We start from the raw sequence: 45,112 nt of genomic DNA on the forward strand, positions 1-45,112 counted from the left end.
CCTGACTCGAAGTGGCCGAGCAGCTCGGCCACTTCGAGTCAGGGCTGGGCACGCTCATCGCGGAGGCGGTGCTGGGGTGGGGGGCCCGGCGCTACCTCGACTCGCGGCCGGGCCGCGCCGCGTCCGGACCGCGCTCAGGACGCACCGGCCGCCGCCGTCGCCACGGCGGACAGACCGGCACCCGGCACCGGCTGCTGTCCCGGCTCCCGGTGCCCGACCGGCTCGCGATGGCCCTGCCCGACCCGGTGCGCTCCACCCGCACCCTGCTCACCGGCCTCGGCGCGGTGTCCGCGGGCGTGCTGGTCAGCGTGCTCATCGCCGGCTCGTCCACCCCGGACGGCGGCACCGCCGATCCGACCGGCGCCACCGGCGCGGGCGGCCGGGCCGCCGTGCCGTCCGCCTCCCCGCCGGGCGCGGCCGGCCTGCCCTCGGCGCCGGACCGCACCCGGCTGCGCAACATCTCCTCCGGCCTGTGCCTGGACACCCGCGACGAGCCCCAGGACGGTTCCGGCGCCCGGCTGGCCCCGTGCTCCACGGCATGGACCCAGCAGTGGACGTACGAGGAGGACGGGCTGCTGCGCAGCGTCGCCGACCCCGGGCTGTGCCTGGACTCCCACAAGGACGCCGGCGTGGTCGTGCTCGGCGCCTGCGCCGACTCCGGGGACCGGACCGCCGACGACGTGCGCTACGACCTCACGGTGCAGGGCGAGCTGGTGCCGCGCTGGGACGTGCAGATGGCGCTCGCCCCGTCCACCCCTGACGCGAACGCCGACATCGTCGTCAAGGTGCGCGACCGTACCGTGGAGCAGCGCTGGGCCGCCGAACCGGTCCGCTCGACCGACGCGTCCAGCGAGTCCCTCTCCGTCACCGGCCCGACGGCCCCCTCCGCCCGGTACGCCGGCGTCGCCGCGCCGGTGAGCTGAGCCGCGCGCCTCCGGGGCGGCCACGGGGCCGCCCCGGACGCGGGTCAGACCGCCGCCTCCGTGAGGTCGCCGGGCCCCACCGTGCCCGGCCCCGCGTGGCCCGACAGGGCGAGGGTCAGGTCCAGTTCGGCGAGCAGACAGCGGATCACGTGCTCCACGCCCGCCTGCCCGTCCAGGCCCAGCCCGTACACGTACGGACGGCCCACCAGCACCGCGCGGGCGCCCAGCGCGAGCGCCTTGAAGACGTCGTCACCGGTGCGCACCCCGCTGTCGAACAGCACCGTGAGCCGGTCGCCGACGGCCCGCACCACACCGGGCAGCGCGTCGGCCGCGGCGACCGCGCCCGCCACCTGCCGGCCGCCGTGGTTGGACACCACCACGCCGTCCATGCCCGCGTCGGCCGCGAGCCGCGCGTCGTCGGGGTGGCACACGCCCTTCAGGACGATCGGGCCGTCCCAGTTCTCCCGCAGGAACGCCAGATCCGGCCAGGTCTTCGCCGGGTCGGCGAACATGCCGACGAAGTGCATCACCGCCGCGTTCGGGTCCTCGTGCACCGGCCTGGCGAGGCCTGCCTGGAACGCCGGGTCGGTGAAGTAATTGGCGGTGCCCACGCCGTGCAGGAACGGCAGGTACGCCTGGTCGAGGTCGCGCGGACGCCAGGACAGCAGCGGCGTGTCCAGGGTGACGACCAGCGCGGTGTACCCGGCCGCCTTCGCCCGGCCGAGGAAGGACCGCGCGACCTCCACGTCCTTCGGCCAGTACAGCTGGAACCAGCGCTCCGCGTTCCCCATCGCCTCGGCGACCTGTTCCATCGGCGTGCTGGACGCGGACGACAGCACGAACGGCACGCCCTGCGCGGCCGCGGCGCGCGCGGCCGCCGGCTCGGCGTCCGGATGCATGATCGACAGCACCCCGACCGGCGCGAGGGCGAGCGGCGCCGGCAGCGGGCGGCCCAGCACCTCCACCGACAGGTCGCGCTCGTGGACGTCCCGCAGCATCCGCGGCACGATCCGGCGGCGGTCCAGGGCGGCCCGGTTGGCGCGCGCGGTGCTGCTGTCGCCCGCGCTGCCGGCGACGTACCCGACCGGGCCGGGGCCCAGGCGCCGCTCGGTCAGCTCCTCCAGCCGGGTCAGGTCGGTCGGCAGCCGCGGCACGGCACCCGTCATCCCGTTCAGGTAGATCTCGTACTGGAAGTCGGCCCAGTGCTTCGCCATCCGTCCCGCCCTGTCTCGTGATGCCTCGTCGGTGCCTCGGGGCGCCCTCGCGGCCCCGACGCATACTGGCCGGTATGCGCCGGTCCCGTCCAGCGTCCGGTGACAGGACGTTCCCTCCGCCCCGGGGGACGCGCGGGGTGTTCGGAGATGACCGCGAAGCGTCCCTTTCATGACCGCAAGGGGTTTCTATTCGCCCTGCGCACGACGGAATCGGAATGTTTCAGGCCGATTAACGGGCGGCGGTTATTCGGCCATCTGGCCACTTCGCTTCCGCGCGTGCCGCCTGTTTACCGGGTCGACGCGCGTCCGTTTGGTCACTTCGCGCCACTGATTCAATACGCAATGTTACTGAAATGCATGGGGTCGAGGTGAGTTTCCGCCGGGGACTCGGCAGACTCCGGCACGCCGGTTCGGCACCACCGAGCACGGGCCGGCAACCGGAAGAAACGAAGCGGAAGGATGCACACAATGCGGAACACCGCGCGCTGGGCCATCACCCTCGGTCTCACGGCCACCGCCGTCTGCGCCCCCCTCTCCGGGGCCGCGCTCGCCGCCCCGGGAGATGCCCCGTCCGCGCTCTACGCCCCCTCTGCCCTGGTGCTCACCGTCGGCAAGGGCGTCAGCGCGGCGACCGTCACCCCGGAGCGCGCGGTCACCCTGACCTGTGCACCGGGGCCCTCGGGCACCCACCCGGCCGCGGACTCCGCCTGCGCGGACCTGGCCGCCGTGGGCGGCGACCTCGATGCGCTGACCCGGAGCGAGGGCGTCATGTGCCCGATGATCTACGACCCGGTGCTGCTCACCGTGGACGGCGTCTGGCAGGGCGAGCGGGTCTCCTACGAGCGCGTCTTCTCCAACGAGTGCGAGATGAACGCGCACGGCTCGAGCGTCCTCGCCTTCTAGGACCGGGATCGCACGTTCCCGTGACCGCGTGGCGGCCCGCGGACTGGGGAGTACGGGGCACCGCGCGGACAGTGCGATCCCATGGGAGGCCGGCGGGCGGAGTGGGGCCGCCCGCCGGCCTCCGAACGTTCACCCACCGCGCCTGACGTCCTGCCGGACGGTCAGGCGCGGTCGCGGTGACTGGTGTCGCACCACGGATAGCGCCGGCTGCGCCGGCAGGTGCACAGGGCAACGCGGAAGCGGTCGGAGGACACCACCGTGCCGTCCTCCAGTTCCACCTCCACCGGACCCTCCACCAGCATGGGCCCCTTGCGCCGGAGACTGACCCGGCGCACGTCGCCGGACGCGGCCTGAGGTGCGCCTGACGCGGAACGCACGGGATCAGACGGGCCGTTCGGCACGGATCACCACCAGCTCTTCCTCGCTCTCGTCCGGGGACAGCAGCCCACGCTCCCGCAGCCACTCCACCCGGGTCCTCAGCACCGGCCCGAAGGCGATCCGCCGGCGCTGCGTGACCGCCGCCTTCAGCCCCGCCGACCGCAGACAGTCCACGGTCCGCCCGGGATCGCTGAGCGCCGACTGCACCAGCAGCAGCACCCCGCCGGGCCGCAGCATCCCCGGCGCCTCGTGGCAGATCCGGTCGAGCACGAGCCGCCCGTCACCGCCCGCGTCCCACGCGCGGGCCGCCCCGCGAGGCGGCCGGTGCGCGCCAGGAGCCGGCACGTACGGCGGGTTGGCGAGGACCAGGTCGAACGACCGTCCCCGCACCGGTTCGAACAGGTTGCCGCGCAGGACCCGGACGGGGAGACCGGCCCGCAGGGCGTTCAGCCGGGCCGCGCACACGGCCCGCCGCGACACGTCGACCGCGGTCACCCGGGCGCCGCGCCGGGCGGCCGCCAGGGCCAGGGCACCGGAACCGGTGCCGACGTCGAGGACGGCCGCGCCCGGCGCCAGCGGCTCGTCGGCCAGGGCCGCGGACAGCAGCGCGGTGTCCTCTTGAGGGGCGTACACGCCCGGAGGTGCCAGACTGTTCACAGGCGGCCGAGTACCCCGTTGGTCAAGAGACATGGGTCGCCTCCTGCGGCAGGGGAGTACGCAGCGCGGAGCGGCCCTCGCTCCAGGCGGCCAGCAGCCGGTCGCCGAGCAGGTCCTCCGTGAACACGGTGGCCGCCACGCCGAACGCGACGTCCGGCGCGAGAGCCGGCTCGTCCTCCAGCAGACCGCCGATCACGTCCTTGCGGACCACCTGCTCGTGCACCGCGTCCGCCTCCACGTGCTCGTCGTAGAAGTGCTCGGCGGCGGGTCCCGCGCCCGTGCGGCGCATGGCCTCGGCGAGCCTCCGGGACCCCGGCGAGGACGTGATCTCGACCGTCGCGAAATGCCCCACCAGGGCGCCCCGCAGCGTGCGGTGCAGCCCGAACAGCGACATCAGGTTCACCGTGACCAGCACCTCCGCGGGTGCCGCGTCCAGATGGCGGCCGTAGGTGGTGTCCAGCCCGAGGTCCGTCATCAGGTCCGCCCACAGCCGGGCGTGCACCCGGTCGGCCCGCCCGCCGCCGAACTCGTCGAACTCCACGGCCGCCATCGCCGCCTTGGCCCGGCCGCGCAGCCGCGGCAGCACCCAGGCGTGCGGGTCGGCCTCCTTCAGGTGGTAGAGGGAGCGCAGCGCCGCGTACTCGCGCAACTGCCACAGCTCGCCCCGGTCCCGCAGGAAGTGGCTGACGCCGGTGCCGTCCACCGGCTCGACCAGGATCCCGGCGAGCGCGTCGTCGACGCTGTCGTACCGCGGGGCGTCCTCGCGGAGCGCGGCGAGGAAGCGCCGCTCCATGGCGGCCCGGGTCCGCAGCAGGTCCGGGTCCCACTCCAGGGTGGGCGCCACGTCCGCGAAGCCGCGGTAGTGCAGTTCGTAGCAGAGGTAGAGGGCGAGCTGAAGGTCCTCGCCGTACACCGGGGCGGCGGCGACCTCCGCGTCGGAGGGCAGCGCGCCGGCGCCTCGCAGATACCTGGTCACGGCACGGCTGAGCGGCCCGCGCGGCGCGGGCAGCAGAGGTTCGTCTCGGGGGTCGTCCATGGTCCCCGGGTACCCGGACGGAGCATGGAAACGCCCGGTGGCGTGGCAGGGGCGGGCGTACCGGGTACCCCATGACCTCATGAAGGCACTGGTGATCAACTGCACGCTCAAGAAGTCCCCGAAACCCTCCAACACCGAGGCGCTGTTCCGGACCGTCACCGAGCAGCTGGAGCGGGAGGGCGTCGAGGTCGACGTCGTCCGCGCCGTGGACCTGGACATCGCCCCCGGCGTGGTCAGCGAGGCCGTGCACGAGGGCGACGACTGGCCCGGGGTGCACGAAAAGCTGCTCGCGGCCGAGATCCTCGTCATCGCCTCCCCGACCTGGCTGGGCCAGCCGTCGTCGGTGGCCAAGCGCGTCCTGGAGCGCATGGAGGGGCTGATGTCCGAGACCGACGACGACGGACGCCCGGTCGCCTACAACCGGGTCGCCGGCGTCGTCGTCACCGGCAACGAGGACGGGGCCCACCATGTGATCAGCGAGATCACCGGCGGGCTCCAGGACATCGGCTACACCATCCCCGGCCAGGCGTGGACCTACTGGAACCAGGGTCCGGGGCCGGGACCGAGCTTCCTGGAGGGCGGCAGCGGTCACGACTGGTCGCGCAGCACGGGCCGCGCGATGGCCGCCAACCTGCTGGGCGTCGCCCGCGCCCTCGCCGCCCGGCCCCTCGGGGCGCCGCCGAAGTAGCCGTGGCAGTGCCGTGGGAGTGATGAGGGCGCGCGGCTACTCGCCCTCCGCCTCCTCCTGCGCCCGCGTGTTGGTGGTGGTCGCGTCTCCCGCCTCGCCGTGGTGGCGGCGGTCCTCCTCGGTCTCCTGGGTGCGCCGCTCGGCCTCCTCGACCTCGCGCAGCACCTCCTCGAGGGCCGACTCGGACTGCTTCGGGGTGTCGTGGTGCTGGTCGTGCTCGTCGTGCTCGGACAAGGGGATCTCCTCAGGTCGTGCCGGTCGGTCGGTCGTGCCGGTCGTGTTCGTGCCGACCGTGGTCGTCCGGTCAGTGCCGGGCGGCGGCGATGTGCAGCGGCACCGGTTCGGCGCCGTCCGACTCCTTCTCGCTGCGCCGGGCGATCTCCGCCCACCAGGCCGGGCCGTCCTCCACATGGCGCAGCAGCACCCCCTCGCGCAGCGCCCAGGGGCAGATCGTCACCGTCGCAAGGCCGGTCAGCTTCATCGCGGTGTGCGCCACCACCGCGCCCGCCAGGCTCTGCGTCGCGCGGGGCGCGGAGATGCCGGGCAGCCGGGCGCGTTCGGCTGCGGGCAGGGCGGCCAGCCGGTCCACCGCCCCGCGCAGGTCGGCGGCGGACAGCACCCGCTCCTCGAACGGGCCGTGCCGTCCGGGCGCGGCCCCGCACAGCCGGCCCAGCTGCTGGAAGGTACGGGAGGTGGCGACCGCCGTGCGCGGGCCCTCCCAGCGGATCCGGGCCGCGGCGTCGCGCAGCTGGTGACGGACCCGCCGGCGCAGCGCGCGTACCCGGTCGGGCGCGGGCGGGTCCTCGTCCTCGAAGTACTCGTGCGTCAGCCGGGCCGCGCCCAGCGGCAGCGAGGCGGCGAAGTCGGGCAGCCGGCCGCGCCCGAAGGCGACCTCCAGGGAGCCGCCGCCGATGTCCAGCACGGCCAGCGGACCGCAGCGCCAGCCCATCCAGCGGCGAGCGGCGAGGAAGGTGAGCTCCGCCTCGACCTCGCCGGGGAGGGTGCACAGTTCGACGCCGGTGCGCTCCCGGACGGTGCGCAGCACCTCGTGCCGGTTCGGCGCGCCGCGCACCACGGCCGTGGCGAACGCGAGGGGACCGGCGGCGCCCCAGCGCGCGGCGGCCCGGTCCGCCGCCGCGACGGCGTCCACCAGGTCCTCCACGGCGCGCTCCGGGACCGGGCCGCCGGGGGTGACCTGCTCGGACAGGCGCAGCCGCCACTTGGCGGTGTTCACGGGCAGGGGGGCGCCGCCCTCCGTGTCCGACACGACGAGCCTGACGGTCTTCGACCCGACATCCACCACGCTGGTCCGCATGGCCCGTGGGTACCCACTTCCCGCCCTGTCCAACGGGCGGCCCATACGGAGGGGCGGATACACGCCACGGCCGTGCCCCTCCGGGGGCGCGGGGAACTCCGTACCCGGCGGGCAAGAGTCCCCGGTACCCCGGTGGCCGCACGGGGTGGGGCGCGGGCCCGCTGGAGGGGTGCCGCCTGCGCCCACCCTCCCCCACTCTCGGCTTCGCTCGAGCGGGAGGTACCCCCATCGCCTTGGGGGTACCTCCCAGGCCCTCAAGGCACTGGGGGAGGCACGACTGCCCGCAAGCGGCGGCGCCCTAAGGGGCGCGGGGAACTGCGCGACCGGCCCCGTGCGGCCTGCACCCGGCGTGCAACAGTCCCCGGCACCCCAGTGGCCGTACGGGGTGGGGCGCGGGCCCTTTATAGTCCTTGATTGGAATATAACTGCCGAGGAATATTGGAGCCATGCCCGACCCCGCCCTCTGGGCTGCCCTCGCCGACCCGCACCGGCGGGCCGTCATCGCGCTGCTGCGCACCGGCCCCCACACCGTGGGCGAAATAGCGCAGGAATGCGAACTGAGCCAGCCCAGCGCCTCCAAGCACCTCAAGGTGCTGCGCGAGGCCGGCCTGGTCCGGGTCCGCCAGGAGGCGCAGCGTCGCGTGCACACCCTCGACCCCGCCCCGCTCGCCGCCCTCGACGACTGGCTGGCGCCGTACCGGAAGCTGTGGGGCGAGAGCCTCGACGCGCTGGGCCGCCGCCTGGACGCCCGGCCGGACACCACCGAACCGACGACCCCGAAGGACTGATCGCCATGGCCGCCGAGCTCACCGGCACCTTCCTCACCCTGGACGACGGCCGCCCCGCCGTCCGCTTCGTCCGCGAGTACGACCACCCCGTCGACCGGGTCTGGAGGTTCGTCACCGATGCCGACGAACTCGTCCACTGGTTCCCCTCGCGCGCGGAGATCGACCTGCGTCCCGGCGGCGCCGTCGTCTTCAGCGGCGACCCCGCCCTGGAGGACTCCACCGGCCGGGTCGTCGCCGTCGACCCGCCCCGCCACCTGTCCTTCACCTGGGAGGAGGACGAGATCCACTTCGACCTGGAGGAGCTGGGGGAGAAGCGCACCCGCTTCACCCTCACCAACGTGCTGGGCGCCGAGAACACCGCCGCCCGCAACAGCGCCGGCTGGGACGTGTGCCTCTCCGCGCTGGACGCGTGGGCGCGCGGCGAGCGCTTCGAAGGGCCGCACGCCGGCCCGGACGCGCCCGCCCGGGAGCTGTACGAGGCCTACGTCGCGGCCGGGGTGCCCTCAGGGGCGCCGTACCCGGGCACGGACGACTGACAGCCGGCCGCTCAGGCCAGCTGCCGCCGCACCAGCTCGTGCAGCCGCCCCCGCGTGTCGGCGAGCAGCTCAGCGGGGGTGCCCTGCTGGACCACCTTGCCGGCCTCCATCACCACCACCCGGTCCGCGTCCAGCACCGTCGACAGACGGTGGGCGATGACGATGCGGGTCGCCCGCAGCGCCTTGGTGCTCTCGATGACCGTGCGCTGCGTCTCGTTGTCCAGGGCGCTGGTCGCCTCGTCGAAGAAGAGGATCCGGGGCCGGCGGATCAGCGCCTGGGCGATCATCAGCCGCTGCCGCTGACCACCGGAGACCGCGCCGCTGCCGGAGACGATGGTGTGCAGCCCCATCGGCATCCGGCGGATGTCCTCCGCCAGACCCGCCATCTCCGCCGCCGCCATCGCCTCCTCCGGCGTGTACGGCTCGCTCCCGCAGATCACGTCCATGATCGACCCGGTGAACGGCTGCGCGTGCTGGAGCACCACACCGCACTGCCGCCGCACCGCCGACCGGTCGAGCGCGGCCAGGTCCTGGCCGTCGTACAGCACGCTGCCGGACAGCGGGCGGTCGAAGCCGATCAGCAGCCGCAGCAGCGTCGACTTGCCGCAGCCGCTCGGGCCGACGACCGCCACGAACTCGCCCGGCCGCGCCTCGAAGGACACGTCGTCCAGCACCAGCGGGCCGTCGTCGGTGTAGCGGAAGGACACCCGCCGCGCCTCGATCGCGCCGGTCAGCGGCCCCGGACGGGTGCTCGCCACGCGGACCTCGGGCGTCGCGTCCAGCACCGGCTTGATCTGTTCGAACAGCGGCAGTGCGGCGACCGCCGAGACGAACGAGCCGGTCAGCTGCGTGACCGAGGTCAGCACCATCGTCACCGACGTGTTGAAGGTGAGGAACTCCGCCGCCGTCATCGACCCGCGCGCCGGGCCCGCCAGCAGCATGAACATCCCCAGCGTGCACAGCGGCAGATAGACCGCGCCCAGCACCGCCGTCAGGTTCTTGATCCGCCCGGCCTTCTGCTGGAGCTCCCGGCTGCGCGCGAACTGCGACGCCCACGCCGCGTACGCGTAGTTCTCCGCCGCCGCCACCCGCAGCTTCGGCAGTCCGCGCAGCGTCTGGAACGCCTGGTTGTTCAGCTTGTTGGTGAGCACCACCAGCCGCCGCTGCCAGCGCACCTGCCACAGCCCCAGCCCCAGGAACACGCCCGCGATCACCACCAGCATGCCCATCGCGGCCAGCGCCATCGGCACGCTGAACCACAGCAGCAGCGCCAGGTTCACCGCCCCCACCGTCACCGACTGGGTCACCGTGGGGCCCACCCCGGCCAGCATCCGGCGGATCGCGCTGATGCCCATCGCCGCGCTCGCCAGCTCACCCGTGGACCGCTCCGTGAAGAACCGGGTCGGCAGCCTCAGCAGCCTGTCCCACACGGCCGGCTGGAGCGTGGCCTCCACCCGGCCCTCGAGCCGCAGCAGCGTGAGGTTCTGCAACAGCATGAACGCGGCCGCGACCACACTGCTCAGGATCACCGCCAGACACACCTGCACGATCAGGTCCGTCTGCGCCTTCGGCACGTACTCGCCGAGCACCCGGCCCGTCGCCAGAGGCACCAGCGCCCCCAGCACCACCGTCACCAGACCGCTCAGCACCAGCCCCGTCAGATCGCCGCGGGTGCCGCCCATGCAGAACCGCACCAGCCGCAGCGGGCTCAGCCCCCGCTCGGGCAGCGGGCGGTAGAACATCACCGCACGCGGCTCGAACTCCTCGGCGTTCGCCTTCTCCACCGGGGTCTCCCGGCCGGTCGACGGATGCACGGCCACATAGCCGCCGCGCCGCCACAGCAGCGCCACCGGCGCCCCCGACAGCGCGCGACGGCCCACCAGCGGACCCACGTCGTCGCGCCACCACCGGCCCTCCAGCCGCACCACCCGGGTACGCAGCCGCGAGGCCAGCGCCACCTGCTCCACCGGGTCCAGCCGGTCGGCCCCGGTCCCGGACTGCGCGGGCGGGGCCAGGGAGATCCCGGCCGCCCGCGCCACCAGCTCGCAAGCCGCGTACGTGGCGTCCGCGTCCGCGGCCGTCGTGCGCCGGTCCGACCTCTTCCCGATCGACGCGAGCAGCGTCCGGTCCGCCTGCGCCCGCACCGCCTCACCGGCCGCGATGCCCTGCGCGGTACGCGTCTCGTGCGTCTCCTCCAGCTGCTCGATCCACCGGTCGAGCGTGGTCATCAGCCGGTACTGCTGGTCGACCATGGTCTGCCACAGCGCCGGGTCCATCAGCAGGTCGGCCGCGGCCTCCGCGCCGTACAGGGAGCCGTACTGCACGCTGCCCGGCGGCACCTGCATCCAGAACACGTCGTCGTCGGCGGGCGCCGCCGCCCGCTCCGTCGCCATCGGCGCCTGGAACAGCACCGCGAGGCTCCGGCCCACGCCCAGCGCGAGCGCGTACTCCAGCGGACTCGTCGTCGGCGGCACGTACTGCGGGTTGCCGTACTCGTCGTACGACCAGGTCTGGGTGTGGGCCTCCTGGTACAGCTCGCGCAGCGCGATGCGGTGCACCACGCAGTCCCGCAGCGGCCGCGCCACCAGCGTGTGCGCCGGACCGGCCACCGGGCCGAGCACCAGCGAACCCGCCTCGAGACGGCCCAGGTGGTGCCAGTGCCCCTGCTGCTCCGCGTCCACCGCGAACAGGTCCACGGCCCCGGACGCGATCAGCCACAGCACCTGCGGCCCGTCCAGGTCCAGCTTCCCGAACCCGGAGCAGTCGATCGGGGTGCCCAGCGCGCCGAGCGCGCCCAGGACGACGTCGCCGCCCTGCCCCTCCTGCACGGCAGTCATTTCATCGCTCCCTGACCAGCGCCGCGTACGCCCCGCCCCGCGCCACCAGCTCCTCGTGCCGTCCGCGCTCCACGACCGTGCCCTGGTCCAGGACGACGATCTCGTCGCTGTCGCGGACCGTGGACAGCCGGTGCGCGATCACCACGCACGCGCAGCCGCGGCGGCGCAGGTTGTCCATCACCACCAGCTCCGTCTCGGCGTCCAGCGCGCTGGTCACCTCGTCGAGCACCAGGATGCTCGGCCGGCGCACCAGCGCCCGCGCGATCTCCAGACGCTGGCGCTGACCGCCGGAGAAGTTCCGGCCGTCCTGCTCGACCGGACTGTGGATGCCGCCAGGACGGCGCACGATCACCTCGTACAGCGCCGCGTCCTTCAGCGCCTCGACCACGGCCTCGTCCGGGATCGACGGGTCCCACAGCGCCACGTTGTCCCGCACCGTCCCCTCGAACAGGAACACGTCCTGGTCGACGAACGACACGGACGCGGCCAGCGCCCCGCGCGGGATGTCCTCGATGCGCTGCCCGTCGATCCGGATCACGCCCTCCCACGGGGTGTAGAGCCCCGAGATCAGCCGCGACACGGTCGACTTGCCGCTGCCCGAGCCACCCACCAGCGCCACCTGCCGGCCCGGACCCACCGTCAGGTCGAAGCCGGTCAGCAGCGGCTTGTCCAGCGGGTTGTAGCCGAAGGTGAGGTTCTGCAGCTCCACATGGCCGTGCAGCCGCCGGGTCGACTCGCCGGCGCCCGGACGGCCGTACAGCGGGTCCGCCCGGAAGTTCTCGACGTCCTTCAGCCGGGCCACGTCGGCGGCGAAGTCCTGGATGCGGCCCGCCACCCCGTTCAGCCGGGTCAGCGGCGCGGTGAACCGGGCGACCAGCGCCTGGAAGGCGACCAGCAGACCGACCGAGATGTGCCCCTCCACCGCCCGCATGCCGCCGATCCACAGGATCAGCGCGCTGTTGAGCGTGGCCAGCGTCGGCGCGACGACGCCGAGCCACGCGCTCGGCACCCCGAGCCGCTGCTGCTCCTCCAGCGTGGTGGCGTGCTGCCCCGCCCACTTGCGGAAGTAGCCGTCCTCACCGCCGGTCGCCTTCAGCGTCTCGATCAGCTGGAGCCCCGTGTACGCGGTGTTGGTGAGCCGCGCCGTGTCCGCGCGCAGCTTCGCCGTGCGGGTCGCGCGCAGCCGGATCACGATCCGCATCGCCAGGATGTTCAGCAGCGCCACCCCGATCCCGACGAACGTGAGCTGCGGGTCGTACGTGTAGAGCAGCACCGCGTACAGCACCACCACCACGGCGTCGACGCCCGCCGCCGACAGGTCGCGGGCCAGTGTCTCGGCCACCGCGTCGTTGGACTGGAGCCGCTGCACCAGGTCGGCGGGGCTGCGCTGGGAGAAGAACGTCACCGGCAGCCGCAGCAGATGGCGCAGGAACCGCGCGCTGGACAGCGTGGACGAGATCAGCCGGCCGCGCAGCAGGTTCGCCTGCTGGAGCCACGTCAGCAGCAGTGTCAGCAGCACACAGGCGCCCATCGACGCGAACAGCACGTCCAGCATCGACGTCCGCTGCCCGATCAGGAACTCGTCGATGAAGGTGCGGCTGAGGCCCGGCACCGCCGCGCCCACCGCGACCAGCAGCAGACTGGTCAGCACCACGGCGGGCATGGTGCCCGCGGTGCCGCGCAGCCGGGCCGGCATCGCGCCCAGCACGCCCGGCCTGCGGCCGCCGCGGGTGAAGTCCTCGCCGGGCTCCATCACCAGCACCACGCCGGTGAAGCTGCCGTCGAACTCCTCCAGCGGCACGAACCGGCGGCCCTTCGCCGGGTCGTTGACGTACACCCCGCGGCGGCCGAAGCGGCGGCCCATGCCGTCGTAGACGACGTAGTGGTTGAACTCCCAGAACAGGATGGCCGGCGCCGTCACCTCGGCGAGGGCGGCCAGGTCCATCTGCATGCCCTTGGCGGTCAGCCCGTAACTGCGGGCCGCCTTCAGCAGGTTGCTTGCGCGCGAGCCGTCCCGTGAGACGCCGCACGCGATGCGCAGCTCCTCCAGCGGCACATGACGGCCGTGGTGGCCCAGCACCATCGCGAGCGAGGCGGCGCCGCACTCCACGGCCTCCATCTGGAGCACGGTGGGCGTACGGACCGTCTTCGCGCGGGACCTGGGCACCTTGCGGCGGGGCGGGGCGGCACGGCGTCTGCCGCGGGTCTCCTGTGCGGTGCTCACGGCAGCAGCCAATCCACGGGACGCCGGTCGGCCAGCCGGATCGAACCGTCGGCCAGGGTCATCGACGTCAGCTCGAACGGCGGGCCCTGGGCCGAGGACCACGCGTAGCCGCTCTCCGTGCTGTCGGAGCGCTTCAGCTTCACGGTGACCGCCACCGGCCTGCCGTCCCGGGTGAACTCCTCGCCCAGCTGGGTGTCGCCGAGGAACGCGGCGATCTGCCGCGGGGACTGGGCGGAGCGGTCCACCTCCGTCACCTCGCCGCGCAGCACGCCGTACTCCTGGCTCGGCACCGACTGCACCGTCAGGTCGACGAGGGCGTGCGCGGGAATGCCGGCGGCCTTCTGCGCGGGGACGTACACCGTCGCGTACAAGGGGGAGCCGGCGCCGCGCACCTTCTCCACCGCGGCGACGTCCGCGCCGGTCGAGATGATCTGCCCGGCGCTCGCGGCGAGCGCGGTGACCCGGCCCGCCTGAAGGGTGCGCACGGTCTCGTCGCCGTCCGGTGTACGCACCTTGAGCACGGGGGAGTTCGCCGGCAGCCGCTCGCCCTCGCGCGCGAGCACGGCGACGACCTGACCGGCGACGGGACTCTGCAGGATGTAACTGCCCTGCCCGTACGTGAGGACGGCGGGCGCCTGGACCGTGGAGGTGACCGAGCCGGTCAGCGCCCAGACGGACGCGGCGGCCATCGCGATCACGGTGACGGACAGCACCAGCCAGCCCTGCGGGCGGGCGAAACGCACCGGCAGGTCGAGTTCCTCCGGCGACTGGAGCTTGGCGAGGGCCTGTTGACGGAATTGCACGGGTCTTCCCTCACCTGGGTGAACTGTGCGACGTGACGGAAGGGACGCCTCGGTCCGCGGGGCCCGCGGACCGGGTGGGGCTGTGGACGCACCACAGAGTCCCGGAGCCGGGGAACGGCTCCGGGACTCGGCGGAACAAGGGCGCGATCAGAGACCGGCGACCAGGTTGGTGACCGGGGCCGTGTTCAGGCCGGTGACACCCTCGACGGTGCCGACGGCCGTGTCGACCAGGCCGGAAACCGGGGCGATGCTGTCCAGGGCACCGGTGAGGGTGTTCACGGCGTTCACGGACAGACCGCCGGAGACGGCGTCGAGCTCGGTGTCGGAGATCTCGACGGTCTCGACCTGGGGGGTGGAGTTCATGATGGAACTTCCCTTCGTATGGACTTTCACAAGGGGGGAGCGGCCCCCCTCTGGGGACAGATGAAGGCCGCGACCGCGGGCGCTCCGAGCGCCCGTCGCCGGGAGCCCGGAACGGCCTTGCGGTGCGATGGATCAAAGCACGCGGCCACCGGCCGCTTCCAATCCCTCACCCGCCTCACCAGGCAACTTGCGTCCACAAGGCCCCCAAGCGTGCAGACGAGGGCACGGCTCGGGGGCGAGTTCTTCACATGGGCCACCGCATCGACGCATCCGGCCACTTGCGCCCCCCTGGCCGGAATCCGACACACCGGCCGCAAAGGCGTGTCCCGGATGGGCGCCCTGTGAACGGACGGCGGGTCAGGTGACCGGGTTGGGCAGTCGCTGTGCAGATTCGCCGAAGCCGGGATTCGGGCCGGGGCCGGGCACGGAGCGTGTGTGTTCCGTGGCGCACGGTGAGCACCGCGGACCGCGTTGAACACTCCTCAACTCCCTTGCGTACCAACGACCGTCCAGGCGCCCCGAACAGCCGCCGCCGGACGGCGGCACGACTCCGGTCCCCCACAGGAGGTCGAGAAGTTTGAGTCACAAGCGAATCCCGAAGCGCAAGGCCGCGATAGCGGTGGGCGGTGTGGTGGCCCTCGGCGCCGCCGCGATCCTGCTCCCCAGCGCCAACGCCTCCCAGGACGGCGCGCCGGACGACGCCGCGGCAGCGCCCAGGACCCTGAAGGCGGGCGACGCCTCCGACCTCGCCGCCCGGCTCGCCGGCACGCTCGGTGACGCCTACGCGGGCGCCTGGTACGACGGCGAGGACAAGCGGCTCGTCGTCAACGTGGTGCGCGGCGAGGGCGACATGGCCCTGAAGGTCCGCAGCGCGGGCGCGGAGGTGCGCGAGGTCGACAACAGCATGGCCGAACTCCAGGCCGGTGCGGGCACGTTGAAGTCGGAGGCGACCATCCCCGGCACGTCCTGGGCGGTCGACCCGCGCACCAACAAGATCCTCGTCACCGCGGACAGCACGGTCACCGGCGACAAGTGGGACCGGCTGGAGTCCACCGTCGAGAGCCTCGGCTCCGGCATGGCCACCCTCAAGAAGTCCGAGGGCACCTTCCGCACCTTCGTGTCCGGCGGCGACGCCATCTTCGCGGGCGGCGCCCGCTGTTCGCTCGGCTTCAACGTCACCGCGGGCGACGGCAGCCCGGCGTTCCTCACCGCCGGACACTGCGCCGCCGCCGGCGACGCGTGGTCCGACCAGCAGGGCGGCGAGCCGATCGCCACGGTCGACCAGGCGCTGTTCCCCGGCGACGGCGACTTCGCGCTCGTCAGGTACGACGACCCGGCCACCGAAGCCCCGAGCGAGGTGAACGTCGGCGGGCAGACCGTCCCGATCGTCCAGGCCGCGGAGGCCACCGTCGGCCAGCAGGTGTTCCGCATGGGCAGCACCACCGGCCTCGCCGACGGGCAGGTGCTCGGCCTCGACGCCACGGTGAACTACCCCGAGGGCACGGTCACCGGACTCATCCAGACCGACGTGTGCGCCGAGCCCGGCGACAGCGGGGGCTCGCTGTTCACCCAGGACGGTCTGGCCATCGGCCTGACCTCCGGCGGCAGCGGCGACTGCACGGTGGGCGGCGAGACGTTCTTCCAGCCTGTCACCACGGCGTTGGAGGCGGTCGGTGCGACGCTGGGTGACGGTGGCGGCGCGGCCGCCGGTGATCAGGCCGACGGCCAGGACGCCGGGGCCGAGCAGGACGGTGCGGGTGGCGACCAGGGCGTCCAGGAACAGTCGGACATGGGCTCCGACCGCCACTCGGGACTGACCCGGACGCACTGACCCTGCGCGGGTCAGGAACACCGCCCGTCCACGGCAGGCGCCTCAAGGGGCGCGGGGAACTGCGCGCCCGGCCCCGTACGGCCTGCACCCGGCGTGCGACAGTCATCGGCACCTCGGTGGCCGTCCGGGCGCGGAGCGCCCTTCAGGGGCGCGGGGAACTGCGCGCCCAGCCACGAGGTGCCTGCACCCGGCGTGCAACAGTCCCCGGCACCTCGGTGGCCGTACGGGAGTGGGGCGCGGGCCCGCTGGAGGGGTGCCGCCTGCACCCACCCTCCCCCACTCTCGGCTTCGCTCGAGCGGGAGGTACCCCCATCGCCCTGGGGGTACCTCCCAGGCCCTCAAGGCACTGGGGGAGGCACGACTGCCCGCAGGCGGCAGGCGCCTCAGGGGCGCGGGGAACTGCGCGCCCGGCCCCGTACGGCCTGCACCCGGCGTGCAACAGTCCCCGGCACCTCGGTGGCCGTCCGGGCGCGGAGCGCCCTTAAGGGGCGCGGGGAACTGCGCGAGCGGCCGCGTGCCGGCCGCACCCGGGGTGCGACAGACCCCCGCACCCCGGTGCCCGTCCCCCTCAGCGCGCAGCTTTGAGCAACAGCACCGCCGTGTCGTCCAGCCGGTCCGCCGCGTGCGGGCCGTGGCGGACCAGCGCGTCCGCGAGGTCGTCCAGCGGCAGATCCCCCAGCTCGCCCAGCCGCCGGCACAGCTCGGCGAGCGCGTCCTCGAAGTCGACGCCCGGCGACTCCACCAGACCGTCGGTGTACAGCACCAGCAGCGATCCGGGCGGCAGCGCCACCTCCGTCGACGGGTAGGCCGCCGCGCCGTCGATGCCCAGCAGCGGCCCGCCCGCCAGGTCCAGCACCCGCACCCGGCCGTCGGGGCGGCGCAGCAGCGGGGGCGGATGCCCGGCCCGGGACATCACGGCCCGCCCCCGCGAAGGGTCGAGCCGCAGGTACAGGCAGCTCGCGAACAGCTCGGCGCCCAGGTCCAGCAGCAGCCGGTTGGTGCTGCGCATCACCTCGTCCGGGGCCTGCCCCACGGCCGTGTAGGCGTGTACCGCCGTGCGCACCTGCCCCATCAGCCCGGCCGCCGTCACGTTGTGCCCCTGCACGTCCCCGATCACCGCCGCGGCCACCCCCTGCGTCGGCACCAGGTCGTAGAAGTCGCCGCCGATCTCCATGCCCCGGGTGGCGGGCAGGTACCGGGCGGCGGCCTCGATCCCGTCCAGCGCCGGCAGGGTGTGCGGCAGCAGGGCCTCCTGGAGCCCGTGCGCGAGCCGGTGCTTGACGTCGTAGAGCATCGCCCGCTCCAGCGCCTGGGCGATCAGCCCCGCCAGACTGGTCAGCACCGCCCGCTCCTCCGTCGCGAACCGGTGCGGCGCCCCGTACGACAGCACGCACGTCCCGACCGGGCGGCCCGAGGCGATCAGCGGCAAGTACGCCCACGCCGAGAACTCCGAGGGGTGTGTCTGCAGCGCCGGGTACAGCCGCTCCAGTTCCTCCCGCGACTCGAAGAAGGCGGGCACGCCGGTGCGCAGCACCTGGCCGCCCGGAGTCGGCTCGGACAGCGGCAGCCCGTCGAACCGCTCGACGACCTGCGGGTCCGCGTACCCGCGGTGTCCGAGGACGCGCAGCCGGCCCGCGCGGGAGCCGAGGACCACCAGGCCCTGGCCGCCCACCGCCGGCACGATCTCGTCCGCGACCAGCTGCACCACGTCCTGCACCCCGACCGCCTCGGTCAGCGCACCGGCGAGGCCCAGCACCTGGGTGATGGTCACCAGCCGGTCCCGGGCCGCACCCGGCGGGGGAGCCGCACGGTTCATCTCCGTCACCGCGCGCGCCCTGCTGATCCGCATGCTGAGGCCGGTGGTGCTCGGGTACAGCCGGAAGGACAGCCAGGTGTCGGGCGGCCGCAGCGCGACGAACGACGTGACGTGCTGGCTGAACAGCGCCGCCCGGTACCGGTCCTCGTACACCGGGTCGTTCAGCCACGGCACCGCCGCCCACAGGTGCCGGTCCAGCAGCCCGTCCGACGCGACGCCCAGCAGTTCGGACGCGGCGGCGTTGGCGAACGCGACCCGCCCGTGCAGATCGAGCGAGCACAGCCCGTACGGCAGCCGGGCCACCATCCGGGCCGCCTCCACCGTGCCCAGCGACCCGGCCACCCCGCCCACCACCGGCGCGGCCAGCAGGTCCGGCTCGGGCGCGAGCGGCAGGCTGTGCTCGGCGGCCCGCTCGAGCCGCACCGCGAGCCGGTCGCAGACCGCGGTCAGGTGCTCGCGCTCCCAGTCGGACAGCTCCGGCGGGTGCGAGCCCGGCCAGGTCACGAAGACCGCGCCGTACGTCTTCGCCGGCGTCGCCACCGGCAGCGCGGCCAGGGCGAAGGGATAGGGGAGGACCATGGCGATCCGGGGGTAGCGGAGCGCCATCTCCTCCTCGCCGGCCACCCACACCAGCCGCCGTTCGCGCACCGCGGCGGAGACGGGGATCGGCGCGCTCAGCCCGATGCGCTCCCACGGCGCGGCGAAGGCGCGGGGCAGCCCGGCCATCACCGCCATCTCCAGGACGGGCTGGTCCGGGGAGAGGAGGTACACGGCGCCGGAGTGGGCGTGGACCTCGTCCATCAGCGCCGCGAGCGTCAGCGACAGCAGCGGACGGCCGACGGGGGCGCGCGTGCGCGCGGAGGCCTGTCCCTCGGACATGCCGACCACCTCCTCGCTCGGGCCGCACCCTGCACGTACCCCGATCCGCGGCCGTGAGGCTCGCCAGGCCCCGGCCCCGGCGGACCCCGCGACGTCCGGCGGGACCCGGTCACGCACCGTCGCGGGCAGGCACACCCGGCGCAGTCGCGGGCGCCCCGAACCGCGCGCCGGGCGCACACCCCGTGCGGACAGCGGCGCGCCCCGGCCGCGCGCCGTTCGCGCACAGGGGCTGCGCCCGTGTCCCTTTGGCGCTGTAATGGCCAACGTGGTCGGTGAGGGCGCTGCGGGACGCAGCACGAGAACGCTGCGCGCCGAAGGCGCCCTGGGCGCGCTCGCGGCCGACCCCCAGGCGCCCGACCGGCTGCGCCGCATCCTGGAGCAGGCCCTGGTCTTCGCCGGGGCCGCCTTCGCCGGCTTCTACACCCTCGGCGAGGACGGCGAGCTGCTGTGCCTGGCGGAGTCCGCCGGGGTGCCGCGCACCCTGTGCGGGGTGCGCGACTGCTACTCCGCGGCCGGCCGCGGCCCGGTCGCCGAGGCGCACCGCGGGCGGGCGGTGTGGCTCGGCCCGAAGGACCTGGCCGCCCAGTCCCAGTCGCGGCGCACGCCCCGCCGCGAGTTCCACCTCGCCGCCCTGCCCGTGCGCCACGACGGCGGCGGCTGTCTGCTCGCGGTGAGCGAGCGGCCCGGCGGCTTCGACGCCGACGACCGGACGTGCCTCGCCCTCGTCGCCGACGCCGTCGCCTTCCCCGCGCCGCCCGTCACCGCCGAGGGCGCGGACCTGCCGCCGGGCGGCTTCACCCTCGCCATGGACACCGGCCGCCTCCGCGTGCACGACGACGTCCTGGACCTGTTCGGACTCGACCCGGACGACTTCGACGGGCGGGTGGAGACGCTGCTGGGCCTCGCCGTCCCGGAGGACCTGCCCTCGCTGATGTCCGTGGTGGAGGCCGACCACATGACCATCGGCGACCGCGAGCTGGAGTTCCGGGTGCTCCAGCCCGCCGGATCCCCCCGGTGGCTCCGGCTGCGCGGCCGGCTGGAGCACGGCGGCGAGGGACACCCGGCCCGCCTCGTCGGCACCGTCGCCGACGCCTCCTCGCTGCGCGCCGACGTCACGGACGTGGCCCGGGTGCAGCGCCTGGCCGCCGCCCTGTCCACCGCCGTCACCGTGCGGGACGTCGGCAAGGCCGTGGTCGCCGCGCTGCGCCGCCCGCTGCGCGCCGACCGGATCGCGCTCGCCGAGCTGGAGAGCGACCGGCTGGTCGTCACCGTCCTCGACCCGCCCGAGCCGGAGGCCTGGCCGCAGGTGTGGCGGTCGGAGTGGCGCACCGAGTGGCCCGACGCCCCGGTGCGCACCATGCCGACGCTGGCCTCGGCGCTGCGCGAGGGCCGCCCCGCGACATGGCCGGCCGGCTCCCCGCTCGAACCGGCCCTCGCCGAGGTGGGCCCGGGCGGCCTGGCCGTGCTGCCGCTGCCCGCCGGCAACCGCATGGCCGGCGCCTGCCTCGTCGGCTGGGACGCCCCGCACGAGATCGGCGCGGACGAGCGCACCCTGCTCACCGCCGCCGCCAACCTGGCCGGGCAGGCCCTGACCCGGGCCCGCGCCTTCGACGCCGAGCACGAGCTGGTCGGCATGCTCCAGCGGCAGCTGCTGCCACGCCGGCTGCCCCGGCTGCCGGGCGCGGTCGCCGTCGCCCGCTATCTGCCCAGCACCGCGGGGCTGGAACTCGGCGGCGACTGGTACGACGTCATCCCGCTGCCCGACAACCACGTCGCCCTCGTCATCGGGGACGTGCAGGGCCACAGCGCCGGCGCCGCCACCCTCATGGGGCAGATGCGCACCGCCCTGCGCGCCTACGCGGTCGAGGGACATCCCCCGGACGTGGTGGTCTCCCACGCCAACCGGCTCCTCGTCGACCTGGAGACCGACCTCTTCGCCACCTGCGCCTACGTCGACGTCGACATGGAGGCGGGCGCCGCCTGGTGCGTGCGCGCCGGGCATCTGCCGCCGGTGCTGCGCCACCCGGACGGGCGCACCGAGATCGCGGAGGCGGAGGGCGGCCCGCCGCTCGGGGTGGTGCGGCAGTGCGACTTCCCCATGAGCCCGCTGCGCCTCCAGCCGGGCACGCTGGTCGCGCTCACCACGGACGGCCTGGTCGAGACGCCCGACTCGGACATCGACGCGGGCATGGAGCGGTTCGCCCGGCAGGTGGCCGCCTCCGACCCCGCCGACCTCGGGCCGGTCGCGGACGCCCTGCTCGGCAAGGCGCTCCGCAGCGACGACGTGGCGCTGCTGCTGATGCGCTACGACGGCATGGACACCCGCCCGCTGCGGGAGAGCTGGACCGTGTGGCGGGTCCCGCAGGCGGTCGGCCACGCCCGCCGCTTCACCCGGCGCACCCTGCGCTCCTGGGGCGTCACCGAGGAGATCGACGCACCGCTGCTCGCCGTGTCCGAGCTGGTCACCAACGCCCTGGTGCACACCGACGGCAAGGTCCGCCTCGACCTCACCCTGATCGGTGACCGGCTGCGCCTCGCCGTCGCGGACGCCTCGCCGCGCTCGCCGGTGCGGCCCACCAGCATCGGCTGGGAGGCCACCGGGGGCCGCGGCATCCTCCTCGTCGAGGCGGTGTCGGCGGCCTGGGGCACCCTGCCGGTCAGCGGCGGCAAACAGGTCTGGGCGGAGTTCACCGTACGGCGCTGACGGGTGGCAGGGACCGCCCTCCGGCGGGTACCCGGTCGGCCACATCGAGACAGGCGAGGGAAGGGGTACGCCATGACCCAGTACGTCCGCGACATCATGACCGCCGCGCCGGTGACCGTAGGACCGCAGACCTCCGTCGCGCAGGCCGCCCGCCTCATGCGGGACCACGACCTCGGCGCGGTGCTGGTGACCGACGACGGCCGGCTGCGGGGGCTGGTCACCGACCGGGACCTGGTGGTGCGTTCGGTCGCCGAGGGCGTCGACCCGGAGGAGACCACCGTCGTCCGCGCGTGCAGCGAGGACCTGGTGACCGTACGGCCCGACGACGAGCTGGACCTCGCGGTGCGGCTGATGCGGGAACACGCCGTGCGCCGCGTCCCGGTGGTCGACGGCGAACACGCCGTCGGCGTCCTGTCGTTGGGGGACGTGGCGATGGAGCGCGACCCGGACTCCGCCCTCGCCGACATCGCCGTCGCCCGCCCGCACACGTGAAGTGGCCTTGTCCTCAAGCGAGTCGTGCATCTTCCGCAGCGCGGGGTTTGACCGGCCCGGCGCCGGGGACCCGGCCCGCCGGTGACCGTGGAAGGAAGATGATGTGACGTGATCACGAAGAGCACCGACACCCCCCGGACCCGGCGTCCGGAGACCGGCTGGGCCCGCGCACGGCGACTGCGCGGCCAGGAGCCGCTGCGGACCTGCCTTCCGGCGGTCGGCCGGCCCACCACGCCGGCCGCCCCGGCCGCCTGGGCCGAGGAGAACATCGTGCGGGGCGAGGACTGACCCCCGCGGGGGGCCACACCGCCCCGTCGCCGTCACCGGGCCCGCATTCCCAGGGTGCGCGGCCCGGCGGCGTGTACGCGCCCGTCACCGCACCCGGCGTCTAGGCTCGAACCGTGCGTCTGCTTCTGATGTCCGACACCCATCTGCCGAAACGCGCCAAGCGGCTCCCCGGGCCGCTGCTGGAGGAGATCCCCCGCGCCGACGTCGTCGTGCACGCGGGGGACTGGGTCGACACCGACACCCTCGACCTGCTGGAGAGCCGCAGCCGCTCGCTCCTCGCCGTGTACGGCAACAACGACGGCCCCGCGCTGCGCGCCCGGCTGCCGGAGGTGGCCCGCGCGGAGCTCGGCGGGCTGCGCCTCGGGGTGATCCACGAGACGGGCCCGGCGCAGGGGCGGGAGAAGCGGTGCGCCGCTCGCTTCCCGGACCTGGACGTGCTCGTGTTCGGACACAGTCACATCCCGTGGGACACCACGGCTCCCACGGGACTTCGTCTGCTCAATCCGGGGTCCCCGACGGATCGCCGCCGGCAGCCCCACTGCACCTATATGACCGCCGCGATCACCGACGGCCGGCTCACGGAGGTGGCCCTCCACCGGCTGCCGCCGCGCTGACGGTCCGGGCCGCTTCGCCTCGGTGGAAACGGCCCGGGCGCTGCGAGTGGATGCGACTCTTCCACGGACCTCCTTCCAGCGATCGGAGGTGATACGTGGCGACTACCCGGACCCGCGAGGCTCACACACCTCGTGCGGGATTTCTCTTCCCGGCGTTCCGGCGCCGGCGGGCCGCCGGCGCCGCGGGGGCGGCTCAGCCGGCCGACGGGCCGGTCCAGCCCTCCTTCACGTGCCCGAGACGCACCCGCTGCGGGTGGTCGCCGACCGGGACGGACACGGTCTTCCCGCCGGTCGTGAAGTCGATCGCGGTGACCCGGTCGGCGCCGCTCTCGGAGACCACGCAGGACTCCCCGTCGCCGCTGACGGTCGCCCAGTACGGCTTGGAGACGGGGACCAGCGGGCCGTGCTCGAAGGTGTCGCGGTCGACGACGGTCGCGTAGTCGTCCATGGTGCCCGCCACGCACAGCTTGGCGCCGTCGGGCTTCATGGTGATGCCGTGGTGGCGCGAGTCGTTGACCCAGGTGGTGCGGTCCTCGCTGGTGTCCGGGTTCTTCGGCAGGGTCTTGACGCGGCTGATCCGGTCGGTGGCGACGTCGTACTCGAAGAAGCCGTTGAAGAACGACACCTGGAAGTACAGCTTCGACTCGTCGGGGGAGAAGGCGGCGGGGCGGACCGCGTCGGAGTACTCCGCGAAGCCGGCCGCGTCCAGCCGCTCCCGCATGTCGATCACCTTGACCTGCCGGAACGTCCGGGCGTCGGTGACGGTGATCTTGCGGTCGCCCTTCGTCCAGTCCAGCCAGGGCGCGTCCAGGTCGGTGTTCACCTCGCCGATGGACATGTTCCAGATGTACCGGCCGTCGCGGCTGAACACGTTCTCGTGCGGCTTGTCGCCCGTGGTGAAGCGGCCGGCCTCCTCGCCGGTCTCGATGTCCAGGACGTGCACGGTGTTGGACGTCGAGGCGGAGACGGCGACGCGCGTGCCGTCGGGGGAGACCGCCATGTGGTCCGAGCGGTAACCGGACACCGGGAAGCGCCAGTTGACCCGTCCGGTGGCCAGGTCGAGGGAGACGACGTCCGCGAAGCTGGGCCGGGAGACCACCACCGAGGTGCCGTCCGGGGTGGAGTACATGTCGTCGACGAACTGGTCGTGGCCCTCGCCGACGGTGTTGCGGATGGCCATGAAGTAGATCCAGCGGATCGGGTTGGCGTTGATCTCGGCCATCCGCCGGTCCTTGTCGGGGATCACGTCGATCCGGCCGATCCGCCCGAAGTCGCCGCCGGACTCGATGACGTCGGCGGTGCCGTCCCAGTTGTTGCCCACGAACAGCACCTCCCGCAGGTCCGCGGAGGGGGTCTGTCCGGCGGCGCCCGCGACGGCGCCGGGGGCGGTGAGGGTCAGGGCGACGGCGGCGGCGAGGGTGCACAGATGCCTGCTGCGGATCGGCATGGCGGGGTCTCCTCTGCGGTGGGGCTCCATGATCGGGACATGCCAAACGAGGGGAGGGGAATCTGAACAGGCGTGCTTTCAGATTGAACTTACTGAAAAGTAGGGACGGTCGGGGGTTCTCCACAAGACCGCGGACACGACAAGATTGCCGGGCGCGGGGAGAGGAGAACCGGTGGCGGGCAGACTGAGCGCACCGAGCGGCCGGTACGCCGGGAAGTCCGCCGAGGAGCGGAAGGCCGAGCGGCGCCGGCGCTTCCTCGACGCAGCCCTCGAACTCTTCGGCGCGGGCCCCGGCTACCGCGCCACCACCGTCGCCGCCCTCAGCGAGGCCGCCGGGCTCTCCACCCGCCAGTTCTACGAGGAGTTCCGCACCCTGGAGGACGTCCTCGCCGCGCTGCACCTCCAGGTCAACGACTGGGCCGAGGCGGCCGTGCTCGCCGCCGCGGCCGAGACGGCGGACGCCCCGCTCGCCGAGCGCGCCACCGCGATCTTCCGCGCCTACGCCGCCGACGTCACCCGCGACCCGCGCCGCATCCGCATCGCGTTCGTCGAGATCATCGGGGTGAGCCCGCGCCTGGAGCAACAGCGGCTGGCCCGCCGCGCCCGCTGGGTCGACCTGATCTGCGCCGAGGCCGACGCCGCCGTCGCCCGCGGCGATGCCGCGCCCCGCGACCACCGCCTCGCCGCGACCGGCTTCATCGGCAGCGTCAACGGCCTGCTGCACGACTGGAACGCGGGGTGGGTCGAGGCCACCCTCGACGAGGTCGTGGACGAACTGGTCCGCCAGCTCCTGGCGATCCTCCGCCCTGCGGGGACGGCGGAGCGGCCGGGGACGCCGGAGCGGCCCGCCTGACGGCGCGTCAGCCGGCCGGCGCGAGGTCCCCCGCGAAGACGATCATCTGGTCGATCAGCCCCCGCCGGAGATGGACGACATCCGTCCCGGCGAGCCGGGGACCACCACCCGGAGTGGTGAACACCCACCGGTACCGCGCCCACTCGTCGGGCATGTCCACCCCCGAGCAGCGCACCATCGTGCCCGGCCCGGCCGGATGCCGCCGGATGTCCAGCACGAACCGCTCGACCGCCTCAATGCCCTCACTGCGGCCGAGCGGTCCCCAGAGGACCACGTCCGAGGTGAGCGCCTGTGACAGCAGCGAGGTCACGTAGGCATCGTCGGAGGCGTTGAAGGCCGAGACGAACGTGTCGATGGCCGACCGGGCGGCGTCTGCATGCATGCCCCAGTCATACCAGCCCGGCTCACGCCCCGGCCCGGGTCCGGGGGTGACCGGCCGGCGAGGACACGGTCGGGCTGCGCGCCCTCGCCGACGAACCGGTCGCCGGTCTGCGATGTCACTCGTCCCAGGCCTGGATCAGCACCTGCCCCGTGATCTTGCCGTCGCGCAGTGTCAGCATGGACTCCGAGAGCACCCGCATGCCGTCCGCGTAGCGGCAGCTCTCGCAGTAGGCGGCGTGATCGCCCTGCACCACGCACGCCTCCAGCGCGTGCGTCATGTCGCGGCTGTAGACGTCGTCCAGCATGGCGGCGATCTCGTCCTTGCCGTGCAGCACCTTCGGGTGGCTCGGCCCGCTGACGTGGTCCACGACGCGCAGCTCCGCGTCGTCCGCGTAGAGCGACTTCAGGATCTCCGGGGTGTCCGCCTCGACGCCCCGGCGCAAGGTGTCGGTGCCGAACACGGGCTGTGCCGCGGTCGTCATGATGACCCACCTCCTCGAAGGCCCCGGCCCACGGAACCGGGCCCTCGGGCCTCACCTACGAGCCTCCTCCCGAGGCCCGCCCGGGGCAAGCCCGACGCCCGGCCGGCGGGGGAGCGGCACCGCGCCCCGCCCCGCTCAGCCCGCCGTCGCCAGGAACTGCGTGGCCGCCAGCTCCGCGTACAACGGGTCGGCGGCGACCAGTTCCCGGTGCGTGCCGACCGCGCGGACCCGGCCCGCGTCCATCACCACGATGCGGTCCGCCGCCGTCACCGTGGACAGGCGGTGGGCGACCACCAGCACCGTCGTGGTGCGGGCGACGTCCGCCACGGTGTCCCGCAGCGCCGCCTCGTTCACCGCGTCGAGCTGGGACGTCGCCTCGTCGAGCAGCAGCAGGCGCGGGCGGCGGAGCAGGGCGCGGGCGATGGCCACCCGCTGGCGCTCGCCGCCGGACAGCTTGGTGCCGCGATGGCCGACCAGGGTGTCGAGCCCGTCCGGCAGCCGGGCGACCAGACCGTCGAGCCGTGTCGTCTTCAGCACGCGCGTCAGCGTCCCCTCGTCCGCGTCCGGGTTGCCCAGCAGCAGGTTGTCCCGCAGGGAACCCGACAGCACGGGCGCGTCCTGCTCGACGTACCCGATCGCCGCCCGCAGCTCCGGCAGGTCCCAGTGCGCGAGGTCGCGGCCGTCGACCGTGATCACACCCGACTCGGGGTCGTAGAACCGCTCGATCAGGGAGAACACCGTGGTCTTGCCCGCGCCCGACGGGCCGACGAACGCCGTCAGCCCCTGCGCCGGCACGGTGAACGTCACCCCGTGGTGGACGTACGGCAGGTCGTCGGCGTAGCGGAACCGCACGTCCGCGAAGGCGACGGCCGCGGGCGCGGCGCCGGGCGACGGCAACGCGGCGGGCGGCGCCGCCGGTTCGGCGGGCAGCCGCAGCGCCTCCTGGATCCGGGCGAGCGCGGCGCTGCCCGCCTGGTACTGCGTGACCGCGCCGACGACCTGCGAGATCGGCGACATCAGGTAGAACACGAACAGCAGGAACGCCACCAGCGTCCCGATGTCGACGGCGCCCGTCGCCACCCGCGCCCCGCCCACCGCCAGCACCGTGATGAACGCGAGCTGCATCGCGAGCCCCGCCGTGTTGCCCGCCGCGGCCGACCACTTGGCGGCCCGCACGCTCATCCGCCACGACTCGCGCGCCGCGTCGTGCAGCGCCCGCTCCTCCCGCGGCTCGGCCCCGGACGCCTTCACCGTGCGCAGCGCCCCCAGCACCCGCTCCAGCGACGCCCCCATCACGCCCACCGCGTCCTGCGCCTGCTTCGACGCCCGCCGGATCCGCGGCACGACCACCCCGAGCAGCACCCCGGCCAGCGCCAGCACGCCCAGCGTGACCGCCAGCAGCACCGGCTCCACGTACCCCATCAGCGCCACGGTGGCGACCAGCGTCAGCCCGCCCGTGCCCAGCCCGATCAGCGAGTCGGTGGTCACCTCCCGCAGCAGCGTGGTGTCGGAGGTGACGCGGGCCATCAGATCACCCGGCTCGGTCCGGTCCACGGCGGCGATCCGCAGCCGCAGCAGATACGACGACAGCGTGCGCCGCGCCCCCAGCACCACCGACTCCGCCGCACGCCGCAACACGTACGAACCCACCGCGCCCAGCACCGTGTTGCCGATCACCAGCGCCGACATCAGCAGCAGCGCCCCGGTGACGGCACGGTCGTGCGCGAGGTCGTCGATCAGCTGCCGGGCCACCAGCGGCAGCGCCAGCCCCGTAGCGCCGGTCGCCAGCGACAGCAGCGCGCCGCCCAGCAGCGCCCAGCGGTGCGGCCGTACGTACGACAGCAGCAGCCGCCAGGCGGGCGGGTCGGACCGGTCCTCGGTGATGCTCACATGCCCCCCTCGGCATCGGACGGATGTTCAGGCTACGTCGCCGGGGCGGACGCACCGCACGGTGGGCGGCGGAGCCGATCATTCCCGCGTAGGGTCGGGGACGACGGGGGAGACGGACCCGGCCGACGAAGGAGTCAGCAGCATGGCGCAGGAAGTACGCGGCGTGATCGCACCCGGCAAGGACGAGCCGGTACGGATCGAGACGATCGTCGTACCCGACCCGGGACCCGGCGAGGCGGTCGTACGCGTCCAGGCCTGCGGGGTGTGCCACACGGACCTGCACTACAAACAGGGCGGCATCAACGACGACTTCCCCTTCCTCCTCGGCCACGAGGCCGCGGGCGTCGTCGAGTCGGTGGGCGACGACGTCACCGACGTGGCGCCCGGCGACTTCGTGATCCTCAACTGGCGTGCCGTGTGCGGCAATTGCCGCGCCTGTCTGCGCGGACGCCCCTGGTACTGCTTCGCCACCCACAACGCGAAGCAGAAAATGACGTTGACCGACGGCACCGAGCTGTCCCCGGCGCTCGGCATCGGGGCCTTCGCGGAGAAGACCCTGGTGGCCGCCGGGCAGTGCACGAAGGTCGACCCGGCCGTCGCCCCGCAGGTCGCCGGACTGCTCGGCTGCGGCGTGATGGCCGGCATCGGCGCCGCGATCAACACCGGCAACGTGGGCCGGGGCGACTCGGTCGCCGTCATCGGCTGCGGCGGCGTCGGCGACGCGGCGATCGCCGGCTCCCGGCTGGCCGGCGCGGCGAGGATCATCGCCGTCGACATCGACGACCGCAAGCTGGAGACCGCCCGCTCCATGGGCGCCACCCACACCGTCAACTCCCGTACGACCGACCCGGTCGAGGCGATCCGGGAGCTCACCGGCGGCTTCGGCGCCGACGTCGTCATCGAGGCCGTCGGCCGCCCCGAGACGTACCGGCAGGCGTTCTACGCCCGCGACCTGGCCGGCACCGTCGTCCTGGTCGGCGTCCCCACCCCGGACATGAAGATCGAACTGCCGCTGCTCGACGTCTTCGGCCGCGGCGGCGCCCTCAAGTCCTCCTGGTACGGCGACTGTCTGCCGTCCCGCGACTTCCCGATGCTGATCGACCTCCACCTCCAGGGCCGCCTGGACCTCGGCGCGTTCGTCACCGAGACCATCCAGCTGGACGAGGTGGAGAAGGCCTTCGAGCGGATGCACCAGGGCGACGTGCTGCGTTCGGTGGTGGTGCTCTGATGGCCGCCCGCATCGAACGCCTCGTCACCTCGGGCCAGTTCAGCCTCGACGGCGGCACCTGGGACGTCGACAACAACGTGTGGATCGTGGGCGACGACCACGAGGCCGTCGTCATCGACGCCGCCCACGATGCCGACGCCATCGCCGAGGCGGTGGGCGACCGGCGTCTGACCGCCATCGTGTGCACCCACGCCCACAACGACCACATCGACGCCGCCCCCGCCCTCGCCGAGCGCACCGGCGCCACCATCTGGCTGCACCCCGACGACCTGGCGCTGTGGAAGCAGACCCACCCCGACCGGGACCCCGACGCCTGGCTGGCCGACGGGCAGGTCATCGAGGCCGGCGGCGCCGACCTCACCGTGCTGCACACCCCGGGCCACGCGCCGGGCGCGGTCTGCCTGTACGACCCCGGACTCGCGACCGTGTTCACCGGCGACACCCTCTTCCAGGGCGGCCCCGGCGCCACCGGCCGCTCCTTCTCGCACTTCCCGACGATCATCGACTCCATCCGGGACCGGCTGCTCACCTTGCCGCCGGAGACCAAGGTGCTCACCGGCCACGGCGACCCGACCACCATCGGCGCCGAGGCCCCGCACCTGGACGAGTGGATCGCCCGGGGCCACTGAGCGGAACCTCTCCACGCGCCCGGACGCACCGGCGTCCGGGCGCGCCCGGGTGAACCCGGGAACGTGCCGGATGATCTTCACGGAAAAGGCGACAGAGGATGTCCGGCTTACCCGAGAAGATCTTCGTCGACGGACGGAAACACGTGCACGGAAGGCCGGAGAACATGACACAGCCGTTGCGGGACAAGGTCGCGCTGGTGGCCGGGGCGACCCGGGGAGCCGGACGGGGCATCGCCGTGGAACTCGGCGCGGCGGGCGCCACGGTGTACGTCACCGGCCGCAGCACCCGCGCCCGCCGCTCCGAGTACGACCGGCCCGAGACGATCGAGGACACCGCCGACCTGGTCACCGAGGCGGGCGGCCGGGGCATCGCCGTGCCCACCGACCACCTGGACCCGGCGCAGGTGAAGACGCTCGTCGACCGGATCGACGCCGAGCAGGGCCGCCTCGACGTCCTGGTCAACGACATCTGGGGCGGCGAGAAGCTCTTCGACTGGGAGGCGCCCGTCTGGGAGCACGACCTCGACAAGGGACTGCGGCTGCTGCGCCTGGCGGTGGAGACCCACGCGATCACCAGCCACCACGCACTGCCGCTGCTGCTGCGCCGCCCCGGCGGACTGGTCGTCGAGCTCACCGACGGCACCGCGGACTACAACCGCGACCACTACCGGGTCTCCTTCTTCTACGACCTCGCCAAGTCCTCGGTGCTGCGCATGGCGTTCGCCCTCGGCCAGGAGCTCGGCCCGCGCGGCGCCACGGCCGTCGCCCTCACCCCCGGCTGGATGCGGTCGGAGATCATGCTCGACGAGTTCGGGGTGCGGGAGGACAACTGGCGCGACGCGCTGGAGAAGGAGCCGCACTTCGCCATCTCCGAGACCCCGCGCTACGTGGGCCGCGCCGTCGCCGCGCTCGCCGCCGACCCCGGCGTGGCCCGCTTCAACGGCGCGTCCCTGTCCAGCGGGGGCGTCGCCCAGGAGTACGGCTTCACCGACCTCGACGGCAGCCGTCCCGACGCCTGGCGCTACATGGTCGAGGTGCAGGACGCGGGCCGCCCGGCCGACGTCACCGGCTACCGCTGACCCACCGGGGCGCCGGCCGGACTCGGCGCGGGCGGGGCGAAAAGCACTTGCCGTGGTGATCGTCGCGGCGGCACCGTCGCCCCATGACGACGGACACAGGGCGATTCGCGGGGTACGGGGTTCTGATCACGGGGGCGGCGCGCGGCATCGGCGCCGCCACCGCGGCACGGTTCGCCGAGGAGGGCGCGGGCGTCCTGATCGCGGACGCCGACCCGGAGGCGGGGGAGCGCACGGCGGCGCGCCTGCGTGGGCGGGGACTCGCGGTGGAGGCCGTCGCCTGTGACGTGGCCGACCGGGCGTCGGTGGAGGCGGCGGTGGCCCACGCCGTGCGCCGCTTCGGCTCGCTGGACGTGCTGGTGAACAACGCCGCGCACTGCACCCCGGACGCGCCCCGCTTCGAGGACGAGCCGGAGGAGGAGTGGGCGGCGGACCTGGACGTCACCCTCACCGGCGCCTACCGCTGCTGCCGCGCCGCCCTCGCGCACCTGGAGGCGTCCGGGCGGGGCGCGATCGTCACCGTCGGCTCGGTCAACGGGCTCCAGGACTTCGGCAACCACGCCTACAGCGCCGCCAAGGCGGGCCTGATCTCCCTCACCCGCACCCTCGCCGGGCACGCGGGCCCCCGGGGCGTCCGGGTCAACCTCGTCGCGCCCGGCACGGTCCGCACCCGCGCCTGGGACGGCCGCTCCGACGACCTGGCGGCGATCTCCGAGGTGTACCCCCTGCGCCGGGTCGGCGAGCCGGAGGACATCGCCGCGGCCGTGACCTTCCTCGCCTCCCGGGACGCCGCCTGGATCACCGGCGCCACCCTGGTCGTCGACGGCGGCATCACGGCCGTCAACAACGGCTTCCACCGGACCATGGACCACGACGGGCGGTGACCCGCCCCGCACCCCGGGTGGCGGCGCGTGACACGACTCACGCCCGGGGTGCCCGCCGTGTCGGACATAACGGTCCGGTCGCGCGTACAACCGATTTCCCCCGTTCGCCGTCTACCTGGCAGAGTGCGCGGGCCAGCGCACGTTTCCGCGGGAAAGGCAGAACGACCATGGGGGACATACGCAGACGGGGTGTCGTCGCCCTGGGGGTCACCGCTCTGGTGGCTCCGCTCACCCTCGCGCTCGGCGCGACGCCGGCGCAGGCCGCCAGTTGCACCACGTCGGCGGGGCCGTACCAGAAGAAGGTCGAGAAGTTCCTCGGCCGCCCGGTCGACAGCAAGCAGTCCGCCGCCGACTGCAAGGCCATCAGGGCCTTCCAGAACAAGCACGGCATCCGGCCCAACATCGGCTACGCCGGCCCTGTGACCTGGGGCGTGATGGACCTGATGAACAAGCAGAAGGCCGTCGGGAAGAACCCGAACAAGGCGGGCAAATGCCCCACCAACAAGGGGCGCATCGCCTGCGTCAACCTCACCCTCCAGCTGAGCTGGATCCAGGACGGCAAGAAGCTCGTCTACGGCCCTGTCCCGGTCCGCACCGGGCGCAACGGCTACGAGACCCGCACCGGCCTGAAGAAGATCTACTGGCGCAACATCGACCACGTCTCGACCATCTACGACGTGCCGATGCCCTACAGCCAGTTCTTCGACGGCGGCCAGGCGTTCCACTCGGTGGGCGTCAGCATGTGGAACCCGCCCGGCTCCCACGGCTGCGTCAACATGACGAAGACCGCCGCCAAGAAGTACTGGTCGCTGCTGAAGAAGGGCGACGACGTCTACGTGTACGGCCGCAAGCCGGGCACCTGAGCCCCCGGCGCCCGGCCCACGGGCCGGGCGCTCCCGCGTCCCCGCAAGGCCCTCGGGGGGTTCCCGAGGGGTTCCCTCAGGAGTGTGAACTCGCCCACGTTGTACGGCAGATGGACGTGATCAGCGACACTGTCCGAAATGCCCGATGAGCGTGCGATTACTCACAGCGTCTTCACGTCGGGGGACGTATGCTTCACGGCATGTCCACCAGTGTTGAACCCTCCTCCGAGCGATCGGCTGCCGAGGTCAACGAGGAGATCCGGGCCCTGTGGCTCCGGTCGGGCGGGACACTCAGCGTCGAACAGCGCGAGGAGTACCAGCGCCTGGTCCAGGAGTGGGCCTCGGCCCTCCCGCAGGCGGCCACGGCGGCCTGACGACCGGCCTCGGCATCACGATCGGGCACCCGTGACCCCACGGGTGCCCTCACCGTCTCACCCCCAGGTCGCCGAGTACTGCCTGCGGTACGCCTTGCGGTCCTGCTCGGCCCTGATCCACCGCGACGCCACCAGCGCGACCAGGCTGCCGCCCATCACCAGCAGCCCCGGACCCACGTTCCGCGGGTCGGCCAGCCGCGACACCAGCGTCGACGGGTCCGGCAGGATGCCCCGCACCGGCGTCGAGGACCCCGGCGTGGCCGCGTCCGGCGCCGTCACGCCCTGCGCCTGCGACGGCGCCGGGGAGGGGCTCCCGCCCCCGCCCTCCGCCCCGGGCGCCACGATCATCTTCAGGTCCAGGTCCGCCAGCGCCTTCGTCACCGGCTGGAAGTACGTGATGCCGCCCGAGCGGCAGTCGCCGCTGCCGCCGGAGGTGACGCCGAGCGCGATCCCCTCGGAGAACATCGGCCCGCCGCTGTCCCCGGGCTCCGCGCACACGTCCGACTCGATCAGCCCGCCGACCGTGCCCTCCGGGTAGTTGACCGTCACGTCCAGCGCGGTCACCTCCCCGTCGCGCAGCCCGCTGGTGCTGCCGCTGCGGAAGATCCGCTGCCCCACCGTCGGGTCGGCCACCCCGGTGATCCGCACGCCCTTGTTGCCGCCCACCGCGACCACCCCGGCGTTGTCACCCGCCTTGCCGCCGTCGTACGCGATCAGCGAGTAGTCGTCGCCCGGGAAGCTGCCTCCGACGGTGGTGCCGACCTTCTGCCGGGCCCCGCTGTCGGAGAACCACACCGACCCCTGCGGCCCGCAGTGCCCGGCGGTGAGGATGAACTCCCGCTCCCCGTCGGTGACGTTGAACCCGGCCGAGCAGCGGCCCGCCGTCGACAGCACGGGCAGCCCGCCGGCCAGGCGGGTGGTGAAGGCCCCCTCGACCCGCTCCATCCGCACGAAGTCGCCGATGCCGTCGGCCACGTCGGTGAGCGACGACCAGTCGTCCGCGGACACCGTGCTGTCCCCGCGCACCACCACCTGGTTGGACCGGTAGTCCTTCAGCCAGGCCGTGCCGGGCACCCGCGGCGCCGAACTCAGCGTCCTCGTCGCGGAGTCGAAGTCGTCCATGCTGTGCCGCACCATCTTCGGCTCGGCGCCCGCGGCCCGCACCTCCTCGGCCGCCTCCTGGTCGGTGACCGCGACGACCGTCCGGCCGTCCTCGCCGACCCAGGTGCCCGCCGTGCGGGACGTGCCGAGCCGCTGCACCAGGGCGGCGCCCGGACCGGCCGCGGCCCCGTCCCCGGGGGAGGCGGTGGAGAAGGGGACGGCGTCGGGCGTGCCGGGCTCGCTCGCCACGGCGTGCGTGACCATCGTGCCGCCCAGCAGGAGTCCGCCGACGGCCGCCAGCCGTGTCACTCGCCGGACCACCCGTCGTCGTGCGTGCCTCATGCATGGCTCCAGAACCTCGACAGCGCGGTGCGCGCACCGCGGGGGCCTCCCTCGAGCAGAGCGCCCCCTGTCCATACGGCCCCGGAGCCCGCCGTGTTCAGCGCGGACCGGACGCCGTTCGGCTCAGCGGGCCGCGCGCATCGAGGAGTTGGGCACGGACAGGCCCAGCGCCGGCGCCGTACGGCCGTCGCCCCACACCGACGCCGGGTCCACGTAGGGACGCAGCAGCGCCGTGAGCCCCGCGTCGCCGCTGCCGCGCAGCGCGTCACCGGCCGCCTTGCGCGCGATGCCGGCGAGGAAGTCCGCCAGCTGCACCCGCGGGTCGTCCCGCGCGACGACCAGCCGCACCTCCGCCAGCGCCACCCCGGACCGGCGGGCGGTCTCCTCGATCCACGCGATGCGCTCGGGCGTCAGCAGGTTCTGCCGGTCGTGCACCAGCCGCACCGGCCGCCGCCCGGGCCCGCTCCAGTACGCCGCCGTGGCGACGATCGCCGGGAGCAGCGGGTTGAGGACCGGGATGCGCACCGCAGGGCCTTCCAACAGCCCCGCCCGGTAGGCCTCGGCCCGCCCGCGCCCCGCCGCCAGCCGCTCCAGCACCGGGCCCGCGTCCGTGCCGGCGTGCACCCGGCGCAGCTCGTCCAGGGTCGTGAAGAACAGCGGCACCGAGGACCCCGGCTCCGCCCCGTTACGGGTGCGCAGCAGCCGGTTCGCCACGGCCAGGAACCGCTGCCCGTCGTCCGCGCCCAGCACGTCACGGACCGTGCGGTACAGCTCCGCCGCCGCGCCCCGGTCGTCGAGCAGCACGGCGGCCAGCCGGTCCACCACGAAGAACGACTTCTCGGTGAGATGCACGCGCGCCGCGCCGTGCAGCGGCCCGCCCGGCGCGAGGAACCACTCCAGCACCGCCCGGTGCTTCTCCCGCAGCAGATGGGTCGCCTTGTACTCGGTCGCCGGGGAGCGGATCCGGTCCCGGATCTCCCGCAGCGCGCCCGCCGCGTCCGCCACGGGGACATGGACACCGGCGTGCGCGAACACGTCGGTGTTCCCGCCGGTCAGGTTCTCGCCGTCCGACCCCGACTCGTCGCAGGCGACCTCCCGCACCGCCCCGTCGCCGTCACCGGGCGGCGGCCCGAAATTCCGATGTGGGTCCACACCACGCCCCCTATCGTGTGTTTCATGACCAGGATCCCGCACGGTACGTCCGGTGAACCGAATCCGCTCGAGGCCTTTTCCCTGGATCAGCTGCGCCGCCGCACCAGCATGAAGTGGCGTACGTACCCCGAGGACGTCCTCCCGGTGTGGGTGGCCGAGATGGACGTGGCGCCGCCCGGACCGGTCGTGCGGGCGGTCACCGAGGCGATGGAGTCCGGCGACACCGGATACCCCGCCGGGACCGCCTACGCCGAGGCGCTGGCCGCCTTCGCCGACAAGCGGTGGGGCTGGTCCGGCCTCGCCGTGGAGCGCACCGCGATCGTGCCGGACGTGATGCTGGGCGTGGTCGAGATGCTCCGGCTGGTCACCGGGCCCGGCGACCCGGTCGTGGTCAACCCGCCGGTCTACCCGCCCTTCTACGACTTCACCCGTCACGCGGACCGCCGTGTCGTCGAAGCCCCGCTCGGCGCGGACGGACGGCTCGACCCGGACGTCCTGGAACGCGCCTTCCGCGAGGCGACCGCCGGCGGCGGGCGCGCCGCGTACCTGCTGTGCAGCCCGCACAACCCCACCGGCACCGTGCACACCGCCGACGAGCTGACGGCGGTCGCGGCGCTCGCCGAGCGGTACGGCGTACGGGTCGTCGCCGACGAGATCCACGCGCCGCTGGTGTACGACGGCACGCGCTTCGTGCCGTACCTGAGCGTGCCCGGCGGCGAGCGCGGCCTGTCGCTGATGTCGGCGTCGAAGGCGTGGAGCCTGGCCGGGCTGAAGGCGGCCCTCGCCGTCGCCGGGCCCGCCGCGGCCGACGACCTGGCCCGCATGCCGGAGGTGGTCGGTCACGGTCCGAGCCACGTCGGCATCCTCGCCCACACCGCAGCCCTGCGCGACGCCACCGGCTGGCTGGACGCCCTCCTCGACGGCCTCAACGCCAACCGCCGGCTGCTCACCGCGCTCCTCGCCGAGCAGCTGCCGGCCGTCCGGTACCGCCCGGGCGACGCCACCTACCTAGCCTGGCTGGACTGCCGGGACCTCGGCCTGGGCGACGACCCCGCCGAGGCGTTCCTCCGGCACGGACGGGTGGCGCTCACCGGCGGACCGCCCTTCGGCACCGGCGGCGCGGGCCACGCCCGGCTGAACCTCGCGACCTCGCCCGAGGTGCTCACCGAGGCGGTGCGGCGCATGGCTGCCGCCGTGCGCGCGGCGGGCGGCGCCCGTGCCTGACGCCTGCTTCGCCCACCCCCGGCTCGCTGCCGTCTACGACCCGCTCGGCCCCGACCGCGGCGACCTCGACGCCTATCTGCGCACGGCGCGGGAGTTCGGCGCCCGCCGGGTGCTGGACATCGGCTGCGGCACGGGCGTGTTCGCGCTGCTCCTCGCGGACGAGGGCATCGGCGTCGTGGGCGCCGACCCGGCCGCCGCGTCCCTCGACGTCGCCCGCGCCAAGCCGGGCGCCGGGCGGGTGCGCTGGATCGAGGGCGACGCGACGGACCTGCCGCCGCTCACCGCCGACCTGGCCACCATGACGGGGAACGTCGCCCAGGCGATCGCGGACCCCGCCGACTGGCACGCCACCCTGCGCGGGGCCCGCTCGGCCCTGCGTCCCGGCGGCCGCCTGGTCTTCGAGACCCGCGACCCGGCCCGGCGCGCCTGGGAGACCTGGACCCGCGAGCACTCGTACGTCCGCGCCGACGTGCCCGGCGCCGGCGTCGTGGAGAGCTGGCACGACGTGACCGCCGTGGACGGCCCGTTGGTGACGTTCCGTACGACGTACGTGTTCGCCTCGGACGGGGAGGTGCTGACCTCGGACTCGACGTTGCGGTTCCGGCAGCGCCAGGAGGTCGAGGCGGACCTCGCCGACCACGGCTACGTGCTGGAGGACGTAAGGGACGCGCCCGACCGCCCCGGCCGGGAGTTCGTGTTCGTGGCCCGCCGCCCGTAGAGCCGAGCCGGACGGCTCCCGGCGGACCGTGCCGCGGCGGGCCTAGACTTCGGCCATGGACGACGCGTTGCGGGACCGGCTCGGGGCGGGCACGTACCTGCTCCTCACCAGCTACCGGAAGAACGGCACGCCCGTGGCCACCCCGGTGTGGGTGGTGCGCGACGGCGACGCACTGGGCGTGTGGACCGCCGCCGACTCGTGGAAGGTCAAGCGCGTCCGCGCCCGCGGGGACGTCCTCGTGGGCCCCTGCGACGTGCGCGGCAACCCGACCGGCGACCAGGTCCCGGCCACCGCCGAGATCTGCGACGCGGCCACGACCGCCCGCTACCGGCAGCTGATCGCCCGCAAGTACGGCCTGATGGGCCGCCTCACCCTGCTGGGCAGCCGGCTGCGCCGGGGCCTGGACGGCACGGTGGGCATCCGCGTCACCCTCTGAACCGGCGCTCCGGCGACGGGGGCCGGACCGGTCAGGTCCAGGCCCGCAGCGGCTCGTCCACCAGCTGGAACACCGGCTCGCCGCGCACCGGGTCCTCGGCCGTCGACAGCCGCACCCGGTCGCCGCTGTGGATGCCGATCGGCGGGCCCATGACCCGGCCCCGCACCACGAACCCCTCCGCCATCTCTATCAGCGAAACGTTGCGCGCCGCCGGGGTGTTGCGGTGCAGCACCGTCGAATGGCGCACCGTGCCCAGGCCCGCGCTGCGCTCCGTGCGCAGGTCGCTGCCCTGACAGACCGGGCACAGCAGCCGGTGGTACATCGCCGTGCCGCACCAGGTGCAACGCTGGAAGAGCATGGCCTCCTGGTCGCCGCTCCGCGCTCCGGGCCCCTGCGGTTCGAGCAGGCGCGTGGAGCCGGCTGCCTGCTGAGCGACGCTCCCTGAGAAGTGGTACACGCTGGTCAACTCCTTGCACTCGGCCGGACGTCCACGTGCCCGGTCGCCCGGACACGCGCCTGCCCGGTGGCCGTGCCACCGCGCACGGCCACAGAGTATGGCACTGAGTGCCACGCGTAAAGGCACTCAGTACCCCCTTCTGCGGGGCCGGGGCCCTTCCCCGGGGAACGCCGTCATGTGCACGGCACGTGACAGGTCTGCACACGCCAAGGACGGGCATACGGGCAACACCCCTAGGAAAAGGAGCCTGTTCATGGTCGGCATAGTGGCGGCGGTGCTGTTCTTCATCGCCTTTCTGATCAACGCGGCGGACATCACGACCAACGACGTGTTCTCCTCGGTGAACGTGATGCTGCTGGGGCTGACCGCCCTGGCCCTGCACGTCGCCGGCATCGGCGCGGGACGGCCCCGCAGACGCTGACAAGCCCCGGCCGGGGTGCGGAGAGGGCCGACCTGAGGAACGGTGGCGGGCAGAGCGATGAGCTGCGCACGGCGACGGGGTCTCCCCTGTGTGCCGGCCGCCACCGGGCCGGCCCCGCCGCACCCCCCGAGGAGAACCGCATGACCGCCACCTACACCTTCGACGTCTTCTCCAGCCTCGACGGCTACGGCGCCGCCGGCGGCGACTGGACCGGCTACTGGGGCAAACAGGGCCCGCAACTGCTCGACCACCGGCTCGCCCAGCACGCGGGGGAGCAGCGCATGGTCTTCGGCGCGAACACCTACCGGGCCTTCGCCCAGATGCTGGCCGACAGCACCGGCGAGTCGGACGTCCGCGACCCCTGGGTCACCCGCATGCGCAACCTGCCGGCGATCGTCGTCTCGAACACGCTCCAGGAGCCCCTGGACTGGCCGGACGCCACGGTCGTCAAGGGCGACGCGGTCGACGTCGTGGCGCGCCTGAAGGAGGAGTCCGACGTGCCGCTGCGCTCGCACGGCAGCCTGTCGATGAACCGCGCCCTGATGGCGGCCGGCCTGGTCGACCGCCTCCAGATCACGGTGTTCCCGGTCGTCACCGGCCGCACCGGCCTGGACCGCGTCTTCGAGGGCGCCGCCGACTTCGACCTCGAACTGCTCGAACACCGCACCCTGGACGACCGCATCCAGGAACTGGTCTACCGGCCCACGCTGCACTGAGACCACCGCCCGGAGCAGCGGCCCCAGCGGGGCGGGAGGGAGCGTCGTACGGCCCGCGAGGCCCCCTGCTTCGGCGCGCGGCCCGGCGCTACAGTGGTCGTCACTGCCGGCGCGGGGAAGGGGACCTGTCGTGACCGGAACCGCACCCGCGACCCAGGCGGTCCTGCTCCGCCCCGGCCGGCTCACGCGCCCCGTACCGCGCACCGGCGTCACCCGGATCGGCGTCACCGGTCACCGCGCGATCCCGGCCGCCGTGGAACCCGTCGTACGGGCAGGGATGCGTGCGCTGTTCCACGGTGACGGACTGTCCCACGACGACGGAGGCGGCGGACCGTCCCACGGTGACGGCGACGGCGGACCGCTGGAGGCGCTCACCAGCCTCGCCGCCGGAGCCGACCAGATCTTCGCCGACATCGCCCTGGCCAACGGGGTGCCCGTGACGGCGGTGATCCCCGGCACGGACCACGAGGCCGGCCTGGGCGACGCCGCCACCCTGCGCGCCTACCGGCGCATCCTGCGTTCCTGCGCCAAGCAGGAGCGGCTGCCGCCCGAGCCGACGCGCGAGGCGGCGTACCTTGCGGCAGGCCGGTGGATCGTCGACCACGCCGACCATCTGGTCGCCGTCTGGGACGGCCTGCCCGCGCGCGGCGTCGGCGGCACCGGAGACGTGGTCGCGTACGCGCGCCGCACCGGGGTCCCGGTGACCGTTCTGTGGAGGCCGGGCGTCGTACGCGACTGACGCCCGGCACCGGCGCGTTCACCGGCCGAAGGTGCCCAGCCAGTCCGAGTGCTGGGGGGAGACCAGCCGCTCCGCCTCGGCCACCGCGTCCGCCCAGCCGCTCTCCGCCACCGTCGTCGTCATCGCGACCCGCAGGGTGTCCAGGTCCTGTTCGACGAGGGAGTGCGCGTAGGTGAGCGGCCGGTGCCGGCGCAGCTCCTGCCACGCCACGCCCGCCGCCGCGGCCGTACTGAACAGACCGGTCAGATCCCAGCCTTCCAGCAGCCCGAGCGCCCGCAGCACGGCCGCCGTGAGGGCGAGCAGGGTCAGCAGCGCCGTGACCGACGACCACAGCGCCGCGGCCCGCCGGGCCTGGGAAGCACGCCTCTTGTACCAGAGCTGCTGCTCCAGCAGCCGGTCCCGGAGGTAGATGTCCCGGCGCACCTCGAACGGCTTGGACCGCACAGCCCGCATCGTCGGCGTGATCTGCCCCGCGCCCCGGGTGACGGGCCCGTTGCGGGGATCGACCCAGCCGACCTTGCGCAGCTCACGCAGCCGCGCCTCCAGCCGCTCCTCGAAGAGCGCTTCGGGGTGCGGCACCCGGGAGTGGAAGGGGCCGCCGTGCACCATGTACTGCCACGCCAGCGACTTCAGCAGCTCCGCCGCCGCCCGGTGCGCCTGCCAGTGCGTACGGGCACGGCGCCGGGCGATGTGCAGCCCCAGGGCGATGCTCCCGGCGTACAGGACCGCCGCGGCCACGGCGGGAGCGCGGCTGTCGAGACGTTCGGCCAGCATGGCGGCCGTGGTGGCGGCGAGCAGAACGAACAACTGGGTCCGCACGACGCGGAAGGACTCACTCTGACGGGCGATCGCCCATTGATCACTTGACTGGAACAGCGGCGGCAGGTCTCTGTCGCTGACCACGGTGCTCGGCCCAGGAACAGCGGCGCTCATCGACCACCCCCGAAGTCTTCGGCCGCGCCGAGGATTTACGAGTATGAATGCGAAGCGGTCCGGATGGCCATCCTTCCGACATGCGGCTGAGGTAGGGTCCGCCTCGAACCGTGCTGTCCCCTCAGCTGTTGTCCGAGGACCAACCGTGGCACTGGACCTCAGGTCCCCCTGGACCGGGGACAAGCCGGTGCCCATGGAAGGAGACATCGGAACGATGAACGAATCAATGATCGCCGAGCGCGGCCCCGCGTCCCGCCGACGCCTCACCCCCCTGGCGGCGATCGACTCGCGCGCCGCCGCCAGGACGGCCGCACGGGTCGAGGGCGGTGGCGGCCGGCGCCGGACCAAGCCGGTGACGTTCAACTCCGGAGTCTGAGCTCCGCTCGGATCCCGGACCGGACCACCGGAACACCGCCGTACGAGGTAGGTCCGCCCGGTTATTGTTCGCCGGGCGCGGCCCCTTTCGAGATATCCGAGGTCTCCGGCCGAAAAACGTCCCGTCAGAACGCCGAAGTGCGGGTGAATTGACACATATTCCTGCGGTGGCGCGTAAGCACCGTTAGAATGGCGCATTCCGCGTGGCGGGCCGTAGTCTGTCGTGAATGAAGGCCCCCGCGGGCGCTCCGCTCCGCCAACTCGTGCTCAAGATTCACAGCCGCTGTGATCTGGCCTGCGATCACTGCTACGTCTACGAGCACGCGGACCGCAGCTGGCAGGCGCGGCCCAAGGTGATGGCCGAGGAGACGGCCGCGCGGACCGCCCGCAGGCTCGCCGACTACGCGCGCTCGCACGAGCTCGATTCCGTCAGCGTCATCCTGCACGGCGGAGAGCCCCTCCTCGCGGGCCCGGCCCGCATCCGCGCCATCTGCGCCGAGCTGCGCGCCACGGTGGGCGCGGTCACCGATCTGGACCTGGCCGTCCACACCAACGGCGTCCAGTTGAGCCGACGTCACCTGGACGTGTTCAAGGAGTTCGACGTCCGCGTCGGGATCTCGCTCGACGGCGACCGCGTCGCCAACGACCGGCACCGTCTCGACCGCCGGGGCCGCAGCAGCTACGACCGGGTCCTGCGCGCCGTCGCCCTGTTACGGACGCCCGAGTACCGCCATCTGTTCGGCGGGCTGCTCTGCACCGTCGACGTGGACAACGACCCCCTCGCCGTCCACGAGGCGCTCACCGAGCTCGACCCGCCCCGCATCGACTACCTCCTGCCCCACTCCACCTGGGACACCCCGCCGCCCCGCGGCTCCTCCGGCTCTCCGACGCCCTACGCCGACTGGCTGCTCGCCGTCTTCGACCGCTGGCTGGAGCAGGGGCAGAAGGTGCCGGTCAGGACCTTCGACTCCGCGCTCAGCACCCTGCGCGGCGGGCCCAGCCTGACCGAGGCCATGGGTCTGGCGCCCACCGACCTGGCCGTGGTCGAGACGGATGGAGCGTTCGAGCAGGCCGACTCCCTCAAGGTCGCCTACGACGGCGCCCCGGCCACCGGGTACGACGTCTTCCGGCACGGCTTCGACGCATTCGTCCGGCACCCCGGTGTGCAGGCCCGGCGGCTCGGCATCGCGGGCGTCTCCGAGACGTGCCGGCGATGCCCCGTCGTGCAGTCCTGCGGCGGCGGCCTCTACGCCCACCGCTACAGCAGCGAGCGCCTGTTCGACAATCCGTCCGTCTTCTGCGCCGACCTGCGCGCCCTCGTCGACGGCATCGCGGAACGCATCACCGAGCGAGCCTACTTCCCGGGCCTCACCGACCCCGGCGAACTGCGTCTCGCCCTGCTCGAACGGGACCGGGAACTCCTCGCCCACCTCAACGACCGCCTCGCGGGAGACGCCGACTGGGACGAGACCTGGCAGAGCCTGCTCCACCTGGACGCCGACGAACGCACCGCCGCTCACCTCGACCGGGTGCTCGCCCACAGCCACGTACGCGCCTCGCTGGCGCAAGCCCCGGTCGGCGTCGAGCTCACCGCCCGCGTCGCGTCCGTCGCGGTGGCCGCCGCCGTCCAGGCCCGCTCGTCCCTGCGCCTGTCCTGGCTCCATCACGGCGGCGTGCTGCACCTGCCGACGCTCGGCACGTTGAACCTGCCCTCCCCGGCACGCATTCAGGCGGAGGTGGACGGCGCACGGCTCACCGTCACCCTGCCGGACGGCCACCGGATCAAGGTCAAGGGCGATGCTCCCGCCCCCGGGTGGCGGCCGTCGGTCCGCGTGGACATGCCGGGAGGCGAGCAGGTGCTCGTCGACGACACCGACCCGTGGCGCGACCGCTTCCACGCCGAGGTGGCCGAGCCCTTGGAACTCTCCGCGCTGGCCGCCTTCGCGGAACAGCTGCGCACGGCCCACCGCACCCTGTCCGAGCAGGACCCCGGGTGGGCGGACGGACCCAACGCCCTGCGGGCCGACACCGTCACCCCGCTCGCCCCCGGCACCGGAGTACGGCTCGACACCGACGGAACCGGCGCCCTCGGTGTGGCACTCGACGCGACATCGGCCGACATCGCCGACGCCCTGCCCCGGCTGGGCCGTCTCGCCCGGCTGGCGAACCTCCGCCGGGCCACCGACCTCCATGTGCCGGGCACCCGGGCCGGAAGCCTGCTCACCGACGCCGTCGAGGCACTGGCACAGGGCGACAGGGCGCGGGCGGAGTGCGCCCTCGAGGAACTGGCCGGGCCGGCGGCCCCGGACCTGACCGAGACCGGTGCCGCCCTGGTCGAGGAACTGCGAGCGGAGGCGGGGCCGGCCCGTGGCTGACCGGGCAGCTCTGCAAGCCTTGTTCGAACGGGCGGGCGTCCCCCGAGGCGGTGTGGTGATGGTGCACGCGTCCCTCAGCGGCACCGGCGCGGCCCCCGAGACGGTGCGCGACGCACTGCTCGACGCCCTCGGTCCCGGCGGGACGCTCGTGGTGCCCGCCTTCACCCCGGAGAACTCCGACACCTCCCGCGCCCACCAGCAGCTCATCGAGGGCCTGGACGAACGGGCAGTGCGCGCGTTCCGTGCGACGATGCCACCCTACGACCCGGACACCACCCCCTGCCCGACGATGGGCGCCCTCGCCGAATGCGTACGGACCACACCCGGCGCCGTGCGCAGCGCCCACCCCCAGACCTCGCTCGCCGGACTCGGCCCGCGCGCGCCCGAGTTGCTCGACGGCCACCATCCCCACTGCCACCTCGGCGAGCGCTCCCCGCTGGCCCGGCTGTACGAGGCGGACGCCCGCATCCTCCTGCTGCGCGTCGGTTTCGAGGTGTGCAGCGCCCTCCACCTCGCCGAGTACCGGACGACCCCACCGCCTCCCCGCCGGACCTACCGGTGCGTGGTCGGCAAGCGGGGCAACTGGGTCGAGTACGAGGACGCGGCCCTGGACGACAGCGACTTCGCGGCGGTCGGGGAGCGGCTGCCGAGTGATCTTCTGATGCGGCGGGAATGGTCGGGGCGACCGGTCACGCAGTTCCGCATGCGTCGCGTCGTCGACGACGCG

Annotated in this window: 44 protein-coding genes and 1 pseudogene; 26 read left to right on the top strand and 19 right to left on the bottom strand. The window is 73.8% G+C overall.

Annotated features, from left to right (window positions below; genetic code table 11):
* Positions 1-14: 14 nt before the first annotated feature.
* A pseudogene (locus tag CCN29_RS03490) lies at positions 15-923 on the top strand (RICIN domain-containing protein); the annotation flags it as partial.
* Between the two features lie 44 nt (positions 924-967).
* On the opposite strand, the gene CCN29_RS03495 reads toward CCN29_RS03490, so the two are convergent.
* Positions 968-2,137 carry a lactate 2-monooxygenase gene (locus CCN29_RS03495; protein WP_031020754.1) on the bottom strand — a complete coding sequence of 390 codons (1,170 nt, stop codon included), beginning with the start codon at positions 2,135-2,137 and terminating at the stop codon, positions 968-970.
* A gap of 468 nt (positions 2,138-2,605) precedes the next feature.
* Between CCN29_RS03495 and CCN29_RS03500 the strand changes: the two genes are divergently transcribed.
* Entirely contained in the window at positions 2,606-3,040 is a 435-nt protein-coding gene (locus CCN29_RS03500; RefSeq protein ID WP_031020755.1) for a subtilase-type protease inhibitor, read from the top strand.
* Between the two features lie 161 nt (positions 3,041-3,201).
* Here the strand turns inward: CCN29_RS03500 and CCN29_RS03505 are convergent, their stop codons facing one another.
* From CCN29_RS03505 to CCN29_RS03515, 3 genes are read right to left on the bottom strand one after another with little or no spacing between them, the layout of a single operon-like run.
* Entirely contained in the window at positions 3,202-3,375 is a 174-nt protein-coding gene (locus CCN29_RS03505; protein ID WP_031020756.1) for a CDGSH iron-sulfur domain-containing protein, read from the bottom strand.
* Positions 3,376-3,421: 46 nt separating this feature from the next.
* Positions 3,422-4,108: a HemK2/MTQ2 family protein methyltransferase gene (locus CCN29_RS03510; protein ID WP_086679990.1), complete on the bottom strand. Its 687-nt coding sequence runs from the start codon at positions 4,106-4,108 to the stop codon at positions 3,422-3,424.
* Positions 4,098-5,111 carry an iron-containing redox enzyme family protein gene (locus CCN29_RS03515; RefSeq protein ID WP_006132899.1) on the bottom strand — a complete coding sequence of 338 codons (1,014 nt, stop codon included), beginning with the start codon at positions 5,109-5,111 and terminating at the stop codon, positions 4,098-4,100. The genes CCN29_RS03510 and CCN29_RS03515 overlap by 11 nt, the downstream gene beginning before the upstream one ends.
* A 79-nt stretch (positions 5,112-5,190) precedes the next feature.
* On the opposite strand from CCN29_RS03515, the gene CCN29_RS03520 reads away from it, so the two are divergent.
* Complete coding sequence (locus CCN29_RS03520) at positions 5,191-5,799, top strand: flavodoxin family protein (protein ID WP_086680014.1); 609 nt, start codon at positions 5,191-5,193, stop codon at positions 5,797-5,799.
* Between the two features lie 36 nt (positions 5,800-5,835).
* Here CCN29_RS03520 and CCN29_RS03525 read toward each other — a convergent pair whose 3' ends face one another.
* Positions 5,836-6,033 (bottom strand): hypothetical protein, encoded by a 198-nt coding sequence (locus CCN29_RS03525; RefSeq protein WP_006132901.1) that lies wholly within the window; start codon positions 6,031-6,033, stop codon positions 5,836-5,838.
* Positions 6,034-6,103: 70 nt separating this feature from the next.
* Complete coding sequence (locus CCN29_RS03530) at positions 6,104-7,114, bottom strand: Ppx/GppA family phosphatase (protein ID WP_086679992.1); 1,011 nt, start codon at positions 7,112-7,114, stop codon at positions 6,104-6,106.
* Positions 7,115-7,560: 446 nt separating this feature from the next.
* On the opposite strand from CCN29_RS03530, the gene CCN29_RS03535 reads away from it, so the two are divergent.
* Positions 7,561-7,902, top strand: coding sequence for an ArsR/SmtB family transcription factor (locus CCN29_RS03535; RefSeq protein ID WP_006132904.1), 342 nt, complete (start codon positions 7,561-7,563; stop codon positions 7,900-7,902).
* Positions 7,903-7,907: 5 nt separating this feature from the next.
* Positions 7,908-8,438 (top strand): SRPBCC family protein, encoded by a 531-nt coding sequence (locus tag CCN29_RS03540; protein ID WP_086679994.1) that lies wholly within the window; start codon positions 7,908-7,910, stop codon positions 8,436-8,438.
* An 11-nt stretch (positions 8,439-8,449) separates the two neighbouring features.
* Here CCN29_RS03540 and CCN29_RS03545 read toward each other — a convergent pair whose 3' ends face one another.
* From CCN29_RS03545 to CCN29_RS03560, 4 genes are all read right to left on the bottom strand, one after another.
* On the bottom strand, positions 8,450-11,275 hold the full coding sequence (locus tag CCN29_RS03545; protein ID WP_006132910.1) for an NHLP bacteriocin export ABC transporter permease/ATPase subunit: 2,826 nt from the start codon (positions 11,273-11,275) through the stop codon (positions 8,450-8,452).
* Position 11,276: 1 nt separating this feature from the next.
* Positions 11,277-13,499, bottom strand: a complete 2,223-nt coding sequence (locus CCN29_RS03550) for an NHLP family bacteriocin export ABC transporter peptidase/permease/ATPase subunit (RefSeq protein ID WP_031020763.1) — start codon at positions 13,497-13,499, stop codon at positions 11,277-11,279.
* Complete coding sequence (locus CCN29_RS03555; RefSeq protein ID WP_086679995.1) at positions 13,496-14,302, bottom strand: HlyD family efflux transporter periplasmic adaptor subunit; 807 nt, start codon at positions 14,300-14,302, stop codon at positions 13,496-13,498. Before CCN29_RS03555 ends, CCN29_RS03550 begins: the two co-directional genes overlap by 4 nt.
* Before the next feature lie 147 nt (positions 14,303-14,449).
* Entirely contained in the window at positions 14,450-14,665 is a 216-nt protein-coding gene (locus tag CCN29_RS03560; protein ID WP_006132914.1) for a hypothetical protein, read from the bottom strand.
* A 577-nt stretch (positions 14,666-15,242) separates the two neighbouring features.
* On the opposite strand from CCN29_RS03560, the gene CCN29_RS03565 reads away from it, so the two are divergent.
* Positions 15,243-16,496, top strand: a complete 1,254-nt coding sequence (locus CCN29_RS03565; protein WP_086679996.1) for a S1 family peptidase — start codon at positions 15,243-15,245, stop codon at positions 16,494-16,496.
* A 568-nt stretch (positions 16,497-17,064) separates the two neighbouring features.
* On the opposite strand, the gene CCN29_RS03570 is transcribed toward CCN29_RS03565, so the two are convergent.
* Positions 17,065-19,191, bottom strand: coding sequence for a SpoIIE family protein phosphatase (locus CCN29_RS03570; protein WP_031063182.1), 2,127 nt, complete (start codon positions 19,189-19,191; stop codon positions 17,065-17,067).
* 256 nt (positions 19,192-19,447) lie between these two features.
* Between CCN29_RS03570 and CCN29_RS03575 the strand changes: the two genes are divergently transcribed.
* The 4 genes from CCN29_RS03575 (at position 19,448) to CCN29_RS03590 (ending at position 23,289) form a co-directional block, all read left to right on the top strand.
* Positions 19,448-21,895: a SpoIIE family protein phosphatase gene (locus CCN29_RS03575; RefSeq protein ID WP_086679997.1), complete on the top strand. Its 2,448-nt coding sequence runs from the start codon at positions 19,448-19,450 to the stop codon at positions 21,893-21,895.
* Positions 21,896-21,967: 72 nt separating this feature from the next.
* Entirely contained in the window at positions 21,968-22,387 is a 420-nt protein-coding gene (locus CCN29_RS03580) for a CBS domain-containing protein (protein ID WP_006132920.1), read from the top strand.
* A gap of 108 nt (positions 22,388-22,495) precedes the next feature.
* On the top strand, positions 22,496-22,675 hold the full coding sequence (locus CCN29_RS03585; RefSeq protein ID WP_006132922.1) for a hypothetical protein: 180 nt from the start codon (positions 22,496-22,498) through the stop codon (positions 22,673-22,675).
* Between the two features lie 113 nt (positions 22,676-22,788).
* Positions 22,789-23,289, top strand: a complete 501-nt coding sequence (locus tag CCN29_RS03590; protein WP_031020781.1) for a metallophosphoesterase family protein — start codon at positions 22,789-22,791, stop codon at positions 23,287-23,289.
* Between the two features lie 193 nt (positions 23,290-23,482).
* Here the strand turns inward: CCN29_RS03590 and CCN29_RS03595 are convergent, their stop codons facing one another.
* Positions 23,483-24,736 (bottom strand): YncE family protein, encoded by a 1,254-nt coding sequence (locus CCN29_RS03595; protein WP_086679999.1) that lies wholly within the window; start codon positions 24,734-24,736, stop codon positions 23,483-23,485.
* Positions 24,737-24,908: 172 nt separating this feature from the next.
* On the opposite strand from CCN29_RS03595, the gene CCN29_RS03600 reads away from it, so the two are divergent.
* On the top strand, positions 24,909-25,589 hold the full coding sequence (locus CCN29_RS03600) for a TetR/AcrR family transcriptional regulator (protein ID WP_006132927.1): 681 nt from the start codon (positions 24,909-24,911) through the stop codon (positions 25,587-25,589).
* A gap of 7 nt (positions 25,590-25,596) precedes the next feature.
* On the opposite strand, the gene CCN29_RS03605 is transcribed toward CCN29_RS03600, so the two are convergent.
* The 3 genes from CCN29_RS03605 to CCN29_RS03615 form a co-directional block, all read right to left on the bottom strand.
* The gene (locus tag CCN29_RS03605) at positions 25,597-25,971 is read right to left on the bottom strand and encodes a nuclear transport factor 2 family protein (RefSeq protein ID WP_006132928.1); all 375 of its coding nucleotides are present in this window, start codon (positions 25,969-25,971) and stop codon (positions 25,597-25,599) included.
* Positions 25,972-26,086: 115 nt separating this feature from the next.
* Positions 26,087-26,452: a nuclear transport factor 2 family protein gene (locus CCN29_RS03610; RefSeq protein ID WP_006132929.1), complete on the bottom strand. Its 366-nt coding sequence runs from the start codon at positions 26,450-26,452 to the stop codon at positions 26,087-26,089.
* Between the two features lie 135 nt (positions 26,453-26,587).
* The gene (locus CCN29_RS03615; protein ID WP_031020783.1) at positions 26,588-28,342 is read right to left on the bottom strand and encodes an ABC transporter ATP-binding protein; all 1,755 of its coding nucleotides are present in this window, start codon (positions 28,340-28,342) and stop codon (positions 26,588-26,590) included.
* Between the two features lie 142 nt (positions 28,343-28,484).
* Between CCN29_RS03615 and CCN29_RS03620 the strand changes: the two genes are divergently transcribed.
* The 6 genes from CCN29_RS03620 to CCN29_RS03645 all read left to right on the top strand — a co-directional run bounded on the left by CCN29_RS03620 (position 28,485) and on the right by CCN29_RS03645 (position 33,396).
* On the top strand, positions 28,485-29,570 hold the full coding sequence (locus CCN29_RS03620; RefSeq protein ID WP_086680001.1) for an S-(hydroxymethyl)mycothiol dehydrogenase: 1,086 nt from the start codon (positions 28,485-28,487) through the stop codon (positions 29,568-29,570).
* Positions 29,570-30,199, top strand: coding sequence for an MBL fold metallo-hydrolase (locus CCN29_RS03625; protein ID WP_006132933.1), 630 nt, complete (start codon positions 29,570-29,572; stop codon positions 30,197-30,199). Before CCN29_RS03620 ends, CCN29_RS03625 begins: the two co-directional genes overlap by 1 nt.
* A gap of 164 nt (positions 30,200-30,363) precedes the next feature.
* Positions 30,364-31,278, top strand: coding sequence for an SDR family oxidoreductase (locus CCN29_RS03630; RefSeq protein WP_006132934.1), 915 nt, complete (start codon positions 30,364-30,366; stop codon positions 31,276-31,278).
* Between the two features lie 83 nt (positions 31,279-31,361).
* Positions 31,362-32,159, top strand: a complete 798-nt coding sequence (locus tag CCN29_RS03635) for an SDR family NAD(P)-dependent oxidoreductase (protein ID WP_006132935.1) — start codon at positions 31,362-31,364, stop codon at positions 32,157-32,159.
* Between the two features lie 167 nt (positions 32,160-32,326).
* Positions 32,327-33,022 (top strand): L,D-transpeptidase family protein, encoded by a 696-nt coding sequence (locus CCN29_RS03640; protein ID WP_086680003.1) that lies wholly within the window; start codon positions 32,327-32,329, stop codon positions 33,020-33,022.
* 188 nt (positions 33,023-33,210) lie between these two features.
* A complete protein-coding gene (locus CCN29_RS03645; RefSeq protein ID WP_006132937.1) occupies positions 33,211-33,396 on the top strand; it encodes a hypothetical protein in 186 nt (61 codons plus the stop codon).
* Between the two features lie 57 nt (positions 33,397-33,453).
* On the opposite strand, the gene CCN29_RS03650 is transcribed toward CCN29_RS03645, so the two are convergent.
* Together CCN29_RS03650 and CCN29_RS03655 are read right to left on the bottom strand one after the other, a co-directional pair.
* Positions 33,454-34,839, bottom strand: coding sequence for a S1 family peptidase (locus tag CCN29_RS03650; RefSeq protein ID WP_031020792.1), 1,386 nt, complete (start codon positions 34,837-34,839; stop codon positions 33,454-33,456).
* A 123-nt stretch (positions 34,840-34,962) separates the two neighbouring features.
* Positions 34,963-35,991 (bottom strand): hypothetical protein, encoded by a 1,029-nt coding sequence (locus CCN29_RS03655; RefSeq protein WP_100247934.1) that lies wholly within the window; start codon positions 35,989-35,991, stop codon positions 34,963-34,965.
* 24 nt (positions 35,992-36,015) lie between these two features.
* Here CCN29_RS03655 and CCN29_RS03660 point away from each other — a divergent pair, with 24 nt between their 5' ends.
* Genes CCN29_RS03660 through CCN29_RS03670 form a run of 3 tightly spaced genes read left to right on the top strand, consistent with a single transcriptional unit; the run spans position 36,016 to position 38,369 of the window.
* Positions 36,016-37,215, top strand: coding sequence for a MalY/PatB family protein (locus CCN29_RS03660; RefSeq protein ID WP_086680007.1), 1,200 nt, complete (start codon positions 36,016-36,018; stop codon positions 37,213-37,215).
* Positions 37,208-37,933 (top strand): class I SAM-dependent methyltransferase, encoded by a 726-nt coding sequence (locus CCN29_RS03665; RefSeq protein ID WP_086680009.1) that lies wholly within the window; start codon positions 37,208-37,210, stop codon positions 37,931-37,933. Before CCN29_RS03660 ends, CCN29_RS03665 begins: the two co-directional genes overlap by 8 nt.
* A gap of 55 nt (positions 37,934-37,988) precedes the next feature.
* Positions 37,989-38,369, top strand: coding sequence for a PPOX class F420-dependent oxidoreductase (locus tag CCN29_RS03670; protein ID WP_006132943.1), 381 nt, complete (start codon positions 37,989-37,991; stop codon positions 38,367-38,369).
* A gap of 31 nt (positions 38,370-38,400) precedes the next feature.
* Here the strand turns inward: CCN29_RS03670 and CCN29_RS03675 are convergent, their stop codons facing one another.
* Positions 38,401-38,826 (bottom strand): Zn-ribbon domain-containing OB-fold protein, encoded by a 426-nt coding sequence (locus tag CCN29_RS03675; protein ID WP_031020809.1) that lies wholly within the window; start codon positions 38,824-38,826, stop codon positions 38,401-38,403.
* Positions 38,827-39,079: 253 nt separating this feature from the next.
* Here CCN29_RS03675 and CCN29_RS35550 point away from each other — a divergent pair, with 253 nt between their 5' ends.
* From CCN29_RS35550 to CCN29_RS03685, 3 genes are all read left to right on the top strand, one after another.
* Positions 39,080-39,247 carry a hypothetical protein gene (locus CCN29_RS35550; protein WP_006132945.1) on the top strand — a complete coding sequence of 56 codons (168 nt, stop codon included), beginning with the start codon at positions 39,080-39,082 and terminating at the stop codon, positions 39,245-39,247.
* 140 nt (positions 39,248-39,387) lie between these two features.
* Complete coding sequence (locus CCN29_RS03680; RefSeq protein WP_006132947.1) at positions 39,388-39,963, top strand: dihydrofolate reductase family protein; 576 nt, start codon at positions 39,388-39,390, stop codon at positions 39,961-39,963.
* 130 nt (positions 39,964-40,093) lie between these two features.
* The gene (locus tag CCN29_RS03685; protein WP_086680011.1) at positions 40,094-40,702 is read left to right on the top strand and encodes a hypothetical protein; all 609 of its coding nucleotides are present in this window, start codon (positions 40,094-40,096) and stop codon (positions 40,700-40,702) included.
* Positions 40,703-40,720: 18 nt separating this feature from the next.
* On the opposite strand, the gene CCN29_RS03690 is transcribed toward CCN29_RS03685, so the two are convergent.
* Entirely contained in the window at positions 40,721-41,635 is a 915-nt protein-coding gene (locus tag CCN29_RS03690; protein WP_107481666.1) for a DUF4231 domain-containing protein, read from the bottom strand.
* Positions 41,636-41,849: 214 nt separating this feature from the next.
* Here CCN29_RS03690 and CCN29_RS35555 point away from each other — a divergent pair, with 214 nt between their 5' ends.
* From CCN29_RS35555 to CCN29_RS03700, 3 genes are all read left to right on the top strand, one after another.
* Entirely contained in the window at positions 41,850-42,011 is a 162-nt protein-coding gene (locus tag CCN29_RS35555) for a hypothetical protein (protein WP_158688531.1), read from the top strand.
* Between the two features lie 226 nt (positions 42,012-42,237).
* Positions 42,238-44,385 (top strand): radical SAM/SPASM protein FxsBH, inactivated beta-hydroxylase extension form, encoded by a 2,148-nt coding sequence (gene fxsBH, locus CCN29_RS03695; protein ID WP_086680012.1) that lies wholly within the window; start codon positions 42,238-42,240, stop codon positions 44,383-44,385.
* A gap of 58 nt (positions 44,386-44,443) precedes the next feature.
* A partial coding sequence (locus tag CCN29_RS03700; RefSeq protein ID WP_442538225.1) for an AAC(3) family N-acetyltransferase occupies positions 44,444-45,112 on the top strand: 669 nt, incomplete at its 3' end.

The organism is Streptomyces pseudogriseolus (assembly GCA_002154585.1).
GTDB classification, from domain to species: Bacteria; Actinomycetota; Actinomycetes; order Streptomycetales; family Streptomycetaceae; genus Streptomyces; species Streptomyces pseudogriseolus.

What these genes read in the sequence shown, in the direction of transcription:
- CCN29_RS03500 (WP_031020755.1), top strand. Translation starts at nt 2,606, where the DNA reads ATGCGGAACACCGCGCGCTGGGCCATCACCCTCGGTCTCACGGCCACC.
- CCN29_RS03580 (WP_006132920.1), top strand. Translation starts at nt 21,968, where the DNA reads ATGACCCAGTACGTCCGCGACATCATGACCGCCGCGCCGGTGACCGTA.
- CCN29_RS03535 (WP_006132904.1), top strand. Translation starts at nt 7,561, where the DNA reads ATGCCCGACCCCGCCCTCTGGGCTGCCCTCGCCGACCCGCACCGGCGG.
- CCN29_RS35550 (WP_006132945.1), top strand. Translation starts at nt 39,080, where the DNA reads ATGGTCGGCATAGTGGCGGCGGTGCTGTTCTTCATCGCCTTTCTGATC.
- CCN29_RS03625 (WP_006132933.1), top strand. Translation starts at nt 29,570, where the DNA reads ATGGCCGCCCGCATCGAACGCCTCGTCACCTCGGGCCAGTTCAGCCTC.
- CCN29_RS03595 (WP_086679999.1), bottom strand. Translation starts at nt 24,736, where the DNA reads ATGCCGATCCGCAGCAGGCATCTGTGCACCCTCGCCGCCGCCGTCGCC.
- CCN29_RS03510 (WP_086679990.1), bottom strand. Translation starts at nt 4,108, where the DNA reads ATGTCTCTTGACCAACGGGGTACTCGGCCGCCTGTGAACAGTCTGGCA.
- CCN29_RS03570 (WP_031063182.1), bottom strand. Translation starts at nt 19,191, where the DNA reads ATGTCCGAGGGACAGGCCTCCGCGCGCACGCGCGCCCCCGTCGGCCGT.
- CCN29_RS03610 (WP_006132929.1), bottom strand. Translation starts at nt 26,452, where the DNA reads ATGACGACCGCGGCACAGCCCGTGTTCGGCACCGACACCTTGCGCCGG.
- CCN29_RS03495 (WP_031020754.1), bottom strand. Translation starts at nt 2,137, where the DNA reads ATGGCGAAGCACTGGGCCGACTTCCAGTACGAGATCTACCTGAACGGG.
- CCN29_RS03660 (WP_086680007.1), top strand. Translation starts at nt 36,016, where the DNA reads ATGACCAGGATCCCGCACGGTACGTCCGGTGAACCGAATCCGCTCGAG.
- CCN29_RS03620 (WP_086680001.1), top strand. Translation starts at nt 28,485, where the DNA reads ATGGCGCAGGAAGTACGCGGCGTGATCGCACCCGGCAAGGACGAGCCG.
- CCN29_RS03515 (WP_006132899.1), bottom strand. Translation starts at nt 5,111, where the DNA reads ATGGACGACCCCCGAGACGAACCTCTGCTGCCCGCGCCGCGCGGGCCG.
- CCN29_RS35555 (WP_158688531.1), top strand. Translation starts at nt 41,850, where the DNA reads ATGAACGAATCAATGATCGCCGAGCGCGGCCCCGCGTCCCGCCGACGC.
- CCN29_RS03530 (WP_086679992.1), bottom strand. Translation starts at nt 7,114, where the DNA reads ATGCGGACCAGCGTGGTGGATGTCGGGTCGAAGACCGTCAGGCTCGTC.
- CCN29_RS03670 (WP_006132943.1), top strand. Translation starts at nt 37,989, where the DNA reads ATGGACGACGCGTTGCGGGACCGGCTCGGGGCGGGCACGTACCTGCTC.
- CCN29_RS03650 (WP_031020792.1), bottom strand. Translation starts at nt 34,839, where the DNA reads ATGAGGCACGCACGACGACGGGTGGTCCGGCGAGTGACACGGCTGGCG.
- CCN29_RS03520 (WP_086680014.1), top strand. Translation starts at nt 5,191, where the DNA reads ATGAAGGCACTGGTGATCAACTGCACGCTCAAGAAGTCCCCGAAACCC.
- CCN29_RS03630 (WP_006132934.1), top strand. Translation starts at nt 30,364, where the DNA reads ATGACACAGCCGTTGCGGGACAAGGTCGCGCTGGTGGCCGGGGCGACC.
- CCN29_RS03560 (WP_006132914.1), bottom strand. Translation starts at nt 14,665, where the DNA reads ATGAACTCCACCCCCCAGGTCGAGACCGTCGAGATCTCCGACACCGAG.
- CCN29_RS03605 (WP_006132928.1), bottom strand. Translation starts at nt 25,971, where the DNA reads ATGCATGCAGACGCCGCCCGGTCGGCCATCGACACGTTCGTCTCGGCC.
- CCN29_RS03690 (WP_107481666.1), bottom strand. Translation starts at nt 41,635, where the DNA reads ATGAGCGCCGCTGTTCCTGGGCCGAGCACCGTGGTCAGCGACAGAGAC.
- CCN29_RS03540 (WP_086679994.1), top strand. Translation starts at nt 7,908, where the DNA reads ATGGCCGCCGAGCTCACCGGCACCTTCCTCACCCTGGACGACGGCCGC.
- CCN29_RS03680 (WP_006132947.1), top strand. Translation starts at nt 39,388, where the DNA reads ATGACCGCCACCTACACCTTCGACGTCTTCTCCAGCCTCGACGGCTAC.
- CCN29_RS03635 (WP_006132935.1), top strand. Translation starts at nt 31,362, where the DNA reads ATGACGACGGACACAGGGCGATTCGCGGGGTACGGGGTTCTGATCACG.
- CCN29_RS03575 (WP_086679997.1), top strand. Translation starts at nt 19,448, where the DNA reads ATGGCCAACGTGGTCGGTGAGGGCGCTGCGGGACGCAGCACGAGAACG.
- fxsBH (WP_086680012.1), top strand. Translation starts at nt 42,238, where the DNA reads ATGAAGGCCCCCGCGGGCGCTCCGCTCCGCCAACTCGTGCTCAAGATT.
- CCN29_RS03640 (WP_086680003.1), top strand. Translation starts at nt 32,327, where the DNA reads ATGGGGGACATACGCAGACGGGGTGTCGTCGCCCTGGGGGTCACCGCT.
- CCN29_RS03545 (WP_006132910.1), bottom strand. Translation starts at nt 11,275, where the DNA reads ATGACTGCCGTGCAGGAGGGGCAGGGCGGCGACGTCGTCCTGGGCGCG.
- CCN29_RS03645 (WP_006132937.1), top strand. Translation starts at nt 33,211, where the DNA reads ATGCTTCACGGCATGTCCACCAGTGTTGAACCCTCCTCCGAGCGATCG.